Origin of the sequence: Shewanella sp. 1CM18E, from assembly GCF_023161665.1 — a bacterium.
Classification (GTDB): Bacteria; Pseudomonadota; Gammaproteobacteria; order Enterobacterales; family Shewanellaceae; genus Shewanella.
Genome location: NZ_JALNTW010000010.1, coordinates 57,672 through 115,342 on the forward strand (window position 1 = coordinate 57,672; position 57,671 = coordinate 115,342).

Annotated in this window: 51 protein-coding genes (2 of these 51 cut by a window edge); 35 read left to right on the forward strand and 16 right to left on the reverse strand. The window is 42.4% G+C overall.

Going from position 1 to position 57,671, the window contains the following annotated elements; genetic code table 11:
* From MSG37_RS13910 to MSG37_RS13930, 5 genes are all read left to right on the forward strand, one after another.
* Positions 1 to 205, forward strand: partial view of a tetratricopeptide repeat protein gene (locus MSG37_RS13910; protein ID WP_248471257.1) — the final stretch only. It extends 641 nt beyond the left edge of the window; only the last 205 of its 846 coding nucleotides appear in the window; its start codon lies off the left edge, out of view; the stop codon is at positions 203 to 205.
* A gap of 179 nt (positions 206 to 384) precedes the next feature.
* Positions 385 to 1,029, forward strand: a complete 645-nt coding sequence (gene adk / locus MSG37_RS13915) for an adenylate kinase (protein WP_248471258.1) — start codon at positions 385 to 387, stop codon at positions 1,027 to 1,029.
* Between the two features lie 162 nt (positions 1,030 to 1,191).
* A complete protein-coding gene (hemH, locus tag MSG37_RS13920) occupies positions 1,192 to 2,187 on the forward strand; it encodes a ferrochelatase (protein ID WP_248471259.1) in 996 nt (331 codons plus the stop codon).
* A gap of 279 nt (positions 2,188 to 2,466) precedes the next feature.
* Complete coding sequence (locus MSG37_RS13925; RefSeq protein ID WP_248471260.1) at positions 2,467 to 3,771, forward strand: inosine/guanosine kinase; 1,305 nt, start codon at positions 2,467 to 2,469, stop codon at positions 3,769 to 3,771.
* A 111-nt stretch (positions 3,772 to 3,882) separates the two neighbouring features.
* Positions 3,883 to 4,428 (forward strand): sugar O-acetyltransferase, encoded by a 546-nt coding sequence (locus MSG37_RS13930; RefSeq protein WP_248471261.1) that lies wholly within the window; start codon positions 3,883 to 3,885, stop codon positions 4,426 to 4,428.
* Positions 4,429 to 4,577: 149 nt separating this feature from the next.
* Here MSG37_RS13930 and MSG37_RS13935 read toward each other — a convergent pair whose 3' ends face one another.
* On the reverse strand, positions 4,578 to 5,906 hold the full coding sequence (locus MSG37_RS13935; RefSeq protein ID WP_248471262.1) for a dicarboxylate/amino acid:cation symporter: 1,329 nt from the start codon (positions 5,904 to 5,906) through the stop codon (positions 4,578 to 4,580).
* Between the two features lie 217 nt (positions 5,907 to 6,123).
* Between MSG37_RS13935 and MSG37_RS13940 the strand changes: the two genes are divergently transcribed.
* Positions 6,124 to 8,607, forward strand: coding sequence for an Ig-like domain-containing protein (locus MSG37_RS13940; protein ID WP_248471263.1), 2,484 nt, complete (start codon positions 6,124 to 6,126; stop codon positions 8,605 to 8,607).
* Between the two features lie 75 nt (positions 8,608 to 8,682).
* Here MSG37_RS13940 and astB read toward each other — a convergent pair whose 3' ends face one another.
* Positions 8,683 to 10,020: an N-succinylarginine dihydrolase gene (astB, locus tag MSG37_RS13945; RefSeq protein ID WP_248471264.1), complete on the reverse strand. Its 1,338-nt coding sequence runs from the start codon at positions 10,018 to 10,020 to the stop codon at positions 8,683 to 8,685.
* A 336-nt stretch (positions 10,021 to 10,356) separates the two neighbouring features.
* On the opposite strand from astB, the gene topA reads away from it, so the two are divergent.
* Positions 10,357 to 13,047 carry a type I DNA topoisomerase gene (topA, locus tag MSG37_RS13950; RefSeq protein WP_248471265.1) on the forward strand — a complete coding sequence of 897 codons (2,691 nt, stop codon included), beginning with the start codon at positions 10,357 to 10,359 and terminating at the stop codon, positions 13,045 to 13,047.
* 320 nt (positions 13,048 to 13,367) lie between these two features.
* Here the strand turns inward: topA and MSG37_RS13955 are convergent, their stop codons facing one another.
* Positions 13,368 to 14,144 carry a hypothetical protein gene (locus MSG37_RS13955; protein ID WP_248471266.1) on the reverse strand — a complete coding sequence of 259 codons (777 nt, stop codon included), beginning with the start codon at positions 14,142 to 14,144 and terminating at the stop codon, positions 13,368 to 13,370.
* A gap of 226 nt (positions 14,145 to 14,370) precedes the next feature.
* On the opposite strand from MSG37_RS13955, the gene cysB reads away from it, so the two are divergent.
* Positions 14,371 to 15,345, forward strand: coding sequence for an HTH-type transcriptional regulator CysB (cysB, locus tag MSG37_RS13960; RefSeq protein WP_248471267.1), 975 nt, complete (start codon positions 14,371 to 14,373; stop codon positions 15,343 to 15,345).
* A gap of 106 nt (positions 15,346 to 15,451) precedes the next feature.
* Here cysB and MSG37_RS13965 read toward each other — a convergent pair whose 3' ends face one another.
* Positions 15,452 to 16,828: an L-serine ammonia-lyase gene (locus tag MSG37_RS13965; protein WP_248471268.1), complete on the reverse strand. Its 1,377-nt coding sequence runs from the start codon at positions 16,826 to 16,828 to the stop codon at positions 15,452 to 15,454.
* Positions 16,829 to 17,222: 394 nt separating this feature from the next.
* On the opposite strand from MSG37_RS13965, the gene nagZ reads away from it, so the two are divergent.
* The 3 genes from nagZ to MSG37_RS13980 all read left to right on the forward strand — a co-directional run bounded on the left by nagZ (position 17,223) and on the right by MSG37_RS13980 (position 19,320).
* Complete coding sequence (gene nagZ / locus MSG37_RS13970; RefSeq protein ID WP_248471269.1) at positions 17,223 to 18,230, forward strand: beta-N-acetylhexosaminidase; 1,008 nt, start codon at positions 17,223 to 17,225, stop codon at positions 18,228 to 18,230.
* Positions 18,231 to 18,302: 72 nt separating this feature from the next.
* A complete protein-coding gene (gene ycfP, locus MSG37_RS13975; protein ID WP_248471270.1) occupies positions 18,303 to 18,842 on the forward strand; it encodes an alpha/beta hydrolase YcfP in 540 nt (179 codons plus the stop codon).
* Positions 18,843 to 19,044: 202 nt separating this feature from the next.
* Positions 19,045 to 19,320, forward strand: a complete 276-nt coding sequence (locus MSG37_RS13980; RefSeq protein WP_248471271.1) for an acylphosphatase — start codon at positions 19,045 to 19,047, stop codon at positions 19,318 to 19,320.
* Here the strand turns inward: MSG37_RS13980 and MSG37_RS13985 are convergent.
* From MSG37_RS13985 to MSG37_RS13995, 3 genes are all read right to left on the reverse strand, one after another.
* Positions 19,317 to 20,318 (reverse strand): peptidoglycan binding protein CsiV, encoded by a 1,002-nt coding sequence (locus tag MSG37_RS13985; RefSeq protein WP_248471272.1) that lies wholly within the window; start codon positions 20,316 to 20,318, stop codon positions 19,317 to 19,319. The two genes, MSG37_RS13980 and MSG37_RS13985, sit on opposite strands and share 4 nt — an antisense overlap.
* 2 nt (positions 20,319 to 20,320) lie before the next feature.
* Complete coding sequence (mfd, locus tag MSG37_RS13990; RefSeq protein ID WP_248471273.1) at positions 20,321 to 23,794, reverse strand: transcription-repair coupling factor; 3,474 nt, start codon at positions 23,792 to 23,794, stop codon at positions 20,321 to 20,323.
* 89 nt (positions 23,795 to 23,883) lie between these two features.
* Positions 23,884 to 24,498: a hypothetical protein gene (locus MSG37_RS13995; RefSeq protein WP_248471274.1), complete on the reverse strand. Its 615-nt coding sequence runs from the start codon at positions 24,496 to 24,498 to the stop codon at positions 23,884 to 23,886.
* Positions 24,499 to 24,725: 227 nt separating this feature from the next.
* On the opposite strand from MSG37_RS13995, the gene MSG37_RS14000 reads away from it, so the two are divergent.
* From MSG37_RS14000 to lolE, 3 genes are all read left to right on the forward strand, one after another.
* Positions 24,726 to 25,949: a lipoprotein-releasing ABC transporter permease subunit gene (locus MSG37_RS14000; protein ID WP_248471275.1), complete on the forward strand. Its 1,224-nt coding sequence runs from the start codon at positions 24,726 to 24,728 to the stop codon at positions 25,947 to 25,949.
* Positions 25,950 to 26,013: 64 nt separating this feature from the next.
* The gene (lolD, locus tag MSG37_RS14005; protein ID WP_248471276.1) at positions 26,014 to 26,712 is read left to right on the forward strand and encodes a lipoprotein-releasing ABC transporter ATP-binding protein LolD; all 699 of its coding nucleotides are present in this window, start codon (positions 26,014 to 26,016) and stop codon (positions 26,710 to 26,712) included.
* Positions 26,709 to 27,962 (forward strand): lipoprotein-releasing ABC transporter permease subunit LolE, encoded by a 1,254-nt coding sequence (lolE, locus tag MSG37_RS14010; RefSeq protein WP_248471277.1) that lies wholly within the window; start codon positions 26,709 to 26,711, stop codon positions 27,960 to 27,962. Before lolD ends, lolE begins: the two co-directional genes overlap by 4 nt.
* 91 nt (positions 27,963 to 28,053) lie before the next feature.
* Here the strand turns inward: lolE and MSG37_RS14015 are convergent, their stop codons facing one another.
* Entirely contained in the window at positions 28,054 to 28,434 is a 381-nt protein-coding gene (locus MSG37_RS14015; protein ID WP_248471278.1) for an STAS/SEC14 domain-containing protein, read from the reverse strand.
* 212 nt (positions 28,435 to 28,646) lie between these two features.
* Between MSG37_RS14015 and MSG37_RS14020 the strand changes: the two genes are divergently transcribed.
* The gene (locus MSG37_RS14020; protein ID WP_248471279.1) at positions 28,647 to 29,561 is read left to right on the forward strand and encodes a M14 family metallocarboxypeptidase; all 915 of its coding nucleotides are present in this window, start codon (positions 28,647 to 28,649) and stop codon (positions 29,559 to 29,561) included.
* 63 nt (positions 29,562 to 29,624) lie between these two features.
* Here MSG37_RS14020 and MSG37_RS21350 read toward each other — a convergent pair whose 3' ends face one another.
* Positions 29,625 to 30,119: a prepilin-type N-terminal cleavage/methylation domain-containing protein gene (locus MSG37_RS21350; RefSeq protein WP_282446673.1), complete on the reverse strand. Its 495-nt coding sequence runs from the start codon at positions 30,117 to 30,119 to the stop codon at positions 29,625 to 29,627.
* A gap of 296 nt (positions 30,120 to 30,415) precedes the next feature.
* Here MSG37_RS21350 and MSG37_RS14030 point away from each other — a divergent pair, with 296 nt between their 5' ends.
* Positions 30,416 to 30,679, forward strand: a complete 264-nt coding sequence (locus tag MSG37_RS14030) for a hypothetical protein (RefSeq protein ID WP_248471280.1) — start codon at positions 30,416 to 30,418, stop codon at positions 30,677 to 30,679.
* 11 nt (positions 30,680 to 30,690) lie between these two features.
* Here the strand turns inward: MSG37_RS14030 and MSG37_RS14035 are convergent, their stop codons facing one another.
* From MSG37_RS14035 to MSG37_RS14045, 3 genes are all read right to left on the reverse strand, one after another.
* The gene (locus MSG37_RS14035; RefSeq protein ID WP_248471281.1) at positions 30,691 to 31,395 is read right to left on the reverse strand and encodes an SDR family NAD(P)-dependent oxidoreductase; all 705 of its coding nucleotides are present in this window, start codon (positions 31,393 to 31,395) and stop codon (positions 30,691 to 30,693) included.
* Between the two features lie 261 nt (positions 31,396 to 31,656).
* Entirely contained in the window at positions 31,657 to 32,217 is a 561-nt protein-coding gene (locus MSG37_RS14040) for a VOC family protein (RefSeq protein WP_248471282.1), read from the reverse strand.
* Positions 32,218 to 32,310: 93 nt separating this feature from the next.
* Positions 32,311 to 32,814 carry a L,D-transpeptidase family protein gene (locus MSG37_RS14045; protein WP_248471283.1) on the reverse strand — a complete coding sequence of 168 codons (504 nt, stop codon included), beginning with the start codon at positions 32,812 to 32,814 and terminating at the stop codon, positions 32,311 to 32,313.
* Positions 32,815 to 33,024: 210 nt separating this feature from the next.
* Here MSG37_RS14045 and MSG37_RS14050 point away from each other — a divergent pair, with 210 nt between their 5' ends.
* Together MSG37_RS14050 and MSG37_RS14055 are read left to right on the forward strand one after the other, a co-directional pair.
* Positions 33,025 to 33,858, forward strand: a complete 834-nt coding sequence (locus tag MSG37_RS14050) for an ion transporter (RefSeq protein WP_248471284.1) — start codon at positions 33,025 to 33,027, stop codon at positions 33,856 to 33,858.
* A 62-nt stretch (positions 33,859 to 33,920) separates the two neighbouring features.
* A complete protein-coding gene (locus tag MSG37_RS14055) occupies positions 33,921 to 35,444 on the forward strand; it encodes an MATE family efflux transporter (protein WP_248471285.1) in 1,524 nt (507 codons plus the stop codon).
* Between the two features lie 44 nt (positions 35,445 to 35,488).
* On the opposite strand, the gene MSG37_RS14060 is transcribed toward MSG37_RS14055, so the two are convergent.
* Entirely contained in the window at positions 35,489 to 35,695 is a 207-nt protein-coding gene (locus MSG37_RS14060) for a DUF2986 domain-containing protein (protein ID WP_248471286.1), read from the reverse strand.
* A gap of 228 nt (positions 35,696 to 35,923) precedes the next feature.
* On the opposite strand from MSG37_RS14060, the gene yqfB reads away from it, so the two are divergent.
* The 4 genes from yqfB (at position 35,924) to MSG37_RS14080 (ending at position 41,494) form a co-directional block, all read left to right on the forward strand.
* Positions 35,924 to 36,238 carry a N(4)-acetylcytidine aminohydrolase gene (gene yqfB, locus MSG37_RS14065; RefSeq protein ID WP_248471287.1) on the forward strand — a complete coding sequence of 105 codons (315 nt, stop codon included), beginning with the start codon at positions 35,924 to 35,926 and terminating at the stop codon, positions 36,236 to 36,238.
* Between the two features lie 188 nt (positions 36,239 to 36,426).
* Positions 36,427 to 37,044 carry a TetR/AcrR family transcriptional regulator gene (locus MSG37_RS14070; protein ID WP_248471288.1) on the forward strand — a complete coding sequence of 206 codons (618 nt, stop codon included), beginning with the start codon at positions 36,427 to 36,429 and terminating at the stop codon, positions 37,042 to 37,044.
* Entirely contained in the window at positions 37,044 to 38,387 is a 1,344-nt protein-coding gene (locus MSG37_RS14075; protein WP_248471289.1) for an HlyD family efflux transporter periplasmic adaptor subunit, read from the forward strand. The genes MSG37_RS14070 and MSG37_RS14075 overlap by 1 nt, the downstream gene beginning before the upstream one ends.
* Positions 38,384 to 41,494, forward strand: coding sequence for an efflux RND transporter permease subunit (locus tag MSG37_RS14080; protein ID WP_248471290.1), 3,111 nt, complete (start codon positions 38,384 to 38,386; stop codon positions 41,492 to 41,494). The genes MSG37_RS14075 and MSG37_RS14080 overlap by 4 nt, the downstream gene beginning before the upstream one ends.
* Before the next feature lie 147 nt (positions 41,495 to 41,641).
* On the opposite strand, the gene MSG37_RS14085 is transcribed toward MSG37_RS14080, so the two are convergent.
* Positions 41,642 to 41,899, reverse strand: coding sequence for a 5'-methylthioadenosine/S-adenosylhomocysteine nucleosidase (locus MSG37_RS14085; RefSeq protein WP_348984461.1), 258 nt, complete (start codon positions 41,897 to 41,899; stop codon positions 41,642 to 41,644).
* Positions 41,900 to 42,039: 140 nt separating this feature from the next.
* Between MSG37_RS14085 and MSG37_RS14090 the strand changes: the two genes are divergently transcribed.
* Entirely contained in the window at positions 42,040 to 42,609 is a 570-nt protein-coding gene (locus MSG37_RS14090; RefSeq protein WP_248471291.1) for a hypothetical protein, read from the forward strand.
* A gap of 112 nt (positions 42,610 to 42,721) precedes the next feature.
* Here MSG37_RS14090 and MSG37_RS14095 read toward each other — a convergent pair whose 3' ends face one another.
* Positions 42,722 to 43,195, reverse strand: a complete 474-nt coding sequence (locus tag MSG37_RS14095; RefSeq protein WP_248471292.1) for a hypothetical protein — start codon at positions 43,193 to 43,195, stop codon at positions 42,722 to 42,724.
* A gap of 82 nt (positions 43,196 to 43,277) precedes the next feature.
* On the opposite strand from MSG37_RS14095, the gene MSG37_RS14100 reads away from it, so the two are divergent.
* Positions 43,278 to 43,979, forward strand: coding sequence for an energy-coupling factor ABC transporter permease (locus MSG37_RS14100; protein WP_248471293.1), 702 nt, complete (start codon positions 43,278 to 43,280; stop codon positions 43,977 to 43,979).
* A 42-nt stretch (positions 43,980 to 44,021) separates the two neighbouring features.
* On the opposite strand, the gene MSG37_RS14105 is transcribed toward MSG37_RS14100, so the two are convergent.
* Positions 44,022 to 44,447, reverse strand: a complete 426-nt coding sequence (locus MSG37_RS14105; RefSeq protein WP_248471294.1) for a GFA family protein — start codon at positions 44,445 to 44,447, stop codon at positions 44,022 to 44,024.
* Positions 44,448 to 45,243: 796 nt separating this feature from the next.
* Between MSG37_RS14105 and MSG37_RS14110 the strand changes: the two genes are divergently transcribed.
* The 11 genes from MSG37_RS14110 to MSG37_RS14160 all read left to right on the forward strand — a co-directional run.
* Complete coding sequence (locus MSG37_RS14110) at positions 45,244 to 46,503, forward strand: dicarboxylate/amino acid:cation symporter (RefSeq protein ID WP_348984460.1); 1,260 nt, start codon at positions 45,244 to 45,246, stop codon at positions 46,501 to 46,503.
* Positions 46,504 to 47,468: 965 nt separating this feature from the next.
* The gene (locus MSG37_RS14115) at positions 47,469 to 48,830 is read left to right on the forward strand and encodes a Na(+)-translocating NADH-quinone reductase subunit A (protein ID WP_248471295.1); all 1,362 of its coding nucleotides are present in this window, start codon (positions 47,469 to 47,471) and stop codon (positions 48,828 to 48,830) included.
* Positions 48,830 to 50,044: an NADH:ubiquinone reductase (Na(+)-transporting) subunit B gene (locus tag MSG37_RS14120; RefSeq protein ID WP_248471296.1), complete on the forward strand. Its 1,215-nt coding sequence runs from the start codon at positions 48,830 to 48,832 to the stop codon at positions 50,042 to 50,044. Before MSG37_RS14115 ends, MSG37_RS14120 begins: the two co-directional genes overlap by 1 nt.
* Positions 50,034 to 50,810 (forward strand): Na(+)-translocating NADH-quinone reductase subunit C, encoded by a 777-nt coding sequence (locus MSG37_RS14125; RefSeq protein ID WP_248471297.1) that lies wholly within the window; start codon positions 50,034 to 50,036, stop codon positions 50,808 to 50,810. The genes MSG37_RS14120 and MSG37_RS14125 overlap by 11 nt, the downstream gene beginning before the upstream one ends.
* A 3-nt stretch (positions 50,811 to 50,813) precedes the next feature.
* On the forward strand, positions 50,814 to 51,437 hold the full coding sequence (locus tag MSG37_RS14130) for an NADH:ubiquinone reductase (Na(+)-transporting) subunit D (protein WP_248471298.1): 624 nt from the start codon (positions 50,814 to 50,816) through the stop codon (positions 51,435 to 51,437).
* 8 nt (positions 51,438 to 51,445) lie between these two features.
* A complete protein-coding gene (nqrE, locus tag MSG37_RS14135) occupies positions 51,446 to 52,054 on the forward strand; it encodes an NADH:ubiquinone reductase (Na(+)-transporting) subunit E (RefSeq protein ID WP_248471299.1) in 609 nt (202 codons plus the stop codon).
* Between the two features lie 54 nt (positions 52,055 to 52,108).
* Positions 52,109 to 53,326, forward strand: coding sequence for an NADH:ubiquinone reductase (Na(+)-transporting) subunit F (gene nqrF / locus MSG37_RS14140; RefSeq protein ID WP_248471300.1), 1,218 nt, complete (start codon positions 52,109 to 52,111; stop codon positions 53,324 to 53,326).
* A gap of 746 nt (positions 53,327 to 54,072) precedes the next feature.
* Positions 54,073 to 54,828, forward strand: coding sequence for a putative porin (locus MSG37_RS14145; RefSeq protein ID WP_248471301.1), 756 nt, complete (start codon positions 54,073 to 54,075; stop codon positions 54,826 to 54,828).
* A 589-nt stretch (positions 54,829 to 55,417) separates the two neighbouring features.
* Positions 55,418 to 55,912: a hypothetical protein gene (locus MSG37_RS14150; protein ID WP_248471302.1), complete on the forward strand. Its 495-nt coding sequence runs from the start codon at positions 55,418 to 55,420 to the stop codon at positions 55,910 to 55,912.
* A 413-nt stretch (positions 55,913 to 56,325) separates the two neighbouring features.
* Positions 56,326 to 56,625: a hypothetical protein gene (locus tag MSG37_RS14155; RefSeq protein ID WP_248471303.1), complete on the forward strand. Its 300-nt coding sequence runs from the start codon at positions 56,326 to 56,328 to the stop codon at positions 56,623 to 56,625.
* Positions 56,626 to 57,030: 405 nt separating this feature from the next.
* On the forward strand, positions 57,031 to 57,671 hold the 5' end (the start) of the coding sequence (locus MSG37_RS14160) for an aryl-sulfate sulfotransferase (protein ID WP_248471304.1). It continues 1,165 nt past the right edge of the window; 641 of the gene's 1,806 nt are visible here — the first part of the coding sequence; the start codon lies at positions 57,031 to 57,033; the stop codon falls past the right edge of the window.

Below are 57,671 nucleotides of genomic sequence, written 5' to 3' on the forward strand. Positions count from 1 at the left end.
TTTAGTGATAGAACTTGCCAAAGCATTGCATCAAGCAGGGCGTAATGATGAAGCGCTTGAGTTGCTTTTTTCGCCGCTGCAAAAAGATATTTCGGCACAAGATGGCAAAGTGAAGCAATCATTCTTAGAGATCTTAACGGCGCTCGGCCAAGGCAACACACTCGCCAATCAATACCGACGTAAGCTTTACACCTTACTTTACTGACTAGCATCAAAGATATTTGTTGCTTGTGATGCTAAAGTCGAAGGACAAATGACTTCAAAATGGCGGCCATTTATGCGAAGATCGCCGCCCTAAACATATAATACCCATCACGCTGACGGCTTTTTGCTCGTTTCTAGACGATGTGGGTATCACAGTGCGAAATTAAGAGGAAGATTCAGATGCGCATTATGCTATTAGGTGCCCCAGGTGCCGGTAAAGGTACTCAAGCACAATTCATCATGGAAAAGTACGGTATTCCTCAAATTTCAACAGGCGATATGCTACGTGCAGCCGTTAAAGCGGGTACGCCACTTGGCCTAGAAGCTAAGAAAGTGATGGACGCTGGTCAGTTGGTATCTGATGAGCTAATCATCGGTCTAGTTAAAGAGCGCGTTGCTCAAGATGATTGCGCTAAAGGTTTCCTATTAGACGGTTTCCCACGCACGATCCCACAAGCTGATGCAATGGCTTCAAGCGGCATCGCTCTTGATCACGTGATTGAAATTGATGTGCCAGACGAAGAAATCGTTAAGCGCATGAGCGGTCGTCGTGTTCACCCAGGCTCTGGCCGTGTTTACCACATCGTATTCAACCAACCAAAGGTTGAAGGTAAAGATGACGTAACCGGTGAAGATCTAGCAATCCGTCCAGATGACGAAGAAACAACTGTACGTAAGCGTCTTGATATTTACCATGAGCAAACTAAGCCACTAGTTGAATACTACGGCGCAGTTGCAGCTAAAGGCGACGTAACTTACAACAAGTTTGACGGTACTAAGTCTGTAGCAACAGTTAGCGAAGAAATCGTAACTATTCTTGGCTAATACTTAACGTCAATTCCATAGTCACCGAGTATAAAAAAGACTCGAGTGAATATGTGTTTATGAGCTAGTTCTCATATTTTGAAAAGCCCATGCGAATGGGCTTTTTTTATGCGTTTTGCGGTGATAGCCTGAGCTGAATATCTTGCTAAAAAGAGAATTCATGTGAGTGACTTAGCCCCTCCATTCGGTGTGTTATTAGTTAACTTAGGTACGCCTGATTCACCGACCGCTCCTGATGTAAAAAAATTCCTCAAACAGTTTTTAAGCGACCCTCGTGTTGTTGATCTTTCACCATGGATCTGGAAACCGATCTTAAACGGCATCATTCTTAATACTCGTCCTGCAAAAGTGGCCAAGTTGTATCAGTCTATCTGGTGGGATGAAGGTTCGCCGTTAATGGTGATAAGCCAAAAACAGCGCGATAAGCTTAAAACTCAATTGCAGCAAACCTTAGGGCAAAATATTCCAGTTGAACTGGGTATGAGCTATGGCAACCCGTCTTTGCAATCGGGACTGGATAGCTTAAAGGCGCAAGGCGCTGAAAAGATTTTTGTACTGCCACTGTATGCGCAATATTCTTGCTCTACAGTTGCCCCGGTATACGACGCGATAGCCGAGCTTTTAAAAGCTGAGCGCAACATCCCAGAGCTGCGTTTCAATAAACAGTATTTTGATCACCCAGATTATATTAAGGCATTAGCTGAGTCTGTTAAAAATCATTGGCAAGCTAAGGGTCAGGCTCAGGTTTTATTAATGTCGTTTCATGGTGTACCGCTACGTTACATTACCGAAGGCGATCCTTACCAAGCCCAGTGCCAAGCAACAGCTGAATTGTTAGCTGCCGAGCTTGGTTTAACTCAGCAGCAATGGCGTATTTGTTTTCAATCGCAATTTGGTAAAGAGCAGTGGATTGGTCCTGCAACTGATGCACTGCTTGAGTCGCTACCAAAAGAGGGGATTAAGTCGGTTGATATTATGTGCCCAGCGTTCTCTTGTGACTGTTTAGAGACTCTTGAAGAGATCTCTCAAGAAGGCAAAGAAGACTTCTTATCGGCGGGCGGTGAGCGTTATGAATTTATCGAGTGTTTAAATGACTCTGCTGGTCATATTGACTTATTAGCTAAGATTGTTGAGCAGCAAACCCAAGGCTGGCATTAATTTTTATCCCTTCTGTAGTGATTTCAGCTAGCGAAAGAGGTGGGGTGTGGTAAAATCCCCCACCTTTTTGCGTATATAGCCCACTAAGCTCACTATTTTGCTTAAGTTGTGACTAAGCTAAATAAATAGTGATGGCATAATTTTTACTATAGCTAACCTTTACTATAGTTAACCGCTTAAAGTGTCGTTTTGTTTATTCACCATTGGATAAACAATGAGAGATTACTTACCCGTTTAAATTGATATTTTGCATGGATGCCGAATGAAAGAGAGCTCAATATGAAGTTTCCAGGTCAGCGTAAGTCTAAACATTATTTTCCAGTTAAAAACCGTGATCCACTGCTAGCGCAGTTGATCCAGCAGCCTTTACCAATCTCTACTTACATTTCTGGTATTGACCAGACATTAGTAGACATTGAGGCTAAAGTGGAAGATGAGTTATTGAGTCGATATGAGCTGCCGAAAGGTAACTCAACCTTGATTGACGATGACAAGGCCCATGCACTTTATACCGAGCTTAAGAGCAATGAACTGATCAGCGATGAGTTTGCTGGTGGCACCATTGGTAACACGGTACACAATTACTCCATTTTGGCGGATGATCGCTCAGTATTATTTGGCGTAATGAGCAAAAATATTGAAGTGGGTAGCTATGCTTATCGCTATTTATGTAACACCTCTTCTAAAGTTGATCTTAACTACCTGCAACCGGTAGCGGGTCCGATTGGTCGTTGCTTTACGCTAATTTCTGAGTGCGGTGAGCGTACCTTTGCGATCAGCAAAGGCTCAATGGATCAATTAACGCCTAGCTATATTGACAAAGACGTGGTTCAAGGTGGCTCTGCGCTCATTCTGACTGCTTATCTAATGCGCGCAAGCGGTGGCGACCAGATCACTGATGCGGCAATGACAGCGATTAACTACGCTAAAGAAGCGGAAGTGCCAGTAGTATTAACATTAGGTACCCGTTTCTTAATTGAAGAAGATCCAAAGTGGTGGCAAGAATTCATTAAAGAGCACGTGACCATTCTTGCTATGAATGAAGACGAAGGTGAAGCGTTAACAGGCTTTAGCGATCCATTGCTAGCCAGTGAAGCGGCACTTGAGTGGTGTGACATGGTGTTGACCACAGCAGGTCCTCTAGGGCTATACACAGCGGGTTACACTGAAGACTCAGAAAAGCGTGAAACTAGCCATACGCTATTACCAGGTTCTATTCCTGAGTTTAACCGCTATGAATTCTCTCGCCCTAAATTAAAGGCTGATTGTGAGTCTCCACTTAAGGTTTACGCGCATATCTCGCCATATATGGGCGGTCCTGAGGTTATCCGTAATACTAACGGTGCAGGCGATGGTGCATTAGCTGCACTATTACATGATTTGGCTTCGAATACTTTCCACAAGACTAACGTGCCAGGTTCAAGTAAGCATAAGCGTGACGGCTTGTGTTACTCATCATTCTCGCAAATTTGTAAGTATGCTAACCGCGTAGCTTATGAAGTACTTGCACAGCATAGCCCAAGACTTTCACGTGGCTTACCAGAGCGTGAAGATAGCTTGGAAGAGTCATACTGGGAAAGATAAGCTGAGAAGCCGCTGAAGGCTTGCAGTGACATAATTTTGAAAGGCATAACTTAGTATTCTGAGTTATGCCTTTTTTGAATCTACTCTAAATAACATAAGAAAAATAAAGCGATGACTGAATACCAAAAAATGCTCAATGGTGAAGTGTTTGCTGGCGCAGATGCTGAGATTTCAGCTGTACGAGACAATGCCTACTTATTGCAAAAGCAAATTAATAATAGCTTAGGCTTTAGTGAAACTCAGTGCTTGATGAAGCAGTTACTTAATATCGGTGAAGGCTCTATTGTGCGTGAGCCGTTTAATTGCGAGTTTGGTAAACAAATTACCATAGGCAACGGCAGTTTTATCAATATGGGTGCAGTGATGCTTGATGGCGCAGCAATTACCATTGGTGATCATGTGATGATTGGTCCTAACTGCCAATTTTATACTGCCTCTCACAGCGTTGATCATATGAGTCGACGCCGCTGGGAAACATTTTGCTTACCGATCACTATTGAAGATGATGTGTGGATTGGTGGCAATGTAGTGATTAATCAAGGTGTGACAATTGGTGCGCGTTCGGTTATTGCTGCTGGTGCCGTAGTCAATAAAGATGTTGCACCCGATACTATGGTGGGCGGCGTGCCTGCTAAATTGATTAAGATGCTAAAGTAGTTTTCAGATGCTCTAATGCAACTCTAAACACTTAATCTGAGGGCTAACATCTTACAATTAGCTGCAATGTGGCAATGTGATTTTGGATGGGGCAGTAAAATCAAAAGGGCGCTTATAGCGCCCTTTTTAGTAAATCACTTCAACAGATATTAGCGATTTACCTTGGTTTCTTCAGCGTGAACCTGAGCATTGAATCCTGGCGCAACTTTACCCGCTTGGGTGTCGTTAAATAACGCTTCATCAAACTCACCTTCTGATTTTGCAATCACTACAGTAGCGACGGTATCACCGGTTACGTTGACTGCTGTACGTACCATATCAAGCAGTCTATCGACACCAATAATCAGCGCGATACCTTCAACTGGCAGACCCACTTGGTTAAGTACCATAGCAAGCATGATAAGACCGACACCTGGTACACCAGCAGTTCCGATCGACGCTAAAGTTGCAGTGATAACCACCATCGCATAATCAGTAATGGTTAGCTCAATACCAAATACCTGCGCAATAAACACCGTTGCCACACCTTGCATAATCGCGGTGCCATCCATGTTAATGGTGGCGCCAAGCGGCAAGGTGAATGATGCAATTTTATTGTCAACACCCATGCGGTGCTCAGCCGTCTCAATGGTTACTGGTAGCGTTGCATTCGAGCTAGCAGTGCTAAAAGCAAACAATTGAACATCGCGGATTTTACGGATAAAGGTGAATGGGTTTAGCCCTGAGAATAGCTTAAGTAAGGTTGGGTAAACAACAAAAGCATGAATAAGCAATACGCCTAGAACAACGAAGAAGTACTTAACCACGCTACCAAAGGTTTCCATGCCCAGAGTTAGCGCAAGTTTCGCCATCAAAGCAAATACACCATATGGTGCAAGCTGCATGATAAGGGTTACAACACGCATAATTACTTCGTTCAGGTCATTAAACAGTGCTGCAACACGCGCACCACGCTCGCCAATATGGGAAATGGCAAAACCAAAAATTACCGCGAAAATGATGATTTGCAGCATGTTGCCTTCACTCATCGCGTGCAGTGGGTTCGTTGGTACTAAATTGATTAACACGTCTGAAAGGCTAGGTGCTTGTTTTACATCAAACTGCATTCCTTCGGTCACTAAACTTGCGTTACCCGGATGAACTGCGATGGCGACTAGAATCGCCATTGAAAGTGCAATAGCGGTAGTGAATAGATAAAACGCAATCGTTTTACCACCTAAACGACCAACCTTTGATGGCTCACTAAGGGAGCAGGTACCGCAGACTAATGAGACAAATACCAGTGGAACAACGAGCATTTTTAAGCTTGAGATAAAGATGGTACCAATAACGTTGAGCACACCTTCGGTTATGTACTCTTTTACAAAGTCACTCTCTGGAAACAGATTGCGTAACAGCAGTCCAAGGATAATACCGGCAAGCATGCCGATAATAATCTTACTCGTGAGGCCGAGTTTTTTAGTTTTCGTAGCAGACATAGTGCTTCCTGTTTAATTTTTATGCTTTTCAATTTGCGCATTAAAGCCTAGCAAGAAAGTGGCATCGAGGAAATGGGCGTGAGGTTAAAGTTATAGGTAATTGTTGAAAATAAAAGTGATTTGTTGTGGAAAAGTGATTTAGAGATTGTATAGTGTTACCTAAAAGGTAGCTTGATAGTTGCCACGTATTAGTTCTTGAGTAACAGGGAGCCTGACAATGAAGTCAGCATATAGCATTTTTATTGCTTTTATTTGGTCATTTATACTCGTTGGTTGTGGTGGTGGAGGTAGTATCTCTAACGATCCTGATGATGGAGGGACGCCAGAACCGACAGAAATCATTAGTGTCGTTCTTTCTATTTCTAATACTGAGTCAATTAAAGCCGAAGCACCTGCTGAAGTCACTGCTGTGGTAACAAGCTCACTTCACGGCGCTTTAGCTGGAAAACTGGTGACTTTTAAGCTTGATAATAATGCCATAGGTACTTTTATCCCAGGAATAGGCACTGATAAGACTGATAGCAATGGTACGGCTAAGGTTTTGTTGGCTACTTCAAATATTCCCGGAGCAGGTTCATTAACTGTAGAAGTTGCTGGATACAGTGATATTACGGTAGAGCCGCTAGTGTTTGTAATGGAAGGAGATGGTGGTGAAGTCAATGATGGCGCGTCTATTGTTGTTGTATTAACTGATACGGATGGTGAGCCTATTGATGCAATAACAACGACTATTCCGGGTAAGATCACTGCAACTGTTAGCGGTATCAATAAGCCTTCGATTGTAACATTTGATACAACGATTGGAGATCTTCCTATTAAATCTGCAGTGACTGATGCCAATGGTAAGGCAACGGTTGATATATATGCAGGCAGTTCTTTAGGGGCTGGGGAGGTTACCGCGTCTTTATCAAGTGGTGAAGAGGGAAAAGTCGTAGTGGTGATAGGTGCTACAAACGTTCTAATGGGAAGTGGCACGCCATTCAATGAAGGGGTTGCTAGCGTAAGTGTTGATCAGTTAACTGCAGGAGGCACTGCAACTATCTCGGTTGCAATTCAAGATGATAGTGGTAATCCTTTTACTCAGCCAGTAGATGTAAACTTTTCTTCAACTTGCTCGACCAAGACAAGTCCAGAAGCTGAGATCAGTTCTCCAGTGCCATCGGTCAATGGCGTTGCGACAACGACCTATTTAGCTAAAGGTTGTAAAGGGGATGACGCCATTAATGTTACCGCTAATGCTGGTGGTTTGAACTTAGCTGCAACAGCAACAATTAATGTATTGCCAGCAGATGTTGGTAGTATCGTATTTTTGTCTGCTACACCTCAAAATATCAGTATTCTTGGCACAGGTGGTGTTGAGTCTTCAGTGGTTCAGTTTAAAGTTCTAGATACAAATAGTAATCCTGTAAGCAATCAGTCGGTATCTTTTGCTTTAAATACAGAAGTCGGCGGAATTAGTTTGGATCCTGCGACCGCAACAACAAACAATCAAGGTGTGGCTCAAACAGTAGTTAGAACGGGTACTGTGGCTACATCTGTGCGTGTAACCGCGACTGTTGACGGCTCTAGCCCTGTAATTTCAAGTCAGTCTAGTGAGTTAGTTATTTCAACAGGTATTCCTGATCAAGACAGCTTTTCATTGTCAGCTACAGTTTTAAATGCTGAAGGTTGGGATGTTGATGGCACTGAAGTTACAGTTACTGCGCGTTTAGCCGATGCATTTAACAACCCTGTTCCAGACGGTACAACGATATCATTTACAACCGAAGGTGGTGCAATTGAAGACGCATGCCAAACAAATAAAGGTGCGTGTAGTGTTGTTTGGACAAGCCAGCAAGCGAGGCCTGAGGGCTACCAATTAATCAATGGTGCAGGTTTAATGGTTGATGATCCAACTGCTGAGTTATCTTTTGATTCTGCATTGGGTATTTATGGTAACCATTATGGTCAAAAGTATGGTGGACGAGCAACGATTACAGCAACTGCTATCGGTGAAGAGTCTTTTCCTGATTTAAACGGTAATGGTCGATTTGATGCGAACGAAGTGACAGCATTTAACACTCAAACTGATGTAAGTGGTATGCCATTTGATTTAGATGATGTGTTTAATGATTACAATGAAGATGGCCGCTTTAATCCACAGCAGGCAAATGGGCAGTTAGGTGGTGAGCTAGAAGAACTAGTTGATTTTAATTCTAACGGTGTCTTTGATCTTAAAGACGGAAAATACAACGGTGTTCTATGCGCAGATCCTGTTCATGATGCATGTGCAGATGGTGTCACGGATTCTAAATCTTTATATGTTCGAGGTAGCTTAGTCATCGTTATGTCTGGAAGTACAGCGTTAGCAACTGATCGTTCTCGTGTGTTGATTGTCGATAGTTATAGTGGGTCAGGTGGTTCTTATGATCAAAGTATTGATATTATCGGTAAGGCTACAGGAACTGTTTATTTTACTATTTCAGATCTTCATAATCAGCAAATGCCTGCTGGTTCGAAAGTCAGCTTTACTGCAAGTGCAGGTTCTGTAGTAAGTGGATCAGAGTATATATGGCCTAGTACTAACTATAATGGTGGTCGCGAGTTTAGCGTAACGCTTAAAGGTGAAGATGAACCAAACTCCGGTACATTCCTTGTTACTGTTGAAACACCTGGTGGTGTAAAAACTCAAGTGCTTTCTCTTCCTATATCCATTAATTAATGAAAAGCAAAAGCCCCGCAATAGCGGGGCTTTTTATATTACATAATGGCTCATTCTACATTTTTATTCTAACCATTACTTTTGGAACTGATAAACACTGCCTAGATGCATAATTTGAGTAAGTTCATCTAATGCTGTGCGAGATTCAATTAATAGCTGTGGATCTGCTAAATCTTCTACATGTAAACGGTCGCGGTAATGCTTATCTACCCACTGATTTAATCGAGTAAATAAACCATCATTCATTAACGTGTGTTGATTCACTGCCGCCACTTCATCCTGGTTCATTGCGACACGTAAACGTAAACAAGCGGGACCGCCACCATTTTGCATGCTTTGCTTTACGTCAAAGTAAAGCACTTGCTTGATTGGAGTATCAAGCGTGACTAGCTCATTTAAGTAAGCAAAAACAGCTGGGTTTTCTTGACAGTTTGTTGGCGCAATAATTGCCATCTCTCCAGATGGTAGCGTAACAACCTGAGTATTGAATAAGTAACTTTTTACCGCATCTTGAATGGCGACTTTAGCGGTTGGCACTTCAATAAAGTGCAATGCAGACTCACCAAATTTATTTTTGATTTCTGCGAGTTTAGCTTGAGTATTTAAGAAGGCTTGCTCGTGATAAAACAGCACGTTTTGGTTACCAACTGCGATAACATCGTTGTGGAATACACCCTGATCAATCACATCCGGGTTTTGCTGAATATAAACAGTGCCATCATCGTCTAGTTGATGCAGGCGCGCAACGGCTTGTGAGGCTTCCAGAGTTTGTCTTGCTGGGAATTTTTGCGGTTTAGGTGCAGCAGGATTAGTCGCTTCTTGACCGAATACAAACAATTCAACACCAGCATGACCATACTCACTACAAAGGCGGGTGTGGTTAGCCGCGCCTTCATCACCAAAACTTGCATGCTCTGGCAAATGTTGGTGATGTTTGAAAAAGCGGCTATCGTTAAACGTAGCCTGCAGGATATTGCCTGTAGTAGTCGGTTCTATGCTACGGTGTAGCTTGTCGACTAGATTTGCCGGGGTAAAATGTAGTTTACCGTCACGGGTATCTGCACTCGGTGATACGGTTGCTGCATTTGCTGTCCACATGCTTGATGCACTGCAGCAAGCGCGTAATAAAGCTGGAGCCTCTTTGGCGGCTTTGTTTAGAATATCGCTATCAGTGCCCGAAAAGCCCATGCGGCGCAGCGAATGTAGGTCTGGGCGTTCTTGTGGTGCGAGCATGCCTTGCACTAAACCTAGATCGGCGAGTGCTTTGGCTTTTTTCAATCCTTGTTTGGCTGCATCTTTTGGGCTTGATGTTGCTGCAGCGTTATTTAATGAGGCGACGTTGCCAAATGATAAACCGGCGTAATTGTGGGTTGGCCCAACGAGTCCGTCGAAATTAGCTTCAAAATGCTTCATTCTTGTTTTCCTTAAGGGTATCTCAGGTTGTTATATCTTTTCTGAGTTGTAATTATTGTGGTCAGTATACTTAAGCAGGGGCACCACACAAGCGAGCCTTATTTAATAAAAACACAGTATTTGCATCGAAATGCACAACTAATACTTGCTTGATGACTAATAATGAAATATTAGTTTTTAAATAAGCACTATTTTTTTTCACATTTATTTCAAAAATGGTTAAAAATTGGTACTCCAGTACAAATAAAAGAGGGATTAGCTTGAAACTCTGTACACAACCCTCTATATATGGAGCCAATTTTCCGATTTTTGAGACTCGTTGGCGCAAATTAATCTATGGGTAAATCGCTAGTAATCGTCGAATCACCGGCCAAAGCCAAGACTATTAATAAATATCTAGGCAAAGATTTCATCGTTAAGTCGAGTGTAGGTCACATCCGTGACTTGCCTACATCTTCGAGCACCGAAGCTAAAGTTGTTAGTAAAACTGCGGCTGAAGTGAAGAAGATGTCTCCAGAGGAGAAGGCTGAATATAAGAGCTTAAAAGCAAAGCAGGCGCTGGTTGCGCGCATGGGAGTAGACCCAGAAAAAGGCTGGAAAGCTAAATATCAAACCTTACCTGGCAAAGAAAAGGTGGTTAAAGAACTTCAAACTCTGGCAGCAAATGCTGACCATATCTATCTCGCAACCGATTTGGATAGAGAGGGAGAGGCGATTGCTTGGCATTTACAACAAGTTATTGGTGGTGACGAGTCCCGCTATCAGCGTGTTGTATTTAACGAGATCACAAAATCAGCGATTCAAGATGCATTTAGCCAGCCATCAGTACTAGACACCAATATGGTCAATGCTCAGCAAGCACGTCGATTCTTAGACCGTGTTGTTGGCTTTATGGCATCGCCACTATTATGGAAAAAGGTTGCTCGTGGTTTATCTGCCGGTCGCGTGCAATCAGTAGCTGTGCGATTAGTGGTTGAGCGTGAAAGCGAAATTAAAGCCTTTGTGCCAGAAGAGTTTTGGGATGTACATGCAGAGCTAAATACGCTGACTGATGATTTGCTCAAAATGCAAGTTGTTAAGCATCAAGGCAAAGCGTTTAACCCAGTAAACGAAACTGAAGCGCAAACAGCGGTAACTCAGCTATCGCAATCAAGCTTTGTAGTTGCAGCTCGTGAAGATAGAGCAACGTCAAGTAAACCATCTGCGCCTTATATCACCTCAACTTTACAGCAAGCGGCAAGTACGCGTTTAGGTTTTGGTGTCAAAAAGACGATGATGATGGCGCAGCGCTTATATGAAGCGGGTCATATTACTTATATGCGTACTGACTCGACCAACTTAAGCCAAGAAGCACTTGATAGCGTGCGCGAAATGATTGGCAATGAGTATGGCGATAAGTATCTACCAGAGTCACCAATTCGCTACGGCAGCAAAGAAGGCGCTCAAGAGGCTCACGAAGCGATTCGTCCTTCTAACGTAAAAGTTAGCGCAGCTTCTCTTTCAGACATGGAGCGCGACGCACAGCGCTTATATGAGCTGATTTGGCGCCAGTTTGTGTCATGTCAGATGACACCTGCTAAATATGATGCAACTCGTCTAACGGTAAAAGCTGGCGAGTATGAATTAAAAGCGACAGGTCGTACGTTACGTTTTGATGGTTGGACTCGCGTTCAAACTGCAATCAAGAAGAAAAACGAAGAAGATAATACTCTACCTTATGTGGCAGAAGGTGATGTGGTAACCCTTAAAGAGTTGCAACCTAAGCAGCACTTTACTAAGCCGCCAGCTCGTTACAGTGAAGCTTCATTAGTTAAAGAGCTTGAAAAGCGTGGAATTGGTCGTCCATCTACTTATGCAACGATCATTTCAACCATTCAAGATCGTGGTTACGTTAAAGTCGATAACCGTCGTTTCTTTGCTGAAAAAATGGGTGAAATTGTCAGTGATAGCTTAGTGGGTAGCTTTGAAGACTTAATGAGTTATGACTTTACAGCAAGTATGGAGCAAACATTAGATGATGTAGCTCACGGTAAGCTTGACTGGAAAAAAGTGCTTGATGGTTTCTATAAAGACTTCACCAAACAGCTAGAAGTCGCCGAGTTATCGCCTGAAGAGGGCGGTATGCGTCCTAACGAAATGGTGATAACAGATGACATTAAGTGCCCAACTTGTGGACGCCCTATGGGTATTCGTACCGGCACTACCGGTGTATTCCTAGGTTGTTCTGGTTATGCATTGCCGCCAAAAGAGCGTTGTAAAACCACGTTAAACTTAACGCCAGGTGAAGAAGCTGTTAGCAGTGGTGAAGATGCTGAAACTGAAGCATTACGCGCAAAACATCGTTGTGGCATCTGTGGCACGGCAATGGATAGCTACTTAATCGATGAAGCTCGTAAGCTACATGTTTGTGGTAATAACCCAACCTGTAATGGTTACGAAGTCGAAGCGGGCCAGTTCAAGATCAAAGGCTACGAAGGCCCGATTATTGAGTGCGATCGTTGTGGTAACGATATGGAACTTAAAAACGGTCGTTTTGGTAAGTACTTTGGTTGTACAAACTCTGAGTGTAAGAACACTCGTAAGCTACTCAAGAGTGGTGAAGCGGCGCCGCCAAAAGAAGATCCAATCCATCTTCCAGAGCTTAAGTGTTCTAAGTCTGATGCATACTTTGTATTGCGTGATGGCGCGGCAGGTATTTTCCTTGCTGCCAGTACTTTCCCTAAATCCCGCGAAACCCGTGGCCCATTAGTGGAAGAGTTGATTAAGTACCGCGAACTTCTGTGGCCTAAGTATCAGTATCTAGCTGATGCGCCAGTTGCTGATGATGAGGGTAACTTAGCTTCTGTGCGCTTTAGTCGTAAGACCAAAGAGCAGTACGTTGCAACGGATGTAGACGGTAAAGCTACAGGCTGGTCATCGAAGTATATTGATGGTAAGTGGGTTACTGAGGCGAAAGCTAAAGCAAAACCTAAAGCAAAAGCTAAGCCTAAGGCGAAAGCAAAACCAAAAGCTAAAAAAGCCGAGTAAGTATTTGTAAGTAATTCGCTTTTAAAAGCCCCGAATATTCGGGGCTTTTTTGTTGGCGCTTTTTAAGTCACTTTCTGTCTTGGTATAATAGGCTGTACTTAAAAGGTAATGAAAGAGGTAGAGATAGTTTAGGTTACAGAAAATACCTTAAGACAATTATCTGCGTTTCAGTAAATTCTGCCTGCAAAGTAGTAGCTTAGTAGACTTTTATATCAGAGGGGGAAGCCCACCTTCAGATGAAGGTGGAGAGAGTTTGTTTTTGAACAGTTGGAGGTGTTGTTTGTAATGCTGGTTATAGCAGCGGCATTAGAAATCTTGAATCACCACTTCCTTTTAGGTTGGAATAACACATCAATATCATCGTCATCACTTTTGCTTTTAACGATAGCCGGCTGGGCATTTCTTTGTGCACCAGTGACTTCTTCTAACATAGCTTTTGCTTCTTCTACTTTACGAGCAATAAAAGGGTCATTAGGGGTTTGAGACTTGATTGTGTGTAATGTCCCTAAAGCCTTTGTAACCATTTGTTTTGCAGAACCATATTGTTTCATAAAGCAAGCTGCACGTCCCCGCGCTAACATGGAATCAACGTTAATACGTAGCTGTAAACTGTCGATACGCATCTCTTCTTCACTGAAAATACTAGGTTCAACTTTGCCTTTATTATGCTCGGCGCGCAGTATTGCCTTCATCTTCTTTAAGGTTTGCACCAAAGTGAGAACTTGGCGGTCATTATCAGGTAGACGAAATTGCTCAACTGGCGGCGCTGTTTTAGGGCTTGATTGTAAACTTTGAATTTGAGCCTGAAGATCTATCAATCGACGTTGGTAATCATTGCTTTGATTAGCGGCAAGTGGCAGAGCACCATTTAATGCTTCCTCTACGCGCTTATAAAGGACTAAAATGATACTCGAAGAGCAGGGGATAAGGCCTGTATTTGATAAAACTTCTTCGGTTTCATCAATGATTGCTCTGTGGCGTGCAAGTTCAGTCCGCCTTTCAGCTTCAACGCGCGCTTTTTGTTGTTGGATGATACTGATCCCGATTACAAGTAATAGCAATACGCCGATCAGAACCAAAACTGAAATAAATATCATAACAGGACCAATAAATTTACAATTCGGCCAATGCTACTATAAATCAACATTATAGGGTAGTAATCTTCATCAAGGTTTCTCGATAAGTGTTTCTTAGCGTTTGACTAATGTGCTATATTCCATTTGATATAATTATTTGGCTATACTATAACGAATAATTATACTTAAATGCGTCATTACTTATTTATTAGACAGGTCGTAAGCCTGCTACAAGGAAGGATAAAAGATGAAGTTGCAGCAACTTAGATACATAGCAGAGGTGGTGAACCACAATCTCAATGTTTCCGCGACAGCGGAGAATTTGTATACATCTCAACCTGGTATAAGTAAACAAGTACGTATGCTTGAAGATGAACTTGGCATTCAAATTTTTGGACGAAGTGGTAAGCATCTCACCCACGTAACTCCTGCGGGCCAACAAGTTATCAGCATCGCCAATGATATTTTAGGTAAAGTCGAAAGCATTAAGAAAGTTGCAGAAGAGTACACTAAGCCAGATCAAGGTGAGCTGAATATTGCCACTACCGATACTCAAGCTCGCTATGCTTTACCGCACATTATTCAAGGCTTTATCGACCGCTACCCTAAAGTTAACTTGCATATGCACCAAGGTACGCCATCACAAATTAGTGAATTAGCAGCCAGAGGTGATGCAGACTTTGCTATTGCAACTGAAGCCATGCACCTTTACAGCGATTTAATCATGTTGCCTTGTTATCACTGGAACCGTTCAATTGTGGTGACTCGTGATCATCCATTAGCAGCAAGAAGTAACATTAGTATTGAAGACTTAGCACGTTTTCCATTAGTGACTTATGTGTTTGGTTTTGACCGCGCATCAGAAATTGAAAAATCATTTAATCGTGCAGGGCTAGAGCCTCGAGTCGTATTTAGTGCAACCAGTGCTGATGTACTTAAAACCTACGTAAGACTTGGTTTAGGTGTAGGTGTTATAGCGTCAATGGCGATTGATGAGCACATGGATAAAGATTTGGTGGCAATTGATGCCAGCCATTTATTTGGTCATAGCACCACTAAAATTGGCTTTAGAAAGGGTAACTTCTTACGAACTTATATGTATGATTTTATCGAACACTTTGCACCGCATTTAACCCGCCCAGTGGTAGAGCAAGCAGTAGCGCTTCGTGATGCACAGCAGATTGAAGCCATGTTTAAAGATATTGAGCTACCGGTTCGTTAAAAGCCAGTTTGTCTTAACTAATGCCATAAAAAAACCTCGCAATCGCGAGGTTTTTTTATGGTGTACTAAGCCACTTTAGTTACTCAGTGCTAGATGATTCAGTGATTTAACACTCGACAATATTCACAGCTAAGCCACCTTTAGCGGTTTCTTTGTATTTACTGCGCATATCTTTACCAGTATCCATCATGGTCTTAATCACTTTATCCAGTGATACCTTGTGGTTACCGTCACCGCGCATAGCCATGCGTGAAGCGTTAATTGCTTTTACTGCGCCCATAGCATTACGTTCGATACAAGGAACTTGTACCAGGCCGCCAACTGGATCACAGGTTAGGCCTAAATTATGTTCCATGCCAATTTCAGCGGCGTTTTCTACATGCTCAACGGTGCCGCCCATGATTTCAGTTAACGCTGCCGCTGCCATAGAGCAGGCCACGCCCACTTCGCCTTGGCAGCCGACCTCGGCACCAGAAATTGAAGCATTCTTTTTATAAAGAATACCGATAGCTGCAGCTGTGAGTAAATAGCGACAACAGATGTCTTTATCAACTTCTTGTACAAACATATCGTAATAGCATAAAACGGCAGGAATAATGCCTGCAGCGCCATTAGTTGGCGCAGTCACAACGCGATCGCCGGCAGCATTTTGCTCATTAACTGAAAGTGCGAATAGGTCGACCCAATCCATAGCCGTTAGCGGATCAACACAGTTTTTACCTTCAGCTTTAAGGCGACGATACAGCGATGGTGCACGGCGTCTTAATTTTAATCCGCCAGGCAACATGCCTTCTTTTAAATAGCCACGTTCAACACAGTTTTTCATCGTTTGCCAAATATGCCATAGCTGCTCTTCAATTTCGTCACTATCGGCAATGCTTAGTTCGTTAGCCATCATTAGCGATGAAATACTAAAACCGTTTTCGGTACAAAGCTCTAACAGTTGTTGGGCAGAATTAAAGTCATAAGGCGCGGCTTTAATTGGTGTTGCAGGTGAAGCATCTTGAGCTTGAATTTCATCTTCATCAAGAATAAATCCACCACCAACAGAGTAATAAGTGCGCTCATATATACACTCGCCTGCTTTATAGGCGTATAACGTCATGGCGTTGGCGTGTGCTGGTAGACTTTTACGTCTGTGATAGGTGATACCGTTTGCACGGGTAAAGCGCACTGAACGCCCGCTAGCAAGTCGCAAACTCTCATCATCGCTGACTTGTTGTAAAATGGCGTCAATATTATCGGTATCAACAGTATCTGGTGCTTCACCCATTAGGCCTAAAATCACCGCTTTACCTGTACCGTGCCCTTTACCTGTTTGGCCTAAAGAGCCAAACAATTCCGAGCGTAATTCATCTATCTCATCTAGATGACCCAGTGCTTGTAACTGGTTGATAAAAACATTGCCGGCTTTCATCGGGCCAACGGTGTGGGAACTTGACGGCCCTATGCCGATTTTGAACATGTCGAATACACTAATCATGTTAAACCTTTATCGCTCTAGTCGTTATAATTATAACCAACTTCACTAAGATACTACTGGATGGAGGAATGACGCTATTCTTGGTATATTTCAGCTATCCAGTAAGTAAAAAACAATGCTTGTGGTTAATCTTAGTCGCTTGAATTATTGGTGTAAAAAAAGTATCCCATACTTTGAAGCCATCTTTAGCATTAGTTTTTTTGTATGCAATTTTAGAGTATTAGATAAACTAATTGTTTTTTAGTTGTCGCTATATTGTGTTTGTTCCAGCTTAATCTTGTATTATTTTAGGATTAACATGAGCTTATTAACTATTTTTAGCTTAATCCCAGCTGTTGTTTTATTCTATATTAGTTAGGCTAGATTTTATCTCGATAAAAAATTTGAGGGTTATATGAGTTATTTGATGTTAGATATCGAGTCCACAACGTTAGATCAAAGAGAATCAGCGCAGTTAACTCACCCTATGGTCGGCGGCCTTATTTTATTCAGCCGCAATTATGTTGATCGCGAGCAACTCATTGCGTTGATCAAATCAATCCGCGCTATTCGCCCGGATATTTTAATTGCAGTAGACCATGAAGGCGGCCGAGTGCAGCGTTTTCGTGATGGCTTTACGGTATTACCAGCTATGGGCGATATTTTACCTGCTGCAAAAGGCGATATGGTTCAGGCTAAAGCTTGGGCTACCGAGCTTGGATATCTAATGGCGATTGAGTTACTGGCTGTTGATATCGATTTAAGTTTCGCACCAGTACTAGACTTAAATGGTATTAGCCAAGTGATAGGTACCCGTAGTTTTAGCCCTGAAAAAGGCGAAGTTATTGAACTTGCGAGTGCGTTTATTGATGGTATGGAGCAAGCGGGCATGTGCGCTGTTGGTAAGCACTTTCCTGGGCATGGCAGTGTTGTTGCAGACTCTCATATTGCTAAACCTGTCGATGAGCGTACTAAAGATGAAATTTTTGCAGACGATATGCAGCCATTTTCAAATTTAATTGCTAAAAATAGATTGCAGGGCATTATGCCTGCACATGTTATTTACCCAAAAGTTGACAGCCAACCAGCAGGTTTTTCATCATTTTGGTTACAAGAAGTACTACGCCAGCAATTATCATTTAATGGTGTTATTTTTTCTGATGATCTTGGTATGAAAGGCGCTGCGGTTGCTGGTGGTTATACTGCAAGGGCGCAGTCTGCATTAGATGCTGGCTGTAATATGATTTTGGTATGCAATGACAGCGCCGGCGCAACGGAAGTGTTAGGTGGCGTAAATTGGCCAACAGACGATAAAGGTTTAAGCGCCAATTTACTTAAGCCGGATCATAAAAAGGTAGCATTAGCGCTACAAGATAATGCTCGCTGGGAACATGCTAAGGCAATTGCTAAAAGTTTGATTTAGCGCAATATGGTTTTAAGCTGAGCTTGCTAGGTTGGCTTATATTAATTTAAGAATTTGGTATTTGGGGGCAATATGATCCTTTACCTTCATGGGTTTGATGCAACAAGCCCAGGCAATCACGACAAAATGCGACAGTTGCAGTTCATCGATGATGATGTGCGTCTTGTGAGTTACAGTACGCTGCATCCTAAAAATGACATGCAATATTTATTGAACGAAGTGAATAAGCAAATTGCATCATCAGACGATACTGCACCTTTGATTATTGGTGTGGGTCTTGGTGGTTATTGGGCTGAGCGAATTGGTTTTTTAAATGGCATAAAATCGGTACTGATTAACCCTAACTTAGCACCACAAGATAATATGGTTGGAAAAATTGATCGGCCAGAAGAATACGCTGATATTGCCAATAAATGTGTTAAAGGCTTTCGCGACAAGAATAACGCTAAGGCTCTGTGCATTCTAGCCCGTAATGACACGGTGACGAATAACCAGGCTACAGAAGCGTTGCTTAAAGACTTTTATCCAATAGAGTGGGATGATGAGCAACAACATAAGTTTGCGTCTTTAGCGGCTCATTTACAGCTGATTAAGACATTTAAAGCCAGCTAACGTGTGACTAATATTAAAAGCTGCAATTTGTAGCTGCAGTATTTTAAATCATTATATAAAGCCATCAATTGCGTTAGCTCTTGGTGGTTTTTTTGTGTCTATTGAACCTTTCTGTTCAAAGAGTGTTAGTTTAAGCGAATGGCAAGATTAGTATTATACTGATCATATACAGTAAACGCCGGTGAGCAACAAGGAAGACCTTATGAAACGTGTTGTGATAAAGGTGAAAGGTAAGGTACAAGGTGTTTCGTATCGCCAGCATACACTAAGACAAGCAACAGCACTTGGCGTGACAGGCTACGTGAGTAATCTAAGTGATGGCTCGGTACAGGTTTTAGCACAAGGCGGTGAGCCCGCGGTGGATAAACTGATTAGTTGGTGTTATATAGGTTCGCCATCTTCACTCGTTGAAGATGTGTTTGTTGAGGAAGATGAGGCAGATGAGATCTACCTCGACTTTTCAATTATCCAACTTTAAAAGGTTGCGTCCGGCAGAGCTGCTGTATCGGTTTGAGGCTCTGGTTCTGCAACTCGTGCAGTTGGGTGTTCCATTTTACGAATTTGAATAATCATACCCATTTTAGGGTGATCAAAATAGTGCACTTCATCACTGCGAACACGTCGATTTTGAGTCATAGGAATAGAGTATAGGAACGGGCTGGTCACTTCTTGTGAACCTGTTTCTACTGTATTCGAATCAGCACGCAGTTCACTGCTCGCAAGTGTAACGGTTTTGCTGCCAGCTTCACGTAACCTAAAGTCGGTTTCAATAAACAGGTAATGTTGCAAATAGATATTTATCGTACCGTCAAACTTCCAAACAGGCTTTTGACTGTTATTAGAAAATTGAGTTCCAAAAAAGTCAAAGTTATCAAATTCTGAGCTACTGTTGCTCGTCTCTATAGGCTGACCGTTAAACTCATACTCTTCTGAATAGTCATGGCCAGAAAAAAGCTTAACCGGAACAGCGCGATTGCGAGGGAGCATAGATTGCTGCCAAGTCATATGCAGTAAGCTACTGGTGCCTTTTTCACGAGAAATGGTGGCCATAATATCTTTAAACTGACTTTGGCTTTGAGCTAAAAGTACAGCACCATCGCCTAAATGGGCCACTGCTGGATTTGGCGCCGAAATTTGCATCGGTACATCTGCCATTGCCTTATGTTTGGCACTACTCATTTGCTCGTTGCAATTTACGCTATCAGTCGCCCAATCTGTAGAGGTACAACCGTTTAATCCCATACTCACTGCTGTGAGATCGGTACTAATTAACGGCGTAATAAAATCTACAGTTTTACGGTTTGATTTGGTCGCTGTCTCAGTCGACCATTGCTCGGTTGTAGGAACATCGCGCTCGAAGATATAGACTTCGACCTCAAACCAGCGTTCTTCAGCCGCAAATGTATTCGCTGTAAAGCCAGATAAAAGGCTTACAGCTAAAGCTGCGCTTAGTCTGTTTTTAGATAGTCTTAACACGGTTATTCTCCAAGACGATGTTGAAACAACTGCTCGATTAACAGCTTAAGTAATGCGAGTCTGTCTTTTGCTGTTTCAGAAGGCATAGTAAATTTTAGCTTATTTGGCCCATCCATTCGATATACTTGGGGCTGAGTTTGCAGTAAGCCGATGATAAAGGTTGGATCAACCTTATTGTTTTCACCAAACTCTATACTACCACCTTTAGCGTGCATTTCGATTTTTCTTAAGCCTAACTGTGTGGCTAAATGCTTATAAAGCGTCATTTCCATCAAGTTTTTGGTGGCGTCAGGTAACATACCAAAACGGTCAATTAACTCGACTTTGAGTTCATCAATTGCTTTGGCTGTTTCACAGTTCGCGATACGTTTATAAAGCGACAAACGCATATTGACATCAGCAACATAATCTTCAGGTAATAATGCTGGGATCCTAAGCTCAATTTCACATTGGTGGCGCAGCATCTGATTTAGCGATGGCTCTTTACCTTGCTTGAGTGATTTAACTGCATCTTCAAGCATTTCCATATATAGAGTAAAACCAATTTTTGAAATATGACCGCTTTGCTCATCACCTAGCAGTTCACCAGCGCCGCGAATTTCTAGATCTTGAGTGGCGAGCATAAAGCCTGCACCTAGATCTTCTAATGCGCCAATCGCTTCGAGTCTTTTACGAGCGTCTTTGGTCATACGTTTAGGATGTGGCGTCATTAAATAAGCGTATGCTTGATGGTGTGAACGACCAACACGACCACGTAGCTGATGTAATTGTGCTAAACCAAAGTTGTCAGCTCGCTCAATAACTATGGTGTTGGCTGAAGGCACATCGATACCGGTTTCAATGATGGTGGTACAAACAAGTACGTTAAAGCGCTGGTGATAAAAATCAGACATCACCTTTTCTAGCTCGCGCTCGCGCATTTGGCCGTGTGCGGTCACGACGCGTGCTTCAGGCAGCAAGTCACGGATCTCATCGGCTCGTTTTTCAATGCTTTCAACGCTGTTATGTAAGAAGTAGACTTGGCCACCCCTTAATATTTCTCGTAACAACGCCTCACGAATAGTCGCTTCATCATATTCTCTGACAAAAGTTTTTACCGCTAAACGTTTAGCTGGAGGCGTGGCGATAATCGATAAATCGCGCATGCCCGACATCGCCATATTCAGCGTTCGCGGAATTGGTGTTGCCGTTAAGGTTAAAATATCTACATTGGCACGCAGCGCTTTAATTTTCTCTTTTTGCCTGACACCAAAACGGTGTTCTTCGTCGATAATGAGTAAGCCTAGATTTTCAAACTTTGCTTCAGATTGCAGTAGTTTATGGGTACCGATAACGATATCCACTTTGCCATCAAGTAAGTCTTGCATGACTTGTGTTTGTTCTTTGGCGGTTTTAAAGCGTGACATGACTTCAATTTTAAACGGCCAATCAGCAAATCTGTCTTTAAAGTTTTCATAATGTTGCTGAGCGAGTAGGGTGGTTGGCACCAAAATCGCGACTTGCTTACCGTCATTTACTGCAACAAAAGCCGCGCGCATAGCGACCTCGGTTTTACCAAAGCCTACATCACCACACACAAGTCTATCCATCGCCGTTGGTGAGCGCATATCTTCAAGAACGGCTTCAATAGCGGTTTCTTGATCGACGGTTTCCTCATAAGGGAAGCTATTGGCAAACAAGGCGTACTCTTCTTGGTCAATACGGCACGCCTCACCAGGTCGTGCTTGTCTGCGAGCATAAACATCGAGTAGCTCTGCTGCGACGTCACGGATTTTTTCGACTGCTTTTTTCTTGGCTTTGGCCCAGCTTTCGTTACCAAGTTTGTTAAGCGTTGCTTCTTCATCAGGGCCAACACTGTAGCGACTAATTAAATGCAGGGAAGCAACCGGAACGTATAGCTTATCGCCACCGGAATATTCTAGAACCAAATATTCAGCAACTAAGCCTCCAGTGTCTAATGTTTCAAGACCTTGGTAACGGGCGACACCATGATCAAGGTGAACAATCGGTTGGCCAACTTTGAGCTCAGCAAGGTTTTTAACCAGTGCGTCTGAGCTTATTTGGCGCTGCTTGTCACGGCGTCGTCTTTGTGAAATACGCTGCCCAAAAAGTTCCGTTTCACAAATTAAACTGAATTTGCCACCGGTCTTTTTCTCGATGATACAGCCTTGCGCTAAAGGCGACACAATAAGGCCAAGCTTGGCTTTGCTAGCAACAAACTCATCTAAGTGGGCAAACAGTTTAGGCTTAAGGTTGATTTTGGCTAACAGCTCAAGTAGCGCTTCTCGGCGACCTTCAGACTCTGCGCTAAACAGCATTCTGTCGCCAAGTTCGGCGTACTTTTCAAGCTCAATTAATGGCTGCTTGAGTTTGTGATTAGCGCTAATATCTGGAAGCTTGCTGACTTTGGCTTGAACCGCGGTACCTGTGTAACCAGTATTTTTAAGGCCAAAGCGGGGCAGTGCTTTAAATTCAGAAAATATTTGCTCTGTGAGTAAATACAACTCTTTTGGGGCCAGCAGTGGTCTTAAAGGGTCGACTCGTCGGTCTTCATAGCGCGCTTCAACTTCATTAAGGTGTGACTGAGTCGCAGCTTCAATATCACCAATAGTCACCAGCTGAGTATTAGTTGGTAAATAATCGAAGAGGGTGGCGGTTTCATCAAAAAACAGCGGTAAATAGTTTTCGATGCCTGCTGGCATGGTCTTTTTACTGACCATTTGGTAAATCGATCCCGGCTCTTTAACTAAAACTTCAAAGCGGCGGCGATACCTTTGTCTAAATCCTTCAATCGCACTGTCATCGGTTGGAAACTCTTTCGCTGGCAATAGGCGAATAGCATTTATCTCTTTGCTAGAGCGCTGAGTTTCAGGATCGAAATGACGAATAGTTTCCACTTCATCGTCAAATAGCTCGATTCTAAATGGCTGACTTGAGCCCATTGGAAAGATATCGATGATGGAACCACGAACGGCAAATTCACCATGTTCGTAAACCTGTTCAACCACATGGTAACCGGTATTAATTAACTGCTCGCGCACATCTAACAGGCGATATTTATCGCCTTTTTCAAGCATCAGTACGTTGCCTGTCAGAAACGATTGTGGCGGTAGACGCACCATTAAGGTGGTGATAGGCACAATTACTACTGCTTGCTCAGCTTGTGGAATGCGCGATAAGGCTTCTAAACGTTGTGATACTAAGTCTTGATGTGGCGAAAAACTGTCGTAAGGTAAGGTTTCTCGGTCTGGGAAAAGCCAAATCGATATTGACTGCTCACTCAGTAAGTAGCTTAGTTCGGATTCAAGCGCGATTGCCGTCGGCGTGTCGGCGGTAACCACTAAGGTTACATCCTTGTGCTGTTTAGCAATGTTGGCGATGGTTAGCGCTTGATCAGCGCCGCCGAGTGTACACAGCGTTTGCGCGAGTTTTGCGCTCTTGACCGCTGGTGGAGTCAATACAGAAAAAGCATTCATTAAGGCGAGGAAACAAGTCCATTAGCAGTAAAGTTGCTAAGTATTGTAGAGGCTTGTCTCAACTCATGCCAGTGAAAATTCTTTTTGTGTTAACGGGCTAACTTACGTAATTTAAGTTGTTTTTGTTGCAAGCTTAAGCTGGCTTTTACCAGTTGCTCTACATCGCTTTCTTGGATCACACTAAAGCTAAATTCACAGGCGTAGCGTAAAGGCGCGGCTCCACTCTCGCTTGTTGATGCACCTAGCTCATGGCTATTATCTGCAAGTAATGTGCAGCTGTGTACTTTGGCAATGCATAAAAGCGCGATGAGTTCCTCTTTAATATGCAAGGTCGCTTTATATTCACGCCCAAGTTCAAGCGCAGTAGTGCTAATTACAGTAAAGCCGCTACCACCAAAGTGGCTTGCTTGATATAAGTCACCGTCATATTGCTCTTTTGCCATTACATGTTGCAACACCATGTCGATTTTGCGCGATTGCAACTTTAAAAACTCAACGACGGTTTTGGCTTCATCGTCGAGGTGGCGCAGTTGCAATAAGCAATCAGATTCAAGTGCTTTAACGTCACTAATTAGTTGCAGTCCACTTGGTAACATGGCGCTGAGTAACTCCGCAGAGGGAAGCGGATTAGCACTGTCCCAAAGACTCAAATAGGCATCAAATGGATGATTAATACTAAAATAGACTGTAGAGTCGGTTAACAAGGGAGTTGCCTCTTGTTTTTAGGGGGCTAATACCCCTATTATCGTGCGCATCTTTATGATTTAGCAAGGTTAGACACAAAAATGTCGGGTTTGGAGGTAATGTTTAGATAAACCCTCCAGAGATTTTTGTGAAGCGTTGAGCAACTATCCCTAAAGCTAAGGGAGTGAGTCTAAGTGTTCACTTGGACTATGAGCTCAACTTAAGTCGATTTTATTTGGGTTTATTAATGAATTTTTCATTATCGTTTTATATTGGCTACCGTTATTGGCGCGCGCGCAAAGCCAATGCGTTTGCATCATTTATTACTATCTTTGCGGTATCTGGCATTTTACTCGGGGTCGCTGCCTTAATCGTTGTTAGCTCGGTAATGAATGGCCTTGAAGGTCAGCTTAAACAACGTATTTTAGGTGCGGTTCCTCAGCTTACTGTGCATTCACCAGCGCCAATAGATAACTGGCAACAACAAGTCGTTAAGCTTACCGAGCTTCCTGGTGTAGTTGGTGCAACCGCGAGCGTGTCAACTCAAGCTATGTTGCAGTCACCGACTAACATTGGCGCAGCCCAAGTTTATGGTGTGTATCCTGAGCAGGAGAAAAGCCTACTGAGTGCGACCAGAAACGTATATTCAGGGGATTTTGACACTTTAGTAGCGGGTAAGTATCGCATTATTTTAGGAGCTGAATTAGCTCGAATGTTGGATGTGGCACCCGGGGATAAAATTCGCGTATTGAGTGGTGATGGCGTGGTATATACGCCACTTGGACCTGTGCCGAGCCAGCGTAAGTTTACTGTTGTGGGTATTTTTGAAATGGGGTCTCAGGTGGATGCCACGCTCGCCTATGTGCACCACGATGATGCTCAAAGGCTTATGCGTCAAACTGCGGGAGAAGTGAAAGAACTGCGCCTTTATCTGGATGATCCTTTTAATGCCGCGGCGATAGCCCCAAAAGTTATCAAGCAATTTCCAACTGTAGTCACCACAACTGATTGGAGTGATACATACGGTCATCTGTTTGGCGCAGTGAAAATGGAAAAGAATATGATGTCGTTAATGCTCAGTCTTATTATCGCAGTGGCTGCATTTAATATTGTATCGGCATTGGTCATGATGGTTGTTGATAAAACCACTGATGTAGCGGTACTCAAGACTCAAGGGCTAACGACTTCAAATGTGATGGGGATCTTCCTTATTCAAGGCTCTTTAAATGCTGTGATTGGCTTGTTATCTGGCGTGGCTGTGGGCGTATTGCTTACGCTTAACCTTAATAGCATTACTCATGCACTTGGGATCTCTATATTAGGAGCCGGGCAAAACTTACCGGTTCAATTGCAGTTAAGCCAATTAACTTGGATTGTAGTGGGCACTTTGTTGATCACCTTAGTGGCAACTATTTACCCTGCGATACGTGCGGCGAATGTTCAGCCAGCAACCGCGCTAAGATATGAATAAGTTCGATATCAACACAAAGCGATTCGAGTAGATCACGATTAAAGATATGAATAGCGAGTTAAGAATGAATCAAGAGTTATTGCTACAAGTGAGTAACGTCAGTAAGCGTTATCAAGAAGGTACTGTCGATACCCAAGTTTTGCATGATGTCGATCTACAGGTTTTTAAAGGCGAGCAGCTCGCGATAGTCGGCAGTTCTGGTTCAGGTAAAAGTACTTTATTGCATATTATGGGCACCCTTGATAGCCCTACTAGTGGCAAAGTAACCATGTTAGGTGAAGATCTCTATAAGCTATCTAGCGCTCGTCAAGCCAAAGTGCGTAACGAAAACTTAGGGTTTATTTATCAGTTCCATCATTTGTTGCCTGAGTTCACCGCTCTTGAAAACGTTTCTATGCCAGCGCTTATTCAAGGTAAAAGCCGTAAACAGGTTGAAGCAAAAGCGACAGCACTGCTGGAACGTGTCGGGCTTGGACACAGATTAAAGCATACGCCTGCTGAAATGTCGGGCGGAGAGCGTCAACGTGTGGCAATAGCTCGAGCTTTGATTAACGACCCTAAGCTAGTGTTAGCTGATGAGCCAACGGGTAATCTCGATGCTAAAAGTGGTGAAGCCGTATATCAGCTCATTACCGAGCTTGCTGCTCAATTTGGTACCGCTTTTGTTGTTGTGACTCATGATCAAAAATTAGCTGCGCGCATGGATAGACAGCTGCACATGAAAGATGGCCGCTTAGTGCAACAACAGGAACTCACTGCATGAGAAGTTTGTTAGCTATGTGGGTAGGCTGGCGTTTTTATTTAGGGCGTCAGTCTAATGGATTTATTAACTTTATTTCGTTCGCTTCAACGGCTGGTATTGCGTTAGGTGTCACTGTACTCATTGTTGTGTTATCAGCGATGAATGGCTTTGAAAAAGAGTTGGAGCAACGTTTATTAGGAGTGGTATCTCATGGCGAACTTATTGGTGTAAACGAGCCTATTCATGATTGGCAGAATATCGTCAATGACGCTAATCAGATCCCCGGGATTGTTGCCGCAGCGCCTTTTGTCCGTATGCAAGGGTTAGTACAGAAAGTTGGCGGTTTTCAGGGGCTAACCGTGCTTGGTATTGATATTAATAATGAAGCAAATGTTTCCAATATTAAGCAATTTATGTCCGAGCAAAGCTGGCAAAGTCTGGGTGAGCAAGAGACGAACAATATTGTATTAGGCCGCGGACTTGCCAAAAGTTTAGATCTGAAAGTGGGTCAGACTCTTAGCTTATACATGCCTAATGTTAACGGTCAGTCACAAGGCAAAATAGCTGCAGCTAAAAGCCATCGCTTTGTAGTATCGGGAATTTTTGAGCTTGGTGGTGAACTGGACATGAGCACGGCTTATATTCCGATGCAACATGCTGCCAAGACGCTCAATTTAGGCGATAGTGTGTCTGGGGTGAGAATTAAAGTTGATGATGTGTTTGCAGCGCCAAGGCTTATTAGAGATCTTGGCTATAGTCAGCAGCAATACGTGTATATATCAGATTGGACCCGCACCCAAGGTCATCTTTACCAAGATATCCAGCTGGTGCGAATGGTAATGTATTTGGTGCTAGCCTTAGTGATTGCAGTTGCCTGTTTTAATATTGTTTCAACCTTAGTGATGGCGGTACGTGACAAGCAATCAGAAATCGCAATCTTGCTTACCATGGGCATGAAAAAAGCGTCCGTAATGCTGATATTTGTTGTGCAAGGGGCTTTTAACGGCTTGTTGGGCTGTGCAATCGGCGCGGTGCTTGGGGTTAGTATTTCAGTTAATTTAAGTGCGATAGCAAAAGGTATTGAATCAATATTAGGGATCCAATTACTGTCGGCAGATGTGTATTTTATTGACTTCTTACCGTCAGAGCTCAATAGCGCTGATGTTGTCACTGTGGTGTGCTTAGCTTTCATTATGAGTGTGATTGCAACTTTATACCCAGCATGGAAAGCGAGCCAGACGCTACCAGCAAGAGCATTGGCTGGAAGGTAGTTGTTCGCATCTTTTCTCTTAGTTATTAACTAAATAAAAACGCCAGCAATCGCTGGCGTTTTATCATATTAAATAGGTCTGTGTTACAAAACTACTCATTTAACCAAGTAAATGCATCATGTTCATTGTCAAAGAATTTCATTTCGCCAGCGACAAACCAAGCACCTAATTTTGCTGCAAGTTCTTGCCAATCTTTATTGCCATAAAGTGCAATTTTTACAAATTGATTGCCATGCTTAAGCCCTAGTTTAAAGTCATCCCAAGCGGCACTTAGCTCCCATCCTTCTAGCTCGGTTGCATCGAATAGTGCTTTGATTTTTGGCTGCTTAACCTCTGATAACGCTGAGTCAATTACTGGGGTTATGGCCAGATAATCGCTGTGGGTTAACTTGCCTTTAGCTTTGAGAGTGAGAAAGAATTCATCTGCAACTCTTTCTATCCCGATAGAAAAACCATGTCTCAATGCATTCATAAAAATCATCCTTGTAAAATGAAGAATAGGTTGCAGCCTTAACTGCCTGATTGAAAACTATTACGGATAACGACATTGATATCAATCTATATCACGTTTATGCTCTCGAGTAATTTAGGGCTTTAGCTAAAAGGCTGTGCGATATAATCAGCTTTTTGACTGTATTAGGTATAGAAGAGCTTGGAGACAAAACAAGCCAAAAGGAATCAAAAATGGATCAGCAAGTGTATGCGATTGGCGTAAAAGGTCAGAAATGGGGCGACGCAGAAAAAGCTCAATGGCTGAATGTTCAGTCAGTTAAGCGCTCTTATCAAGATGAAGTGCTCGTTAAGGTACAGGCGTTAAAAGAACGCTTTGATGTAGAGCAATATGGCGCGCTTTCTTATGATGCAGAGCGTTATCCTTTATTTGCCGTTAAATCAAAGAACTGGGACCTAACCAAGCCGACTATCTTGGTTACTGGTGGTGTTCATGGGTACGAAACCAGTGGTGTGCAAGGTGCGATTCGTTTTATTGAAACTAAGGCAGATCAATACGCTGAACAATTCAATATCTTAGTTACGCCATGCATTAGCCCTTGGGGATATGAAACCATAAACCGTTGGAACCCAAAAGCAATCGACCCGAACCGCTCTTTCTATGCTGATAGCCCTGCTGAAGAGTCGGCTGCATTAATCAAGCTCTTATCCGATTTAGGTGTTGAGATTTTTGCCCATATTGATTTACATGAAACTACTGACACCGACAACAGCGAATTTAGACCAGCGCTTGCTGCTCGTGACGCCGTGGAGCATACAAACTGGAATATCCCTGATGGTTTTTATCTTGTGGGTGATACGATTAATCCACAAGATGCGTTTCAAACAGCCATGATTAAATCTGTAGAGCAGGTAACCCATATTGCGCCAGCCGATGAAGATGGCAAGTTAATCGGGGTTGAATTATCTCAGTTTGGTGTGATTAATTACGCGACCAAAGCACTTGGTCTATGTGCCGGTGTAACAAATGCGAAATATGTGACTACAACCGAAGTGTACCCAGACAGTCCATTGTCAGATGATGAAAACTGCATTCTTGCGCAAGTTGCCGCAATTACGGGTGGGTTGGATCACCTGTTGAGCTTGTAATTAGTTTAATTTTTGAATGTTGTAAAAGCAAAAGCCTGAAACTGATTTCAGGCTTTTTGGTTTCTAGCAACCGTTTGACACTAAGTTAAAGAAAGCTGGCTCAGTTCCTGTTGCTGTTACGTTGTAGTGTAAATGACAGTCACTATTAATATTGTGCCCTTGTGGAAATATAAAAACGCCTGCGTTTGGAATGTTATATAACCCCCAATCTTCAGTAAATGAGTCTGTAGGGTTTGATAGCTCTGCAAATAGCCCGTCAATAGCTTTGGGTAAATTTTCAGCTGTAGGCGCGATATAACCAACAATCGTCATAATTTTCACCCCGTTCAGCTCAATCTCGCCGGGATTTAACTTTTCTTGTGAATCGATAGCCGCTTTTGAATATACCAAGGCGTTTGCTGATTTAATACTGCCTTGTAATCCTTCTAAACTGGCCTTTGTTGCATCGTTAGTCAAATTAATAAACTTAGGTGCAGCTGTTACAGCGAGTATGCCGAGAATGATAATGACCACGACAAGTTCTATTAAGGTGAATCCTTGGTGACTAGAGTATTTCATAAAGACCTATCTCATATATTGGAAGCATATTGAATTATGTTGGATTCAAAAACGGCAGAGTAACTTAAGTTATAACTATTGCCTATAAGGGGAGCTTGAGTCTTTAGCTGTTTTGTTGGTTAAATGTGTGAATTGTTACGTATGTCGCACTTAATAAGCTGAAGTCGGTAAGGTTTTTCATGCACTATGCTGAGTTTTCTCAGCTATTTTGATTTTCTTCAGGTTTAATACGCAAGACACCTACCGCAATAGCGCTGTGTTGCTAGATAAAGATAACAGGCTTTGGAGGGCCTCTAATGATGAAACTATTCAAACAATTTTGGTTTTGGTTCGGCCTACTGCTCTGTCCGTTATTGATGATTGCGAGCATATTTAATCTTGGTCGATTTCTTGGCTATACCTTAGTGAGTGAACAACCTTTTTTGCAAGCGTTGAATACCGGCAGCATAGGAATTGAACTATTGATAACGCTGAGTTTAGGTATTTGTGCGACTTTTGAGTTTTCGCGTTCGCTGCGTCTGGCTAAAGTTAAGTTTGCTAAAAATGGTGTGTTCAGTTAATAAAGGTTGGGCTACCAGGGTAGTATCGAGCCATCATAACTATAAAACTTACCAGTATCACTCGCACTGGTATCACGGATGATACGGCTTAAACAATCGGCTACATATTCAGGGGTAAATAGTTTTCCCTCTGGCACATTACGCTGAAATTGTTTCGATAACTCAGTATCTGTGGTACCTGGGTGAAATACCAATACGCAGGTATTAGCCTGCTTGAAACGCCATTCGATACTGATTGTTTTCATTGCCATGTTGAGCGCCGCTTTTGAGCTTCTATAGCTCACCCAGCCCCCAAGACGGTTATCCTCAATGCTGCCAATTTTGGCAGAAATAGTAATAAAGTGACTCGTGGATTTAGCAGTTAAATGCCTCGAGAAATACGCTGCGAGTAGTAAGCTAGGCGTGACATTGATGGCAATGTTCTTGTTGAAAAAATCGCTATTAAACTCTTTTATGCTTTTCTCTGGGTTATGCTCACCATCATGGAGCATGCCTACAGCGTTTACCAACAAGCGTAAACTCGGGAGCTGATTGGCCAGCTCTTCAATATCACTTTCTACAGTCACATTAACTTTGTACCAAGTCAGGTTAGGGTGATTAAGTGAGGGCTTTTGAGTCCGATAGGTCGCAAATACGTTTACATCATTGGATGTTAGGTAATGTTTTACTAGTGCTAAGCCGATACCGCCAGAGCCGCCAACTATCAATACATTCACAGTTATTTCCTTACAGTATTCGAAGTGTCTAACTCAATATCTAGCTCCCAATAGTGATAGCGCTTTGGGCCTGTACTAGTAAGGTTAGTTTTACGGTAATTAAGTGCGTGAAAGTTATTACGATTGGACTTCGCAAGGGGATCAGTAAGTTGATGCAGCCTTAGAATTTCAACCGCGAATACAGAGCTTGGGACAACTGATGGTTTTACTTGGGGAAATGAGGAAGAAACGCACTATGGCTTTAATCTTCCCCTTTATTACTTACTCTGCTTCTGAGGCAATAACGGCTTTTATGCTTTGAGAGTGGACTTTGATACAAAGGCCATTTTTCTTAAAGGCGATAGTTGGGTTCGCTAAACGTTCTTTATCACCTTTTGGTGAGCTCATTTTTACTTTGATCTCAGTTTCGCCTGCGATAACTGCTGCAAGTTGCGGCGCTTTTTCAAGTAACGCATGAGTGAGTTCATCGCAATCTGTTGCGCCGCAATCAAGTACCAGCTCAATGTGCTCCCAACCTTCTTTTGGGTACATTTTATCGCTTGGATAAGGTAGCTCTACACACTCAATGCTTGTATTGCCCATCATTAGTGGCGTATTAAGCTCGATGATTAAAATAGGGCGACCGTTGATGATGTTATCAGAGATAATGTTACCGACTTTGGCAAATTCATGACGGAGCAGATCTGCACTTTGATTACTGTTAACTCTTAACGCAGTATGGTCGCATTCAAGCGCTAATTCTTTTAATCCTAGCTCTTGAGTAAACACTTGAATTTCTTTGCTAAAAGTAGACCAGCTATTAATTAATTCTTGGTATGTCATTTTTGTGCCTTAATGCTGCATGGGCGTGGGAAAGTCATAATGTATATAAACGCTGCTTGGTTGACGGCGTTTGTCATAAAAGCTGTTGCGATGTTAGGGCCAGATCTCTATCGGGATCCCTGCATCAATAGCCAGCCAAAGTTCATCCATTTCTGCGTTGGTGACCGCAATACAACCATCAGTCCAGTTATATTGCTGAGCTTCTTCTGGTGAGAGATTAGAATTTGGGTTTTCGCCATGGATCATAATTTGTCCCCCCGGACTAATACCTAAGGCATTGGCGCGTAAGCGGTCTTCGTCATTGGGATAAGAGATATGAATGGCGCGGTAGTAAGCACTATCTGGTTTCTTGTAATCTAAAATATAGCGGCCTTCAGGTGTACGCTGATCTCCCTCGGTAAGTTTATGACCAACTGGGTTATCGCCCATGGCGATGCGATATGTTTTTAACGCTTTGCCTTGTCTAAATACTGTCATGCTTGAATCAGATTTATTAACGACCACTAAATCTATTTTACCAATAGCAAAAGCTGTTGTTGAAAATAAACTCGTTGTTATAAACAGAGCAATACCGAATGACCAAGCTATAAAACCCATGAAAAACCTTGTGTAATTAAGCGCTAAAAATCCGAGAAACCGAACTTATCTTACCTTAAAACCACGCTACTGTTGATGTTAAACATGAAGATTATTTTTGAGCTCAATCCAGTTGCGTGTCACACTATTGATATCATTTATTAAAATAGCTTGGCAGGCCGATTACGTTGGGTGTGCCTCTTCGATTTTTTGTAAGGAGTTGCTGCAATAATGGCAACAGAGAAAGAAACTGAAAGTCCGTTCAAACTAAAATTACGTCGGATAATTTTTGGTACCGATACGCCTGCTGGGCGTTATTTCGACCTGAGTTTGATGCTGTGTATTGTCATTAGTGTCACCTTGGTTTTTCTTGATACCGTGGCCAGAGTGCATGAACGTTATGGCGATATTATCGTCATGCTCGAATGGGGCTTTACTGTTATTTTTACCATCGAGTATCTATTAAGGCTATATTGCTCGGCGAAGCCACTGAGTTACGCGAAAAGCTTTTATGGAGTGGTTGACCTATTATCAGTATTACCCACATATTTAGCATTGTTGTTTCCTGGTGCAAATTTCACTATGGTGATCAGGATCTTGCGCCTGTTCAGGATTTTCCGCGTATTAAAGCTGCTGCGCTATTTAAGTGAAGGCAACTTATTACTGCGCGCCATGCTGCAATCTGGGCGTAAGGTATTTATTTTCTTCTTCTCGGTCAGTTTGATCGTGGTGGTGTTAAGTGCCGTAATGTATGTGGTTGAAGGGCCTGAAAACGGTTTTACATCGATCCCTAAATCAATTTATTGGACCATCGTGACCATTACCACTGTAGGGTATGGCGATATCACACCTGGTACACCATTAGGTCAGGCGATAGCAGCATTTACTATGTTGTTGGGTTATTCAATTATTGCGATACCAACTGGTATTTTGACCGCTGAAATATCACAAGAAATTGGCCGTACAAGAGATTTAAGACGTTGCAGCAATTGCTTGAAAGTCGGACATGAAAATGATGCGCTTTATTGTAATCATTGCGGCAGTGAGCTTGAGAGTGAGTTGTAGTGTCACTCAACGCGAAAATTGGCTTACTTAATTAAAGGACTAGCTTAAGGCTAAGAGGTGTTATGGCTGTTGCCAAATTTGTAGAAGGCTCGATTTTACGCCACATATTAGTAATGAGCTCAACGGCCGCTATTGGTATTTCGGCGCTGTTTGTGGTCGATTTGTTAGATATCTTTTTCTTGAGTTTACTAGGGGAGCAAGAGCTGGCTGCAGCCGTGGGGTATGCAGGCACAATTTCATTTTTTACCACATCGATTGGCATCGGGCTCTCGATTGCTCTTGGCGCGTTGGTGTCACGTTCTATTGGCGCTAAAGAAACTGAAAAAGCAAAACGATTACTGCTTAACAGCTTAGTAGTGACTTTGCTGATGAGTATCTTGGTTGCCATTACGGTTTATATGTTTATTCCTGAGCTGCTCAGTTTAGTGGGCGCAACCGGAAAAACCGCCGAACTTGCTGAAGGATACTTAAGCATTTTAGTGCCATCGCTACCACTAATTTGCCTCGCCATGGCCTTGGGTAGTGCATTAAGGGCTGTTGGCGATGCCAAGCTGTCGATGATGTCGACGTTAATTGGTGGCGGGGTAAACGCAGTATTTGACCCCATCTTTATTTTTATGTTTTCAATGGGCATAGAAGGGGCTGCTGTAGCCTCGGTGATGGCGCGCTTTGCGGTATTTGCGGTTGCCGCTAAAGGTGTAGTGGTAAAACACAATCTATTTGGCCGCTTTAATTTCGATCACTTTGTTGAAGATCTAAAACCTATTTTTGCCATTGCAGGGCCGGCAATGTTAACCAACGTAGCAACGCCAATAGGCAATGCGGTGGTTACCCGTGCAATTGCTGATTTTGGTGATAGTTACGTGGCCGGTTGGGCCATTCTAGGCCGATTGATCCCTGTGTCATTCGGGATGATTTTTGCTTTATCTGGTGCTATTGGCCCGATTGTTGGGCAAAACTATGGTGCGCTTGAGTTTGAACGGGTACGAGAGTCGCTTACTCGAGCAATTCAATTTTGTGCGGCTTATGTGCTTGGGGTGTCGTTACTACTGTTTTTAACCCGCAATCAAATTGTGAGTGTGTTTGATATGCAAGGCGATGCGGCCGAGCTTATCGTGTTCTTCTGCAGTTATATTGCAGTATTTTTTGTGTTCTCCGGTATTTTATTTGTTGCTAACGCCTCGTTTAATAACCTAGGTAAAGCTAAGTACTCCACCCTGTTCAACGTGGGTAAAGCCACAATAGGTACTATCCCATTTGTTTATTTTGGCGCGCAGTGGGGCGGGGTCTATGGCGTGTTGGTAGGCCAAGCTATAGGATCAATTATTTTTGGTGTTTTAGGTGTCGTAGTTGCTTACCGCTTGGTAGATAAAGTACAAAGCATGAGCGTAACAACTAGCGGCGAGACTGCAACCGTAGAAGAAGAGAAAAGCGAGTTTGATGAGGAGTTAAGTCTAAGTAGCCAAAACCCGTTATCATCATCTTGTGCCAATATGGCGATAGGGAATGAAGAGCAAGATTGTGTTGTGGCTAAAGAAGTCGCTGAGCTTATTGGCGGCAAGGAGGAAAAGGGGCCAGCCAAATAAGCTCATTGAAGATCATTTGCGTTAATCTTATTTAACGCAAATGATTAGCTAGCTGGAGTCGCTTTTTCTTCGCTTGCGGTTTCAGCTACTGTTTCTGCTGCTTGCTCAGCGGCTTCAGCTTCAAGCTTAGCTTGCTGCTCTGCACGCTCAGCTTTAGACACATATTTTTTGATCGTAGGCGCAGTGTGCTTGTTTAGGCGAGCCTTGGCACGTTTAGCGGTCTTTTTGATCATTTTCTGTTTTCTGTTCATGAGTTCTCTACGATATGCCTATTAATAACGTCTATAGTACGACAATTGTGGCACATTGTGCGCCAAGCTAGAAATCGGATGCGGATTTTACCCTAAACGTCGCGTAACTGCTACAGCAGTATTGAGTCTAAAGTAGTTAGTGGTGTTAAAAGTGCTATACCAAATTTAATGGTGGCTTTAAACTACGCCAAAGCATCAATTGTGGTGTGCACCTGAGTTTACTAAAGTATGAATCCACCAAGCAGTATCACTTTTTTCAGTCGTTTTGAGGCTGATATTTTAGCCGGTAAGAAAACCATTACTCTGCGTGACGAGTCCGAGTCTTTCTATCAAGCAGGGCAACGTGTAAGCGTGTCTAACTTAGAAGATGGTCGCTGTTATGGCGAGCTTGATATTCTCTCAGTTAGCCGCGTGGCTTATGATGACCTAAATGATACGCACGCTGAGCAAGAGAATATGAGCTTAGCAGAGCTTAAAACCTTAATTAGACAAATCTACCCCGGTATTGAAGCGCTGTATCTGATCCACTTTAAGTTAGTCTAATTGAAACTAAATGAGTTTAATTCGCTTAAACTCATTTAGTTCAACTTGTTAGTCGTTATTTTTCATTAAATTATCTGAGTGTGCGGTTATTCAAAACTCTGGTTTTTGAATAACGATAATTCATGCAATATCCCAAAGCAGACAGTAGACTTGCGTTATTCAACTGAATAACTGGGTCTGTATCGCTGATGGCAAGAAATACCCCTAAAAAAACAGAGCAAGATAATGTTCGTGCGAGCCTTATTCGTGCGGCGTATCGCTGTTTTACCGCTGCAGATTACGACAAAGTCAGTATTCGACAAATTGCTGAAGTGGCCGGCGTAAATATGGCGATGATCCGTTATTACTTTGGGAATAAATTGGGGCTATTTGAGGCGATGGTTACCGAGTATATAAAGCCTATTCATCGCCGCGCTAAAGCATTGCAACAATCCCATGATAAACCTACGGTCGCTGACATCGTTGCCGAGTTTTATCAAACAATGATCCCCAATCCTGAATTTCCACGCTTTTTGTTCCAATTGATGAGTTCAGAACATTCAGTTGAAGCAAAAGGGGTGATCTATAAATTATTTCAACCCATCGCTGAACTAACGCCAATGCCACAACAACTATTAGAAGGCTGGGGCGAGCTTGATCCACAACTGCTCAAGATGTCGCTGCTGAGCTTAATGATTTTTCCCTTTGTCATGCCACCTCCAATGGCAAAATTACATGGTTATCAACTTAATGAAGAATTTTATCAACAACTGGCCAAACACAACATTGCTTTGCTCGAACATGGTATGTCTGGAGGAAAGCGCTAATGTCTAGTTATAAAGGTAAGCGCTGGTATTTTTTCCCTGCATTGGCTGTTGGTATTGTAGTGCTTGTTTTAGTGGTTAAATTGCGCAGTCATCCGCCACTTGAGTTGCAGTCAGAACCGAGCAAGCTTGTTGAAGTCACCACGCTTAAGCAAGTGCCTGTTATTGCACAAGTTGATGCGTTTGGCCGAGTGAGCCCTAAAATTCAGTGGCAGTTATTACCTGAAGTTGGCGGGCGTGTGGTGTATAAGCATCCGGATCTTGCGGTGGGTAAAATACTGCCAAAAGACACGTTATTACTCTCTATTGACCCACTTGATTACCAAATTCGCCTGTCTCAAGCACAAGCAGACCGCAAAGCATTGGAAGGTCAACTCGCTGGTAAATCGTTGCAGCTTAAAAATCTACAGTTATCGCTTGAGATTGAAAATAACCGCTACGACTTAGTCAAATCTGATTTAAAACGTAAAGAGACATTACGTAAGCAAAATTTGATTTCGCAATCAGAGCTTGATGGTGAAAGGCAAAATCTACTCGCGCAGCAGCAAAAGTTACAAGAGTTAGATAACAGCTTAAACCTAATGCCAAACGAGACAGATATTCTTAAAGCGCAATTACAGCAAGCGATTGCCGCTGAAGAAGAAGCAAAAAGCCAACTTGCTAAAACTGAAATTCGTCAACCTTTTGAGGGACGTGTTGCAGAAGTTAACGTAGAAAACAACCAGGTGGTGTCACCACAGCAAGTGCTTGCTCGCATTAATGGCATTGAGGTGATGGAAGTTGAAGCACAGGTGTCCCTTGCTGACGTGATGACCTTGATGAAAACCGCTAATCAACCCAAAGCAGAAATGGGGCAACTGCCTCGCGCAGAAGCGTTAGGGTTAACAGCTGAAATTACCCTCAAAGGCGCAACCTATTCGTTTAGCTGGCCGGCTGCGATTAATCGTATTGGTGAAACGGTTGATCCAACACTTGCGACCGTAAGTGTCGTTTTACAGGTAGAGCAAGAGTATCGCGAGCTTAAAATTGGTCAATCGCCACCACTGGTCAACGGTATGTTTGTTAGCGCTCGGATAAAAGGCGGCGAGCGTAACTACTGGATGGTACCTGAGCGTGCATTGCATGGCGACAAACTGTATATCATGAATCAAGATAATCGTTTGCAACTTGTTGACGTTCAGGTTTTATTCCGTCAGGAAGGCCAAGCGGCAGTTGATGGTGAATTAGTTGAAGGTATGCAGTTAGTACTTACTGATCTTATCCCTGCGGTTAACGGTATGATGCTGCGAACTCAAAGCAATGATGCTAACGGAACTGAGCCGGCAAATGGGGAGATGCAGCCGTGATCGGTTTTTTTGTTCGCCATCCTACCGCAACAACGTTATTGATGTTAGCGTTTATTGTGCTAGGTATTAAGGCGTTACCCGAGCTTAAACGTGAAACATTTCCCGAGTTTTCAAAAAACTATATTAGTGCTCAAGTAGTGCTTCCAGGTGCGTCGCCGCAAGATGTAGAAGAAAACCTCTGTTTGAGAATGGAAGATGCGGTAGACAGTCTCGGCAGTATTACTGAAACCAAATGTGATGCGCTAGAAGGCGTAGCACGCATGACATTAAAGCTTGAGGACAATGCCGACCTAGGTAGAAGCTTGGTTGACGTGCAAACTAAAATTTCTGCAATTAAGGATTTCCCTGCAGAGATTGAGCCGCCAATTGTTGAGGAACTTGACTTTAACGAGCGCATTATCGACATCGCCGTATCGGCCTCAACCAGCAAGCCAGAACTAAAGGCTTATGCAGAGGACTTAAAGCGTCGTTTAAAGCTTGATACCAGTATCAGCCAAGTTGAAATTGCCGGCTTTTCACAGCATCAATTGCTGGTCGAAGTCTCACTTGGTGCAATCAAGCGCTTAGGTATGAGCGTTGCAGATGTTGCTAATCAAATCGAGCAACAAAACGTGCAGCTACCCAGCGGTACGGTTGAAACAGCCAGTAAAAATATTCTAATTAGATTCGATCAACGTGAAGTTGAGCCTGAGCGCCTTGCGAATATTGTGATCCGCTCTAATGCTCAAGGTGGCTTAGTACGCCTAAGAGATATTGCGACTATTACCGATAGGTTTGAGCTAGACGAAGAAAGCATTCGCTTTGATGGCGAACAAGCCGCGATTTTGACCGTATTTAAAAACAAATCGCAAGATTCACTGCGCCTTAAAGAGGAGGTGATCGGCTTTTTAGATGCAGAAAAACTACGTACGCCAAACGGTATCACTATTAGCACTTCAAATGATCTCAGTTCACTGCTGTGGGATCGCTTAACCATGCTGATTAAAAATGGCTGGCAAGGTGTGCTGCTGGTTTTTTTATGTATGTGGCTGTTTTTTAGTTTGCGCTACTCTTTTTGGGTGGCGATGGGTTTACCAGTCGCCTTTATGGGCAGCTTGTTCTTTATGGCACAAGTTGGTTTAACCATTAACATTATGACGCTGGTGGCGTTCTTAATGGCTATCGGTATTATGATGGATGACGCCATTGTGATCGCCGAGTCCATCGCCGCGCACATTGAACGCGGCTTGAGTAAAACAGAAGCGGTTATACAAGGTGTAAAACGCGTATTGCCAGGCGTAGTATCATCGTTTTTAACCACTGTATTTATCTTCTCCAGTATCGCCTTTATGGAAGGTGATATGGGTAAAGTACTTAGAGTGATCCCGCAAACTTTGCTGCTTATTTTAACCGTAAGTTTAGTGGAAGCCTTTTTAGTTTTACCTAACCATCTAGCGCATTCTGCTAAGGGAAAAGCGCGTAAAACTAGCCACTTTAAGCAAAAGTTTAATGAGAAGTTTGAGTACTTTAGAACTGTGCAACTCGTGGCGGCCGTTGAGTGGGTGATAAACTGGCGTTATGTGTTCATGGGCTCAGTGGTAAGCCTGTTACTTATTTCAATGTCGTTAGCCGCTGGTGGCGCGGTCAAATTTGTCGGTTTTCCAGAGCTTGATGGCGATGTTGCCGAAGCGCGGATTATATTGCCGCCGGGCTCAACCCTTGAGCAAACTGAGTTTGTGGTTAATCGAGTGGTAAGCGTTGCGCGCGAACTTGATGATAAGTACAGCCAAAAAGAAGACGGCCAGAGACTGATTCAGCATATAACTGAGCGCTTTAACTTTAATGCTGATGCCGGAGAAAGCGGCGCTCACGTAGCAACAGTCAAAATAGACTTATTGAGCGCGGAGATCCGCCAAACGCTTATAAACACCTTTATCCGCGAGTGGCAACAAGGCGTGGGTGAAATGGTTGATCCGATTGCTATCGTCTATAAGCAAGGTGCAATGGGGCCTGCTGGGCGTGCGATTGAAATTCGGGTGCGCGGTGACGATTTAGACGAGCTAAAATCTGCGTCAATTGAAGTGCAGCAATATTTACAGGGCTTTAATGGCGTATCAGGTGTGATGGACAGTATGCGTCCGGGTAAAGCTGAAATCTTGATGACCTTAAAACCGGGTGCTGAAGCATTTGGGGTGAACGGTATGATGCTCGCAAGTCAGCTTCGCGGCGCCTACTTTCACCAAACTGCTGACAATATTCAAGTGGGGCCTGAAAGTATTCAGATTGATGTGCAACTGGATAAAGTCGATGCAGCTAAGCTTGAGAATTTGGCGAACTTCCCAATCACCATTGGCAGTGCTGGTGAGCAAGTACCGTTATCGGCGGTGGCTGACTTTAAATGGCAGCGCAATTACGTCAAAATTTCACGTCTAGACGGTATGCGTTTTGTCACCATTACCGGCGAAGTGGATACCCACTTAGCCAATGCCAGCGAGATTAACAAGGCCTTTAGAGACGAGCTATTACCTGAGCTTAAAAAGCGTTACCCAGGGATTAGAGTAAGCTACGAGGGCGAAGTCAAAGAGAGCGCCACCACCCAAAACTCAATGGCGAGTGGCTTTATTGTTGGCTTATTAGCGGTATTTGCCATCCTAAGTTTGCAGTTTAAAAGCTACATTGAGCCTTTAGTGGTGATGGCGGTTATTCCGCTTGGGTTGATTGGCGTACTCTGGGGCCATTTGTTGCTTGGTTACTCAATGAGTATGCCATCAATACTGGGCTTTGTGGCGCTGGCCGGCGTGGTAGTTAATGACTCGATTTTGCTGGTGCAATATATTCGCTACCACGTAGAAGAAGGGCAATCGGTGCATGAGGCGGTAGTGAGTGCTAGCAAAGAGCGCTTTAGAGCGGTATTTATTACCTCACTCACTACAGCTGCAGGTATGTTACCGCTGTTACTTGAGACCAGTATTCAAGCGCAGGTACTGCAACCTCTTGTGGTGTCTATGGTGTTCGGTATTTTTGCATCAACCGCATTGGTACTGTTTATGGTGCCAGCCTGCTACGCGATTTTAGAAGACTTTGGCAAGGTGAGCTTTAGTAAAAAAGACGAAGCAATAAAAGCTTAAGTTTGAGCATTCACAGAGAAAATCAATAGATAGTAAAAAGGCGCTAACTGCAAAGGTTAGCGCCTTTTTTTATCGTTAATCAGCAATCAGCAATCAGCGGGTTTTAACAACGCGACCGCTGTTGCTCTATTACATTTTAGTGCTTTCTTACATTTTTCTGAGCATCTTCAGCGTAATGGCGACAGAGTTATCCGCTGTGATTTGCTTAGCATCTTCATAGGTTAAATGCGCAGAGCCATCGGCTTTATCTGAGGTAGTGCGGATCGCAACCAGTGGAATGTCAAACATATCGGTCACTTGGGCTACTGCAGCGCCTTCCATTTCAACCGCAATGGCGTTGAACTCATTGCGTAACATGCTCACAACGGCTTTGTCGGCAATAAACTGATCACCAGTTGCGATAATGCCTGAATGCTATTGGAAAATAGCGGTGCTTAGTCAATTGATTTTCACCATGTGCTCTTCATTGATGGGCCGGGTAAAGCTACTTTGTTAAAGGCTCATGAAAATAGAAGCCAAGATTCAATAGTAATAAGGGATATGCTATGAAAAAAATTGTTTATATTTTAACGTCTATTTTACTGCTCACATCACCTCAAGCGAGTGCTGTGGTTGAAATTAATAAATATTCAACGCAGCAAACATTTGGTAGCGTTATTGTACGCTGTCCAATAGAGAAAACATGGAATACGGTCGATGGTGTCAAAAGCTGGTTTGAAGCAGTTTTAGGAGACTCGCTGGTTAGTATTAAAGTCACTGGTGGGGAAAGAGAATTGCAAAGTACGGTTGACTATGAGGTCAATACTGGCACAGAGCAGAAAAATGCCACGGGTCGTAATCAAGAGCGACTGATCGCACTTTCAGATTTTAATTATCAGTTGGTGACTACATTTAATCATTCGACTTTACCTTTGATGCCATGGACAACTGAAGTCTCATTGGAAAAAGTCACTTACATTGATAGCCCTGTAAATTATACGCTGATTAAATTTTCCCAGTTTGGCAACATCAATGTTCCTCCTGAAATGCAAGAGCCCATTAAAGCCAAAATACAAAAGCTTTTTGAGCTAGTGTTTGCTCCATCATTGAAAGAAAAGCTAGATGACTGCATATAACTAAGGTGGTTAGGAGTTATGGAGGGGGCTTAATAGGTTGGGGAGACTTCGTATCTGATCCATACTCGTGTAAAAATAAAGCCCATTGCTTTTGCTAATGGGCTTTATTATTTTAAGAATCAAATTTGCTTAGGTCAGATTCATCGGCACCGTCGTTGCATTCACCACGAATAGTGCCGCTATCATATTGAATACTTCTATAAAGTTCGATGTATCCATCGCGGCAGTAGCCATTCATTTTAATTGTTTGTTGTAAGCCGTGTTCTATTTGGGCGGTCCAGCCACTTAGATCTGGGCCTTGATAACGCTTTTTGGAGCTAGCACGCTTTTTACTGTTTGAACGTTCTTCGTGTGGCAGGACAGTTGATTGCGATTTTTTAGTTTTGAGAAAGGCTCGGTAGGTAAATAATTTCAAGCCATTGCTTTTAATATCGGTTCTAAAAGAGTCGGTAACTAATCCGGCAAACTCTTCAGGGTTAACTTCAGGCTTGCTGCTACATCCGCTCAATAAAAAAATAAAGCCAACGGTACTAATACACAGCATTGTATGACGAGCGCGAGAAATTGTTGTTTTTAAAGTCATCATTATTAGTCTAATTTTAGTTATAGAGAACAGCATAACGTATATTGAACTAAGTTAGCAGTGTGATTACAGGATTTTACAGTTAATGGATGAAAGTGTTATCGGATTCTGGCAAGGGTTATTTAGTGGTATTGACTGGACCTTTCTCCCGAGTGAGATTGCAGTATTTATTGTGCTTATGCTGTGGTTGTGGGCACTTTGGCCTACAGTTGAAATCCGTCGGTTGATACAAGATCCCGCTAAACAGACACAAATATTAATCGCTACGATTGCCTTAACTGGCTTATGGCTCCTTAATGCCAATGTTACGGTGGGGATCCACGTGCATTTTTTGGGGCTAGTCGTTTTAATGTTGATGTATGGCTGGCGGCTCGCGAGTTTGATTGCTTTACTTCCAACACTATTTTTTGCCGTTTTTGTATTTAAACATCCTGCAGACTTCGCTATTTATGCATTGCTGGGAGTATGTTTACCTATCTTTGGCTGCTTTATCTTGTATAGCCAAATGTTTAAATATCTGCCACGTCATCTGTTTATCTATATATTTTGCGGCGCTTTCCTAAACGGTTTTTTGTCTATTCTTTTGCACGTATTGGCATGGTCGGTGTGGCTATTGTTGACGACTGATTACAGTTGGGAGTTTTTGAGCCACAATTACTTAGTGATTATTCCTTTGCTAGGTTTCCCTGAAGCGTTACTTAATGGTATGGCCGTCACGATATTAGTTGTCTATCGGCCTGAGTGGCTTTATGACTATTCGGATAGAACCTATCTCTGGAAAAAGTAGTTATTGGTTTAAGGCTATTGTTATTGAGAAGAGCCAGCCATGTCAGCTGCGCTCTCTAGGGTATTTAGGTTGCGTGTCGGTAATGGTTAGCCAGCTCAATTTACTCTCGGTATGGATATGGTATTCGGGACTAACTGAGTTTGGCTCATCAAGGCTGCTGATACTTAGAGTAAGGAACTCTGGATAGCGTAGATCTCGAAAACTTAACTGACTACCACAATGGTCGCAAAAGCCCCGTCTAACATGCTCTGAAGAAGCGTATTCTTTTGGTGGTAGAGTTAACCACTCAATTTGATCACACTTAAAGTCCATCCAAGCACCTACCACCGAGCCGGTACTTTTTTGACATTGACGGCAATGGCAATAGTCGGCGTCGAAAGGCTTGCCTGATATACGATATTGCACCTTGCCGCATAAGCAACTGCCGCTGCGTTTAGTTGAACATATTGTGGTCACTCCTTCGGACATAATGTATTTCTCCGTATTCAATAGTGGTATCACTGGGCGTTAATCGCTAGCTTTAATAGCAACTAATTATGTTAAGGTCAATTTGTGAGCGTGACGCTCGGCATTATTGAATGGATAGTTATTGTTGGCTTGGAGGCCAGTATGTTTGAAACCACAGAAGTTTTATTGTTGCTGTTGTTGTTTATTGTTGTTTTCTATCTCTAATAACGAGCTTCGTTTAACCCGTCAGCGCTTTTTCAATATAGAGCGCAAACTAGATTGTTTATTAGAGGAAAAGGGGATTCTTTTCGATAAGCAAACCTATGTTCCTAAAGATGTGCTAGTGGCATTCAATTTAGGTCACAAGTTAAAAGCCATTCGCTTATATCACCAGCATACAGGAGCGAGCTTGAAGCAAGCTCATGAATTAATAAATAGCCTCGAGTCAAACTAAGAATTCACAGGACTAATGGATTTGATTAATTTGTTAGCACTATCTGCTGCTAACCGTCATTTTTTGGCGTTAAAATCGTGTGTTTTATCGGCTTGATTGTTGTTTTTATGCTTCAGGGTTAACCGTGTGTTGCCCATGAGCGCTGTTTGATTAACACAATATTTTTTATATTGAGTTATTCATTTTTTAAAGGCTGTATTTTTGAGGATTGTTCAAAGTAAGTGGGATATTTATTACTAATTGATGTATTTGGAGATAACCTTTTAGTGAATCACATTTTTTGTGAACTGGGCATGTTACTTTGGCATCAAATAATCAAAAGGGCATTTATGCCTTTTATAAAATGTCTGTGATGGAGCTAGGGTGTTGAACAAGAAGAGTAAGTTTTATAAAAATATCGGGTTCCAAGTGGTTGTGGCCATGGTTCTTGGTGCCATTGTCGGTATAGCAATGGGAGAAGATGCTTCAATCTTCGCTCCGCTAGGCACGTTTTTCATTCATCTGATTAAAATGCTGGTGATCCCGTTAGTTGCCGTTTCTATTATTGCCGGTGCAGCAAGCCTAGGTGCTGGACCTTCAGCGGGTAAAGTCGGTATTAGTACAATCGCTTTCTTCATGGCGACGTCAGCATTGGCGGTGACTTTAGCCTTGGTGATGGGGGAGTTTTTCCAACCTGGCGTTGGCATGGACTTCTCACAACATACTGTTGGTCTAGCGGCTGTAACGGCTGAGCAGGGCGCGCTACCTGGTGTGGCTGATACCATTATTGGCATGATCCCAACTAACGTGTTTGAGGCTCTTACTGGCGGTAATATTTTACAGATCTTAGTATTCTGTATCTTCTTCGGTATTGCGCTAACTAAAGTTAATCAAGAAGCGGCTAAGCCGATTACTTCTGCCTTAAACACAATCGTTGAAGCCTTCATTTGGATGATTAACATCGTAATGCTAATCGCACCGATTGGTGTATTTGGCTTAATGGCTGACTCAGTAGGTACCTTTGGTTTCCAATCTCTGACTGTCGTGCTAAACCTATTTGTGGTTTATGTGGCTGCAATCTTGATTTATGGCTTTATCTTCTTCCCACTGATGGTGAAGTTCTTCTCAAACGTTCCGGTTGGCAAGTTCTTGTCGGCAATGAAGAAACCACAAGCGTTAGCTATGTCTACCGCTTCTTCAATGGCTGCACTTCCTGTAAACATTGAAGTGTGTGAAAAAGAATTAGGTGTGTCTAAGTCAACAGCTGCATTCGTATTGCCATTAGGCGCAACGATTAACATGAGCGGTAACGCGATCTACTACGGTCTAGTAGCAGTATTTTTTGCGCAAATGTTCAATGTAGAATTAGGCCTAGCAGCTTATTTAGCAATTATCTTCACTTCAACATTAGGTGCGATTGGCCAAGCTGGTGTTCCAGGTCCTTCTTTCCTTGTGATTGCAGTATTAGTGGCGGCGGGTATTCCAATCGAAGGCTTACCACTGTTGTTTGCTCTTGACCGTGTGTTTGACATGATCAGAACAACGCTAAACATTACTGGTGATGCGGTTTGTGCTGTTGTGATTGATAAATTCAATCCTGAAGCTAAAGCTGTTGAAGTTGAACAAGGTAAAGTGACCAGCTAACTAACAGCAGATGTTTTACCACTAAAAGCCCTCATTTGAGGGCTTTTTTGTATCTGCTGTATAATAATCAGTATAAACATTTAGTCACTCAGCGAGAGTTTAGCGGTTTTGAGGCAAGGACATTAACTGCTCCTTGCTTTAATGACATTCACCACATCTGACCTCCAAGGATGGAGGAAATGTCTTATGTATGTCTGGAACATGCAAGAGCATGTGGTTTGCAACGAGCGAAGAGCATAGTTGAACTAGGTTCAAGTTCCCTTTTTGTTTGTTAAAAGTCACAGCATTTGCGTTGAATAGATTTATAAGGGAATAGCCATTATTGCAGCTATTCGCCTTGAATTAGTTTGCCAAAAATCGTTCTGAGCTGATCAAATTCTTATACTGATTGGTATAACCTATTGTGAGCAGCTAATTCTAGATGTTAAAACGAGTTACCTAACTAATGAACTCGGCTCGTTAAGGTATATATTGTTCTCACCATGTGTGGCTAAATATTCCGTCATTTTCAGATCAAATTTTTCAGTGTTTTACTCTGCTTTACGACTCGGTCATGTCATTCTTTAGTGCTCCATGTTGAGGTTCACACTTTTGGCGGTTTTTTCTAATTTACGCAAATATACAGAATGCTACCTTTGTTGTTATTCTGGGGGTTGACGCTCTTATTTGTTGTTGTTCAGGCTTTAATTGTTTTAGTTGTTGCTTTTTTTGGGTTTTGCGGGTGATGGTCTGTGTGTTTAATTGTTGTTTTTCAGTGGTTTGCAATGTGGTGTTTTTTGTACTAAAACTACATAAGTCTTTATTTTATCGATATTTCTGAATCTCAATCACAAAAAAATCCCCGTCAACGGCATTTTTTGTAGCTAACTTACAAGTTTGGCAAGAAAATGTGACCTCTAACTTGGAATATTAGTTAACAAGGAATTACTATTAAGCATCCAAACTTTTAACGGTTGATTTTAGTGATGGCAGGTTACTCAAACCAAGTTATAACAATCAAAAAGGGCTTAAATATCCCTATAGCCGGCGAACCTAAGCAAGCGATCGAAGATACCAAGTCTTCAACTCATGTTGCATTGCTAGGGGAAGAATACATCGGCTTAAAACCAACAATGTTGGTAGAAGTGGGCGACACGGTTCAAAAAGGCCAAGCGCTGTTCGAAGACAAGAAAACCCCAGGGGTTATCTATACTGCTCCAGCAAGCGGTAAGATTGTTGCGATAAATCGTGGCGAGCGCAGACTTTTCCAATCAATCATTATCGAATGCAATAACGACGCACCGAAAACCTTTGCATCAAGCAAAGCGTTTAACGAGCTAAGTCGTGAAGATATTCAAGCCAAACTGGTTGAAAGTGGCCTTTGGACAGCATTACGTACACGTCCTTTCTCTAAAGTTCCGCAACTAGATTCATCTCCTGCCGGTATCTTTGTAAGCGCAATGGACACTAATCCGTTGGCAGCTGAGCCAAGACTGATTATTGCTGAGCAAAGCGAAGCTTTCGCTGCAGGTCTACAGGTATTAAGTCAGTTAACCAACGGCAAAGTACATTTATGCCAAGACTCTGGTGAGTCTCTACCTGGACATGATCTTGCCAAAGTGAGTAATCATTTCTTTGCTGGCGTTCACCCTGCTGGCATCGTCGGCACGCATATTCATTTTGTTCTACCTGCCAGCCTTGAGCGCCCTGTGTGGCACCTTGGTTATCAAGATGTCATTGCGTACGGCAAGCTATTTTTAACTGGTGAGCTATATACAGATCGTGTTGTCGCTTTAGCTGGCCCTGATGTGATTAACCCACGCTTAATTCGAGTACAAGCTGGTGCAAAGTTATCTGAAATTGTAGCGGGCGAAATTAAAGAGGGTAACTCTCGCGTAGTATCAGGTTCAGTATTATCCGGCCATACAGCAAGCGGAGCACATGACTTTTTAGGTCGCTTTAATAACCAAATTTCCGTACTGCAAGAAGATGCCAAACACCAAGTGTTACCTTGGGTGCGTGGCGGGTCACAAAAGTTCTCTATTACACGTGCAGTAACTTCTCGTTTAAAAGGTGCTAAGCAGCTATTTAATTTCACGACTCATACAGGTGGTTCGGCTCGCGCAATGATGGCCTATGGTCAGTTAGATCGGATTATGCCGTTAGATATCTTACCGACATTATTGGTACGAGATTTAGTGGTACGTGATACCGATGAAGCACAGCTACTTGGTGCATTGGAGCTAGATGAAGAGGATTTAGCACTGTGTACCTTCGTTTGCCCTGGCAAGTACGACTTTGGTAAAGAGCTACGTGCTTGTTTAGAGATTATTGAGAGGGAAGGGTAATGAGTCAGCAAGATAAAAAGCCTGATATCCAAGAAGATTATTATGCGCCGGGGAGCTCGGTAAAGGGCTATTTAAGTTCATTACTGATAGCTCGCGGTCGCAGCACCCAAGGTAAAGTGCATATTCGTGACGCCATTGATGTTAAACGTACTATGACGATTGTTGGCTTATGTTTATTGCCAGCGATTTTGTTTGGTATGTACAACATTGGCCTGCAAGCACAAATTGCTATGGCCTCAGGTTTAGCAACGGCAGATGTTTGGCAACTAGCGATTTTTAACTTCGTCTTTGGTGGCCTCAGCGAGCAAACCGGTATTGTTGGTTTATTTGCTTATGGCTTGAGCTTTTACGCACCTATCTACCTAACTGCGTTAGTGGTGAGCCTGTTTTGGGAAATGGTATTTGCCAAAGTGCGCGGCCAAGAGCTGCATGAAGGCTTCTTTGTTACTGCTTTATTGTTCACCTTGATTTTACCAGTATCAACGCCATTATGGCTGGTTGCTATGGGTATAACCTTTGGCGTGATCATGGCGAAAGAAGTGTTTGGTGGCATGGGCTACAACTTCTTAAATCCAGCATTAGCCGGCTTAGCTTTTATCTATTTTGCTTACCCGTCACAAGTTACAGCGGTAAGTCAGTTAGTTGCGGTTGATGGTTTTTCTGGCGCAACCACTTTAATGCAAACAGCCGCAGGCAAAATGAGTTTTGCTGATTACGCTTGGTATAACGCGTTTAGTGACCCTAATTGGTGGAATGCTTTCTTCGGTTTTACTGTGGGCGCGATTGGTGAAACCAGCACGCTTGCTTTATTGCTTGGTGGCGGCTTCTTAATCCTGACTCGTTTAGCTGATTGGCGCATTGTTGCTGGCGTATTGTTTGGCATGATCATTACTGCGACACTGTTCAATGTCATTGGTTCAAGCAAAAACGATATGTTTGCAATGCCTTGGACGTGGCACTTAGTTACTGGCGGTTTTGCCATAGCTATGATGTTTATGGCAACCGATCCGGTAACTACATCTTATACCCGTAAAGGTAAGATAGCTTACGGTTTACTGATTGGTTTTATGACCGTACTTATCCGTGTTGTTAATCCGAAAATGCCAGAAGGCATCATGCTGGCGATTTTATTCGCCAACTTATGGGCTCCTATTTTCGATTACCTAGTGGCGAAAGCAAACATCAAGCGGAGATTAAAACGCCATGGCAATTAAGAAAGATTCTTTTGTGGGCACAATGATTTTCACTGTGACCCTATGCTTACTGTGCTCATTTATGATCACTGGTACTGCCGAAGTACTAAAAGAGCGCAAGCTAGTTAAAAAGCGCGATGAATTAATGCGTAATGTGTTAATTGCTGCTGATGTTGATTTAAGTGGTCAAGACTTTAGAGCGTTATTCAAAAAAGACGTTAAGCCATTATTGGTGTCACTCGATAGCGGTGATGTTGATACCAGTGCTGAAAACGTGATGGATTTTGATCCACGAATGGCGTCAATTAATCCTGAAACCTCAATCAAGCTTGAGAAAAAGCAAGATAAAGCCAAGATCAAAACCCGTGCAAATCAAGTACGCGTGTTTAAAGTCTTTAACGACAACGGTGAGCTTACAAGCGTGGTGTTACCGATTTACGGTAAAGGCTTATGGTCAATGGTTTACGGCTTTGTAGCGCTAAAACCTGACTTGAACACTATTGAAAATGTTGTGTTTTATGAACACGGAGAAACTCCTGGTATTGGTGATTTCCTCAATGATACCGAGTGGACAGATCAATGGCATAACAAGCAGATCTTTGACGACAAAGGCAAAGTGTCGTTCAAAGTAGTTAAAGGTGGTGCTAAAGATGGCGACATTCACGGGATTGATGCTGTGAGCGGCGCAACCATGACCGGACGTGGCGTACAGCGTTCAATTCAGTTCTGGTTTGGTAGCGACGGTTTCGAAGCTTTCTTCAAAAAATTAAAAGCGTCGGAGGTATAACGGATGAGTACTCAATCTATTTCGACTCGTGAAATGCTAACAGGGCCAATTTTTGCTAATAACCCAGTAGCAATGCAGGTGTTGGGTGTTTGTTCGGCGTTAGCGGTAAGTAACTCAATGCAAACTGCATTAGTGATGACCCTTGCTGTGACTTTCGTACTGGTATTTTCAAACCTGATTATCTCAAGCATACGTTCTCTTATTCCAAATAGCGTACGTATTATCGCGCAAATGACAGTGATTGCATCACTGGTGATTGTGGTTGATATGGTGCTACAAGACGTAGCCTATGAATTATCGCGTCAGCTATCTGTATTCGTTGGTTTGATCATCACTAACTGCATCATCATGGGCCGCGCTGAAGCGTTTGCCATGAAAAACCCGCCGCATTTAGCAGTTGTTGATGCGGTGGGTAATGCCATGGGCTATGGCGTGATCCTGCTGGGTGTAGCGTTTGTGCGTGAATTACTCGGTAGTGGTACATTGTTTGGTCATGAGATTTTACAAACTGTTGAGAATGGCGGCTGGTATCTAGCTAACGAAATGTTCAAGTTACCACCAAGTGCTTTCTTCTTAATTGGCCTAATGATCTGGTCAATTAACGTCATTCAACGTAAGCGAGGCTAAGGGCTGATATGGAACATTATATTAATCTGTTTATACAAGCCGCGTTTATCGACAACATGGCGCTGTCGTTCTTTATGGGCATGTGTACCTTCTTGGCTGTGTCGAAAAAGGTATCAACCTCTTTTGGTCTAGGTATTGCGGTTATTGTGGTAATGACCTTAGCTGTACCGCTTAACCAATTGATTTACGCCAATATCCTCGCACCTGGCGCGCTTGCGTGGGCGGGTTACCCAGCGTTGGATTTAAGCTACCTACAGTTAATTACCTTTATTGGTGTGATTGCAGCATTAGTACAGATCTTGGAAATGTTTTTAGATAAATACATTCCAGCACTGTATGACTCATTAGGTATTTTCTTACCACTGCTAACGGTTAACTGTGCGATTTTTGCGGGGGTAATCTTCATGGCTAACCGCGATTACAACCTTGCTGAGTCAGCGGTATTTGCTATGGGCTCTGGCTTTGGCTGGGCAATGGCGATTGTGATGTTAGCGGGTCTACGTGAGCGCATGAAGTTTCACGCTATTCCTGAAGGCTTGCAAGGCATTGGTATTGTATTTATTACCACGGGCTTGATGGCATTGGGCTTTATGGCTTTCTCCGGTATTTCTATTTAAGGCTATTTAGTTTTTTAACCTTAATGAAAACGAATTAAACAAAAGGTAGATTCGATGGAAATGGCAATTGGTATCGGTATGTTCACGTTTGTTGTGAGTATATTGGTTATGGTGATTTTATTCGCCAAGAGCAAACTGGTGTCAACCGGTGACGTGAATATCCGCATTAACGATGACCCAGAAAAAAGTATTTCAACCCAAGCGGGTGATAAGCTTTTAGGTGCACTAGCAGGTAAAAATATCTTTATCCCATCGGCTTGTGGTGGCGGTGGTACATGTGGTCAATGCCGCGTTAAAGTTAAATCTGGCGGTGGCGAGATTTTAGCCACAGAGCGTGACCATATTAATAAGAAAGAAGCCAAAGAAGGTTGTCGCTTAGCGTGTCAGGTTTCGGTGAAAACCGATATGGAACTTGAAGTTGAAGAAGAGATCTTCGGCGTTAAGAAGTGGCAGTGTGAGGTTATTTCTAACAATAACCAGGCAACCTTTATTAAAGAGTTACTGCTTAAATTACCTGAAGGTGAAGACGTACTGTTTAAAGCTGGTGGTTATATTCAGATTGAAGCGCCTGCTCACGAAGTCAAATATGCAGATTTTGATATTCCTGCTGAGTACCGTGACGATTGGGAAAAGTACGACCTATTCAAGTTAGTGTCAAAAGTTGACGAAGACGTGCTACGTGCATATTCAATGGCTAACTATCCTGATGAGAAAGGCCGCATTATGCTGAACGTGCGTATTGCTACGCCGCCAAGCGACAATATTGCCCCTGGTAAGATGTCATCGTACATCTTCAACCTAAAAGCGGGTGATAAAGTCACTATCTCTGGCCCATTTGGTGAGTTCTTTGTTAAAGAAACAGACGCTGAAATGGTGTTTATTGGTGGCGGTGCGGGCATGGCGCCAATGCGTTCACATATCTTTAATCAGCTTAAAGGGGTAAAAACCAAACGTAAGATGAGCTTCTGGTACGGCGCGCGTTCAACTCGCGAAGTATTTTATCAAGAAGACTTTGATACGCTAGCGGCTGAAAATGATAATTTTGTTTGGCATGTGGCATTGTCTGATCCGTTACCAGAAGATAACTGGGATGGTTACACAGGCTTTATCCATAACGTACTTTATGAGAACTACCTTAAAAATCATAAAGCGCCAGAAGATTGTGAGTTCTACATGTGTGGACCTCCAATTATGAACTCATCCGTTATCGCCATGCTAGAAAGCCTAGGTGTTGAGCCAGAGAATATTCTGTTAGATGACTTTGGTGACTAACACCTATCACCCGAGAGTGGGCTAAACTAGGGCCAAAGTTATGTGTGGCCCTACACCCACGAGCATGAACTCATCCGTTATCGCCATGCTAGAAAGCCTAGGTGTTGAGCCTGAAAACATCTTATTAGATGACTTTGGTGATTAGCGCTTACTTAGATGGTTTTCAATCTAGAGTGGCTAGAGTAGGGGCAAGATGATATTTGTGACCAGTTACTTTTAATTATGAAGTTAATAAACGCAGCCTAATGGCTGCGTTTTTTTATTTTAAGCACTTACAGGCTGATTTATTTGCTAGAGATTTCCGTGGTTGTCCTTGGGGCATTAGGCTTAGTTTTAAATGATGCTCGGAAATGCGATAGATCTTACCCGTCTAAGAGGGGATTTAAGCCATACCTTAAAACCTTGTAGACACCGAGAGGCGATTTTTAAAGGGGTTGATAATTAGCAAATTTACTTTCTAACCTAAAGACTTAATTACAGGGTAAACATGTGAGTTGTTAGTAAGTTGATCTGTTATGGTTTTTCGTGTGTTAAATTTTGACATTATTTGTTGGTTTTAATTGTTTTTTGATGGTTTAGTGTTTCATTTTTTATCTGTTTAGATTATTGTTTGCCGCGCTAGGAGAGCAGCAGTGTTTATCGCTATTAATCACTGAACTATATCAAGGATGGTTGAGTTTACGCTTATCATTATATCTGCGCATCTTTATCTCTTAGCATTACTTACAATATAAGGGAATAAATTGATGAGAAAATCGACTACTGCTATCGCTATTTTGTTAGGTCTTTCAAGCACAAGTGCTGTCGCAGTTCAAGATAAAAATTATCAACATGAAGCAAGCTTAAGTTACACCACTAACTCAGAAGAAGTGGGTGATGGTTTGTGGAACGCAAATTACCGCTATTACTTTAAAAGTGTTGAGCAAGGAAAAACACCTTATGCGCTTAATGGGGTTTTAGCACAAGAATCAAATGTGGGGGCAAGTTACCAAAACTTCGATCCAACAGATAGCAACAGCTATGGCGTTGATGGCGTATTTGTATTCGATTCAAATTGGTTCGTTGGTGCTAACTATCAAAAGGTTGATGTTGGGTTTTACGACTTCAAAACTTACGGAGCTGAAGTCGGTTATTACTTCAACGACACTTCCTCTGTTTCTGCGTTTTATCAAGATGGCGACGATAATTTTGTGGAAACCTATGGTTTAAAGCTTCGTAGCTATTTAGCGTTGCAATCTACAGCGGGTATTGATCTTAATGCTCAATGGGCACATAACGATTTTGATGATGTGTTCAGTGTCGGTGCAGATTGGTATATCAGTAATGCATGGTCTGTTGGAGTCGGTTACGTCAATAGCGACAATGATGACGCATTTGATGTGCGTACAGCATATTGGTTACGCATTACCGATGGCATTTCAGCTAATTTTAATGTGTCGAAAGTTTTGGACTCTGACTACGATGGCGTGGGCTTAGGTTTAGGTATTGTTGGCCGTTTCTAAATAGTATTGATAAGTCGTTTTGCATGAAAAAGCACAGTCATCAGATTGTGCTTTATTAACTTTGCTAGCAAAATCATTAGGACTTACTAAAGTTAATGAGAGATTTAGATTAACTTATCCTGGTTGTTTCAATTATCGAATTTAGATTTTATCGCTGTGATAGTTCATGTCTTATACATCTGTATCATTTTGTGTCTGCATGTTTTATAGTGCGCAAATCAAGTGTCGTTGTTTGGTTTTAACACCTTAAATTAATGACGTCGAAATGTAATCGACATAATCATTTAGTATTAGATAAAAGATAATTGAATAGTCCGCAATGTTGAAAGTGTTAGAATAATATCAGTTATATCGTGCTTTTATATCAAATTGCTACGACATAAAAAGGAATGTAATAGAATGGAATTCTTATTTATCCTATGTAAGTTTTGAACTGAGTCTTCCGTCATCGAACCTCAAGGCTTTTTATATTGTATTCAATGTTTAAACCTGGGTGTTTTCCTTAAATTTATTCCTATTGTATTTTAGCGTTATCTAAACCTAATGGGTTGGATAATAGATTTTCAAATATATGTTATTGGGATCTTTAATGAGAATATTTACTCTAGTTTTAGTCTTATTTTCTTTTCATAGTTCAGCCGCTTTATTTGGAGTGGACTGGGGAGAGAATATTGATAAATATGGCGAACTAACAAAGAGGGACGAGTACTATAAAGTTGTGACTAATAGTCTCCCTGAGCATTTACTTATAGCTAAACAGTATGAGCTGGTTCAACAGCCTGATAGCGGTTTAGTAAAAATATCGATGACTAGCTTTGAATACTCTGCCTTTGGCGATAGCTTTCAAGATGACTACGTTGAGTTGCAAGGCCTATTAATCAATGATGGTTATCAAACAAAAGAGTTCAGAGAAAGTGAACTATCAAGCTATCAATGTATATTTCAAGGTGAGTGTGTTGGTATGCTTTGGGTTGGCGTAAATCATAATGATAGTATTGTAACGCTAGAGCAAAGAATGAATGGTCGAGAACGTTCATTTATTCGTTTGGAGGTTAAGGCTAATAACTTTGCATCTAATAAATAGTAGTCGTGAGTGGATTAACAAAACCAAGAACTTGGCGTTCATAGAGTTATATATTTGGGATTAAGTTATTAATAGAGTTATATCCCATATAGCACTCATTACTGTGTTGTTGGGTCGGCGTCTCGCAAATATAGAAGTGAAGGTTTTCGGCGGTTAATCTACTCAGGTCAATAATGCAAATAATAAAATTTAGTGTTATTACCTATAAATTAATTAAACATCTACTTTTTATATGGATATATTCACCTTGAGTTTTTGTGGTTATCTATCGCTACTTATACAAACGGGGTAGTAAAGCCGATATTATTGAACTTTATACCGCCATGCCTATTACTTTCATAACGCCTTAAACATTGGCTGGTACAGGTACTTTGAGTTAACATTCAACTACTGAATTGTTAGAGATAAATTTTGTGGCGGAACTTTATATTGTAGGTCTAGTGGCTGCGGTACTAACTATGGGATATCTGTCTATTTATCCTAAAATTGCAGGTAGTAATATTAATAAAATTTCGCTTTGCGATATTGCTTGTTCACTGTTTGTATTTGTCTTGGTGGGGAGTAAGTTTTGGGGTACAGGTTATGTGTTTAACGCGATACTGTTTAGCACTAACTGGTTTTGGTTTACGCTATTTATTTACGTATTAATCGAGATCCCATTAGCGATTTGGTATGTTAAAAAGCATGGAGTTCAGTTTGAAGGTAAGCTCTAGATTACAGTATCCGTAAAGGGCTAGCTAAAGGCGTAAAATTGTTGGCTAAAATTGAAGGTGCTAAGCTAAGAAAGTAAGCTTAGCACCTGTAGCTACCACGGAACGATGACACATCTTTAGTTATCTCTTATGTATCTTTAATTTAAGTTTTCTATGTTTTGATTGCGCAGTAGTTTGCTGCCTATAGATATCAGCAATAGATTTGTACGGATCACAGATACTACCAAATAGGCATCTGACCAGCATGAAGATATAAAGTTGCAATAAGTAGGCATAAAATCGATAAAGCGTGATCTGCTAATCAAACTCAAAATATACTCACTAGAATGTTAATTCTCTGACATTTTTTATCGACTTTGCGGATTATAATCCGCCTCAGTTTCCGTACTGTTGAGTTAATTTTCAATGTCTAAACCAGCTTTGCTTCTTTCGGCGTTAGCCTTGTCTTTAAGTTTGTGCTCAGCACAAACCTTTGCTTCTATCGATGGCATGAAACCTAAACCTGTAGCAGGGGCTCCTTTAGGTTATATCATTCATAACCCTTATGAAAATGCACCACTTACCGCTCTAGTTACTTTAGCGGGTCATACTATTTCGGGCGTAGAAGTCACTGTGCATGCTAATGATGCAGATGGTGTAAGCCTGACTTATCAGGTTGATGATATGCGGGTGATGGATGAAGGCGGCGTGCCAATTTTTGGCCTGTATCCAGCATTTATGAATAAGTTTACCGTGAAGTGGACCGAGAACGGAGAGCGTAAGTCGCACGATTATCAAATGCTGACACCAGATATCGACATGGGCTTTTCTGAAAGCCAGTGGGCGAAAGCACCAATTGTTGAGGTTGAGCACGTTGATGCTGACTTTAAAGACAGATTGTACTTTGTTAACTGGACTAATGCTGACGGTAAAGCTGCGCCACTGATGCACAATAACTCCGATGCACCAGGCGCCTTTTCTTGGGACGGTAAGCCTGGGTTTTTCATTATCGATACCGCGGGTGATATTCGCTGGTATATGAATCCTTATACCACTCATGATGCTAA

What these genes read in the sequence shown, in the direction of transcription:
- cysB (WP_248471267.1), top strand. Translation starts at nt 14,371, where the DNA reads ATGAAGTTGCAGCAACTTAGATACATAGCAGAGGTGGTGAACCACAAT.
- MSG37_RS14030 (WP_248471280.1), top strand. Translation starts at nt 30,416, where the DNA reads ATGATGAAACTATTCAAACAATTTTGGTTTTGGTTCGGCCTACTGCTC.
- MSG37_RS14070 (WP_248471288.1), top strand. Translation starts at nt 36,427, where the DNA reads ATGGCAAGAAATACCCCTAAAAAAACAGAGCAAGATAATGTTCGTGCG.
- mfd (WP_248471273.1), bottom strand. Translation starts at nt 23,794, where the DNA reads ATGAATGCTTTTTCTGTATTGACTCCACCAGCGGTCAAGAGCGCAAAA.
- MSG37_RS14130 (WP_248471298.1), top strand. Translation starts at nt 50,814, where the DNA reads ATGAGTACTCAATCTATTTCGACTCGTGAAATGCTAACAGGGCCAATT.
- ycfP (WP_248471270.1), top strand. Translation starts at nt 18,303, where the DNA reads ATGATCCTTTACCTTCATGGGTTTGATGCAACAAGCCCAGGCAATCAC.
- MSG37_RS14105 (WP_248471294.1), bottom strand. Translation starts at nt 44,447, where the DNA reads ATGTCCGAAGGAGTGACCACAATATGTTCAACTAAACGCAGCGGCAGT.
- MSG37_RS14060 (WP_248471286.1), bottom strand. Translation starts at nt 35,695, where the DNA reads ATGAACAGAAAACAGAAAATGATCAAAAAGACCGCTAAACGTGCCAAG.
- MSG37_RS13965 (WP_248471268.1), bottom strand. Translation starts at nt 16,828, where the DNA reads ATGATTAGTGTATTCGACATGTTCAAAATCGGCATAGGGCCGTCAAGT.
- MSG37_RS14145 (WP_248471301.1), top strand. Translation starts at nt 54,073, where the DNA reads ATGAGAAAATCGACTACTGCTATCGCTATTTTGTTAGGTCTTTCAAGC.
- MSG37_RS14115 (WP_248471295.1), top strand. Translation starts at nt 47,469, where the DNA reads ATGGCAGGTTACTCAAACCAAGTTATAACAATCAAAAAGGGCTTAAAT.
- adk (WP_248471258.1), top strand. Translation starts at nt 385, where the DNA reads ATGCGCATTATGCTATTAGGTGCCCCAGGTGCCGGTAAAGGTACTCAA.
- nagZ (WP_248471269.1), top strand. Translation starts at nt 17,223, where the DNA reads ATGAGTTATTTGATGTTAGATATCGAGTCCACAACGTTAGATCAAAGA.
- MSG37_RS13930 (WP_248471261.1), top strand. Translation starts at nt 3,883, where the DNA reads ATGACTGAATACCAAAAAATGCTCAATGGTGAAGTGTTTGCTGGCGCA.
- MSG37_RS13925 (WP_248471260.1), top strand. Translation starts at nt 2,467, where the DNA reads ATGAAGTTTCCAGGTCAGCGTAAGTCTAAACATTATTTTCCAGTTAAA.
- yqfB (WP_248471287.1), top strand. Translation starts at nt 35,924, where the DNA reads ATGAATCCACCAAGCAGTATCACTTTTTTCAGTCGTTTTGAGGCTGAT.
- MSG37_RS14000 (WP_248471275.1), top strand. Translation starts at nt 24,726, where the DNA reads ATGAATTTTTCATTATCGTTTTATATTGGCTACCGTTATTGGCGCGCG.
- topA (WP_248471265.1), top strand. Translation starts at nt 10,357, where the DNA reads ATGGGTAAATCGCTAGTAATCGTCGAATCACCGGCCAAAGCCAAGACT.
- MSG37_RS14045 (WP_248471283.1), bottom strand. Translation starts at nt 32,814, where the DNA reads ATGGGTTTTATAGCTTGGTCATTCGGTATTGCTCTGTTTATAACAACG.
- MSG37_RS14020 (WP_248471279.1), top strand. Translation starts at nt 28,647, where the DNA reads ATGGATCAGCAAGTGTATGCGATTGGCGTAAAAGGTCAGAAATGGGGC.
- MSG37_RS14075 (WP_248471289.1), top strand. Translation starts at nt 37,044, where the DNA reads ATGTCTAGTTATAAAGGTAAGCGCTGGTATTTTTTCCCTGCATTGGCT.
- MSG37_RS13980 (WP_248471271.1), top strand. Translation starts at nt 19,045, where the DNA reads ATGAAACGTGTTGTGATAAAGGTGAAAGGTAAGGTACAAGGTGTTTCG.
- MSG37_RS14100 (WP_248471293.1), top strand. Translation starts at nt 43,278, where the DNA reads ATGGATGAAAGTGTTATCGGATTCTGGCAAGGGTTATTTAGTGGTATT.
- MSG37_RS13940 (WP_248471263.1), top strand. Translation starts at nt 6,124, where the DNA reads ATGAAGTCAGCATATAGCATTTTTATTGCTTTTATTTGGTCATTTATA.
- MSG37_RS14090 (WP_248471291.1), top strand. Translation starts at nt 42,040, where the DNA reads ATGAAAAAAATTGTTTATATTTTAACGTCTATTTTACTGCTCACATCA.
- MSG37_RS14050 (WP_248471284.1), top strand. Translation starts at nt 33,025, where the DNA reads ATGGCAACAGAGAAAGAAACTGAAAGTCCGTTCAAACTAAAATTACGT.
- lolE (WP_248471277.1), top strand. Translation starts at nt 26,709, where the DNA reads ATGAGAAGTTTGTTAGCTATGTGGGTAGGCTGGCGTTTTTATTTAGGG.
- astB (WP_248471264.1), bottom strand. Translation starts at nt 10,020, where the DNA reads ATGAAGCATTTTGAAGCTAATTTCGACGGACTCGTTGGGCCAACCCAC.
- nqrF (WP_248471300.1), top strand. Translation starts at nt 52,109, where the DNA reads ATGGAAATGGCAATTGGTATCGGTATGTTCACGTTTGTTGTGAGTATA.
- MSG37_RS14015 (WP_248471278.1), bottom strand. Translation starts at nt 28,434, where the DNA reads ATGAATGCATTGAGACATGGTTTTTCTATCGGGATAGAAAGAGTTGCA.
- MSG37_RS13935 (WP_248471262.1), bottom strand. Translation starts at nt 5,906, where the DNA reads ATGTCTGCTACGAAAACTAAAAAACTCGGCCTCACGAGTAAGATTATT.
- lolD (WP_248471276.1), top strand. Translation starts at nt 26,014, where the DNA reads ATGAATCAAGAGTTATTGCTACAAGTGAGTAACGTCAGTAAGCGTTAT.
- MSG37_RS21350 (WP_282446673.1), bottom strand. Translation starts at nt 30,119, where the DNA reads ATGAAATACTCTAGTCACCAAGGATTCACCTTAATAGAACTTGTCGTG.
- MSG37_RS13955 (WP_248471266.1), bottom strand. Translation starts at nt 14,144, where the DNA reads ATGATATTTATTTCAGTTTTGGTTCTGATCGGCGTATTGCTATTACTT.
- MSG37_RS14095 (WP_248471292.1), bottom strand. Translation starts at nt 43,195, where the DNA reads ATGATGACTTTAAAAACAACAATTTCTCGCGCTCGTCATACAATGCTG.
- MSG37_RS14040 (WP_248471282.1), bottom strand. Translation starts at nt 32,217, where the DNA reads ATGACATACCAAGAATTAATTAATAGCTGGTCTACTTTTAGCAAAGAA.
- nqrE (WP_248471299.1), top strand. Translation starts at nt 51,446, where the DNA reads ATGGAACATTATATTAATCTGTTTATACAAGCCGCGTTTATCGACAAC.
- MSG37_RS14125 (WP_248471297.1), top strand. Translation starts at nt 50,034, where the DNA reads ATGGCAATTAAGAAAGATTCTTTTGTGGGCACAATGATTTTCACTGTG.
- MSG37_RS14120 (WP_248471296.1), top strand. Translation starts at nt 48,830, where the DNA reads ATGAGTCAGCAAGATAAAAAGCCTGATATCCAAGAAGATTATTATGCG.
- MSG37_RS14150 (WP_248471302.1), top strand. Translation starts at nt 55,418, where the DNA reads ATGAGAATATTTACTCTAGTTTTAGTCTTATTTTCTTTTCATAGTTCA.
- MSG37_RS14055 (WP_248471285.1), top strand. Translation starts at nt 33,921, where the DNA reads ATGGCTGTTGCCAAATTTGTAGAAGGCTCGATTTTACGCCACATATTA.